Source organism: Paenibacillus sp. J53TS2, assembly GCF_018403305.1.
GTDB lineage: Bacteria > Bacillota > Bacilli > Paenibacillales > Paenibacillaceae > Fontibacillus > Fontibacillus rhizolycopersici.
This window is the reverse complement of the sequence record NZ_BOSK01000009.1, coordinates 1-57,671: the sequence shown is the minus strand read 5'-3', so window position 1 is coordinate 57,671 and position 57,671 is coordinate 1. Positions and strand designations below refer to the sequence as shown.

Annotated in this window: 44 protein-coding genes, 11 tRNA genes and 2 rRNA genes (1 of these 57 running past the window's edge); 7 read left to right on the top strand and 50 right to left on the bottom strand. The window is 46.5% G+C overall.

What is annotated here, in order from left to right; genetic code table 11:
- From KJS42_RS18230 to KJS42_RS18215, 4 genes are all read right to left on the bottom strand, one after another.
- Positions 1-808, bottom strand: partial view of a carbohydrate ABC transporter permease gene (locus KJS42_RS18230; RefSeq protein WP_213623697.1) — the 5' portion only. It extends 65 nt beyond the left edge of the window; 808 of the gene's 873 nt are visible here — the first part of the coding sequence; its start codon is at positions 806-808; the stop codon falls past the left edge of the window.
- Between the two features lie 17 nt (positions 809-825).
- Positions 826-1,773, bottom strand: coding sequence for an ABC transporter permease (locus tag KJS42_RS18225; RefSeq protein ID WP_155608432.1), 948 nt, complete (start codon positions 1,771-1,773; stop codon positions 826-828).
- Positions 1,774-2,029: 256 nt separating this feature from the next.
- Complete coding sequence (locus KJS42_RS18220) at positions 2,030-3,640, bottom strand: extracellular solute-binding protein (protein WP_213623696.1); 1,611 nt, start codon at positions 3,638-3,640, stop codon at positions 2,030-2,032.
- 35 nt (positions 3,641-3,675) lie between these two features.
- Positions 3,676-5,892, bottom strand: a complete 2,217-nt coding sequence (locus tag KJS42_RS18215) for a helix-turn-helix domain-containing protein (RefSeq protein ID WP_213623695.1) — start codon at positions 5,890-5,892, stop codon at positions 3,676-3,678.
- A gap of 247 nt (positions 5,893-6,139) precedes the next feature.
- On the opposite strand from KJS42_RS18215, the gene KJS42_RS18210 reads away from it, so the two are divergent.
- Positions 6,140-8,176: a methyl-accepting chemotaxis protein gene (locus KJS42_RS18210; RefSeq protein ID WP_213623694.1), complete on the top strand. Its 2,037-nt coding sequence runs from the start codon at positions 6,140-6,142 to the stop codon at positions 8,174-8,176.
- Positions 8,177-8,269: 93 nt separating this feature from the next.
- On the opposite strand, the gene KJS42_RS18205 is transcribed toward KJS42_RS18210, so the two are convergent.
- The 6 genes from KJS42_RS18205 to KJS42_RS18180 all read right to left on the bottom strand — a co-directional run bounded on the left by KJS42_RS18205 (position 8,270) and on the right by KJS42_RS18180 (position 12,762).
- Positions 8,270-8,980: an ABC transporter permease gene (locus tag KJS42_RS18205; protein WP_213623693.1), complete on the bottom strand. Its 711-nt coding sequence runs from the start codon at positions 8,978-8,980 to the stop codon at positions 8,270-8,272.
- Positions 8,977-9,906, bottom strand: a complete 930-nt coding sequence (locus KJS42_RS18200) for an ABC transporter ATP-binding protein (protein WP_213623692.1) — start codon at positions 9,904-9,906, stop codon at positions 8,977-8,979. Before KJS42_RS18200 ends, KJS42_RS18205 begins: the two co-directional genes overlap by 4 nt.
- A 79-nt stretch (positions 9,907-9,985) precedes the next feature.
- Positions 9,986-10,615, bottom strand: a complete 630-nt coding sequence (locus tag KJS42_RS18195) for a TetR/AcrR family transcriptional regulator (RefSeq protein ID WP_213623691.1) — start codon at positions 10,613-10,615, stop codon at positions 9,986-9,988.
- 138 nt (positions 10,616-10,753) lie between these two features.
- Positions 10,754-11,149 (bottom strand): VOC family protein, encoded by a 396-nt coding sequence (locus KJS42_RS18190; protein ID WP_155608439.1) that lies wholly within the window; start codon positions 11,147-11,149, stop codon positions 10,754-10,756.
- Between the two features lie 126 nt (positions 11,150-11,275).
- Positions 11,276-11,737, bottom strand: a complete 462-nt coding sequence (locus tag KJS42_RS18185; RefSeq protein ID WP_213623690.1) for a MerR family transcriptional regulator — start codon at positions 11,735-11,737, stop codon at positions 11,276-11,278.
- Positions 11,738-11,931: 194 nt separating this feature from the next.
- Entirely contained in the window at positions 11,932-12,762 is an 831-nt protein-coding gene (locus KJS42_RS18180; protein WP_213623689.1) for an SDR family oxidoreductase, read from the bottom strand.
- 96 nt (positions 12,763-12,858) lie between these two features.
- Here KJS42_RS18180 and KJS42_RS18175 point away from each other — a divergent pair, with 96 nt between their 5' ends.
- A complete protein-coding gene (locus KJS42_RS18175; RefSeq protein ID WP_155608444.1) occupies positions 12,859-13,272 on the top strand; it encodes a MerR family transcriptional regulator in 414 nt (137 codons plus the stop codon).
- Between the two features lie 78 nt (positions 13,273-13,350).
- Here KJS42_RS18175 and KJS42_RS18170 read toward each other — a convergent pair whose 3' ends face one another.
- The gene (locus KJS42_RS18170) at positions 13,351-13,962 is read right to left on the bottom strand and encodes a TetR/AcrR family transcriptional regulator (RefSeq protein WP_155608445.1); all 612 of its coding nucleotides are present in this window, start codon (positions 13,960-13,962) and stop codon (positions 13,351-13,353) included.
- 252 nt (positions 13,963-14,214) lie between these two features.
- On the opposite strand from KJS42_RS18170, the gene KJS42_RS18165 reads away from it, so the two are divergent.
- The 3 genes from KJS42_RS18165 (at position 14,215) to KJS42_RS23335 (ending at position 16,623) form a co-directional block, all read left to right on the top strand.
- A complete protein-coding gene (locus KJS42_RS18165; RefSeq protein ID WP_193417662.1) occupies positions 14,215-14,997 on the top strand; it encodes an SDR family NAD(P)-dependent oxidoreductase in 783 nt (260 codons plus the stop codon).
- A 200-nt stretch (positions 14,998-15,197) separates the two neighbouring features.
- Complete coding sequence (locus KJS42_RS18160; RefSeq protein ID WP_213623688.1) at positions 15,198-15,707, top strand: MerR family transcriptional regulator; 510 nt, start codon at positions 15,198-15,200, stop codon at positions 15,705-15,707.
- 4 nt (positions 15,708-15,711) lie between these two features.
- Entirely contained in the window at positions 15,712-16,623 is a 912-nt protein-coding gene (locus tag KJS42_RS23335) for an SRPBCC domain-containing protein (protein WP_213623687.1), read from the top strand.
- Positions 16,624-16,790: 167 nt separating this feature from the next.
- On the opposite strand, the gene KJS42_RS18150 is transcribed toward KJS42_RS23335, so the two are convergent.
- Positions 16,791-17,417 (bottom strand): type 1 glutamine amidotransferase family protein, encoded by a 627-nt coding sequence (locus KJS42_RS18150; protein WP_213623686.1) that lies wholly within the window; start codon positions 17,415-17,417, stop codon positions 16,791-16,793.
- A 489-nt stretch (positions 17,418-17,906) separates the two neighbouring features.
- Between KJS42_RS18150 and KJS42_RS18145 the strand changes: the two genes are divergently transcribed.
- Both KJS42_RS18145 and KJS42_RS18140 read left to right on the top strand, forming a co-directional pair.
- Positions 17,907-19,208 (top strand): GntP family permease, encoded by a 1,302-nt coding sequence (locus KJS42_RS18145; protein WP_193419112.1) that lies wholly within the window; start codon positions 17,907-17,909, stop codon positions 19,206-19,208.
- A gap of 18 nt (positions 19,209-19,226) precedes the next feature.
- Positions 19,227-20,363: a glycerate kinase family protein gene (locus KJS42_RS18140; protein WP_213623685.1), complete on the top strand. Its 1,137-nt coding sequence runs from the start codon at positions 19,227-19,229 to the stop codon at positions 20,361-20,363.
- Between the two features lie 40 nt (positions 20,364-20,403).
- On the opposite strand, the gene KJS42_RS18135 is transcribed toward KJS42_RS18140, so the two are convergent.
- The 38 genes from KJS42_RS18135 to KJS42_RS17950 form a co-directional block, all read right to left on the bottom strand.
- Positions 20,404-21,456 carry a CdaR family transcriptional regulator gene (locus KJS42_RS18135; protein ID WP_244868544.1) on the bottom strand — a complete coding sequence of 351 codons (1,053 nt, stop codon included), beginning with the start codon at positions 21,454-21,456 and terminating at the stop codon, positions 20,404-20,406.
- Positions 21,457-22,026: 570 nt separating this feature from the next.
- Positions 22,027-23,367, bottom strand: coding sequence for a hypothetical protein (locus tag KJS42_RS18130; protein WP_213623684.1), 1,341 nt, complete (start codon positions 23,365-23,367; stop codon positions 22,027-22,029).
- A 38-nt stretch (positions 23,368-23,405) separates the two neighbouring features.
- On the bottom strand, positions 23,406-24,281 hold the full coding sequence (locus KJS42_RS18125) for a toll/interleukin-1 receptor domain-containing protein (protein ID WP_213623683.1): 876 nt from the start codon (positions 24,279-24,281) through the stop codon (positions 23,406-23,408).
- An 18-nt stretch (positions 24,282-24,299) separates the two neighbouring features.
- Positions 24,300-25,436, bottom strand: a complete 1,137-nt coding sequence (locus tag KJS42_RS18120; protein ID WP_213623682.1) for a toll/interleukin-1 receptor domain-containing protein — start codon at positions 25,434-25,436, stop codon at positions 24,300-24,302.
- Between the two features lie 30 nt (positions 25,437-25,466).
- Positions 25,467-26,141, bottom strand: a complete 675-nt coding sequence (locus KJS42_RS18115) for a TIR domain-containing protein (RefSeq protein ID WP_213623681.1) — start codon at positions 26,139-26,141, stop codon at positions 25,467-25,469.
- Positions 26,142-26,175: 34 nt separating this feature from the next.
- Positions 26,176-28,053 (bottom strand): SLOG domain-containing protein, encoded by a 1,878-nt coding sequence (locus KJS42_RS18110; RefSeq protein WP_213623680.1) that lies wholly within the window; start codon positions 28,051-28,053, stop codon positions 26,176-26,178.
- A 97-nt stretch (positions 28,054-28,150) separates the two neighbouring features.
- Complete coding sequence (locus tag KJS42_RS18105) at positions 28,151-31,288, bottom strand: type I restriction endonuclease subunit R (RefSeq protein WP_213623679.1); 3,138 nt, start codon at positions 31,286-31,288, stop codon at positions 28,151-28,153.
- An 18-nt stretch (positions 31,289-31,306) separates the two neighbouring features.
- Complete coding sequence (locus KJS42_RS18100) at positions 31,307-32,602, bottom strand: restriction endonuclease subunit S (RefSeq protein ID WP_213623678.1); 1,296 nt, start codon at positions 32,600-32,602, stop codon at positions 31,307-31,309.
- Positions 32,592-34,115: a class I SAM-dependent DNA methyltransferase gene (locus KJS42_RS18095; protein WP_213623677.1), complete on the bottom strand. Its 1,524-nt coding sequence runs from the start codon at positions 34,113-34,115 to the stop codon at positions 32,592-32,594. The genes KJS42_RS18100 and KJS42_RS18095 overlap by 11 nt, the downstream gene beginning before the upstream one ends.
- A gap of 14 nt (positions 34,116-34,129) precedes the next feature.
- The gene (locus KJS42_RS23225) at positions 34,130-35,716 is read right to left on the bottom strand and encodes a restriction endonuclease subunit S (RefSeq protein WP_244868543.1); all 1,587 of its coding nucleotides are present in this window, start codon (positions 35,714-35,716) and stop codon (positions 34,130-34,132) included.
- 99 nt (positions 35,717-35,815) lie between these two features.
- Positions 35,816-37,432 carry a Tn7-like element transposition protein TnsE gene (locus KJS42_RS18085; protein WP_213623676.1) on the bottom strand — a complete coding sequence of 539 codons (1,617 nt, stop codon included), beginning with the start codon at positions 37,430-37,432 and terminating at the stop codon, positions 35,816-35,818.
- Positions 37,420-39,168 carry a TnsD family Tn7-like transposition protein gene (locus KJS42_RS18080; protein ID WP_280516416.1) on the bottom strand — a complete coding sequence of 583 codons (1,749 nt, stop codon included), beginning with the start codon at positions 39,166-39,168 and terminating at the stop codon, positions 37,420-37,422. The genes KJS42_RS18085 and KJS42_RS18080 overlap by 13 nt, the downstream gene beginning before the upstream one ends.
- 34 nt (positions 39,169-39,202) lie before the next feature.
- Positions 39,203-40,873 (bottom strand): ATP-binding protein, encoded by a 1,671-nt coding sequence (locus tag KJS42_RS18075; protein ID WP_213623674.1) that lies wholly within the window; start codon positions 40,871-40,873, stop codon positions 39,203-39,205.
- Positions 40,870-43,065: a Mu transposase C-terminal domain-containing protein gene (locus KJS42_RS18070; protein WP_244868542.1), complete on the bottom strand. Its 2,196-nt coding sequence runs from the start codon at positions 43,063-43,065 to the stop codon at positions 40,870-40,872. The genes KJS42_RS18075 and KJS42_RS18070 overlap by 4 nt, the downstream gene beginning before the upstream one ends.
- A gap of 5 nt (positions 43,066-43,070) precedes the next feature.
- Positions 43,071-43,898 (bottom strand): TnsA endonuclease N-terminal domain-containing protein, encoded by an 828-nt coding sequence (locus tag KJS42_RS18065; protein WP_213623673.1) that lies wholly within the window; start codon positions 43,896-43,898, stop codon positions 43,071-43,073.
- Between the two features lie 9 nt (positions 43,899-43,907).
- Positions 43,908-44,267, bottom strand: coding sequence for a hypothetical protein (locus tag KJS42_RS18060; RefSeq protein WP_213623672.1), 360 nt, complete (start codon positions 44,265-44,267; stop codon positions 43,908-43,910).
- A 55-nt stretch (positions 44,268-44,322) separates the two neighbouring features.
- Complete coding sequence (locus tag KJS42_RS18055; RefSeq protein ID WP_213623671.1) at positions 44,323-44,667, bottom strand: helix-turn-helix domain-containing protein; 345 nt, start codon at positions 44,665-44,667, stop codon at positions 44,323-44,325.
- A gap of 215 nt (positions 44,668-44,882) precedes the next feature.
- Entirely contained in the window at positions 44,883-46,715 is a 1,833-nt protein-coding gene (gene glmS / locus KJS42_RS18050) for a glutamine--fructose-6-phosphate transaminase (isomerizing) (protein WP_193419115.1), read from the bottom strand.
- A gap of 93 nt (positions 46,716-46,808) precedes the next feature.
- Entirely contained in the window at positions 46,809-47,036 is a 228-nt protein-coding gene (locus tag KJS42_RS18045; protein ID WP_155608451.1) for a hypothetical protein, read from the bottom strand.
- A 681-nt stretch (positions 47,037-47,717) separates the two neighbouring features.
- Complete coding sequence (gene glmM, locus KJS42_RS18040; RefSeq protein WP_193419117.1) at positions 47,718-49,058, bottom strand: phosphoglucosamine mutase; 1,341 nt, start codon at positions 49,056-49,058, stop codon at positions 47,718-47,720.
- A 102-nt stretch (positions 49,059-49,160) separates the two neighbouring features.
- Positions 49,161-50,531 carry a CdaR family protein gene (locus tag KJS42_RS18035; RefSeq protein ID WP_213623670.1) on the bottom strand — a complete coding sequence of 457 codons (1,371 nt, stop codon included), beginning with the start codon at positions 50,529-50,531 and terminating at the stop codon, positions 49,161-49,163.
- Complete coding sequence (gene cdaA, locus KJS42_RS18030; RefSeq protein ID WP_155608454.1) at positions 50,524-51,354, bottom strand: diadenylate cyclase CdaA; 831 nt, start codon at positions 51,352-51,354, stop codon at positions 50,524-50,526. Before cdaA ends, KJS42_RS18035 begins: the two co-directional genes overlap by 8 nt.
- Positions 51,355-51,602: 248 nt before the next feature.
- Positions 51,603-52,223, bottom strand: a complete 621-nt coding sequence (locus KJS42_RS18025; RefSeq protein WP_155608455.1) for a zf-HC2 domain-containing protein — start codon at positions 52,221-52,223, stop codon at positions 51,603-51,605.
- A 136-nt stretch (positions 52,224-52,359) separates the two neighbouring features.
- Positions 52,360-52,935 (bottom strand): RNA polymerase sigma factor SigW, encoded by a 576-nt coding sequence (sigW, locus tag KJS42_RS18020; protein ID WP_155608456.1) that lies wholly within the window; start codon positions 52,933-52,935, stop codon positions 52,360-52,362.
- A gap of 259 nt (positions 52,936-53,194) precedes the next feature.
- On the bottom strand, positions 53,195-55,990 hold the full coding sequence (ppc, locus tag KJS42_RS18015; RefSeq protein WP_193419119.1) for a phosphoenolpyruvate carboxylase: 2,796 nt from the start codon (positions 55,988-55,990) through the stop codon (positions 53,195-53,197).
- Positions 55,991-56,326: 336 nt separating this feature from the next.
- Positions 56,327-56,400 (bottom strand) — tRNA-Gly (locus KJS42_RS18010).
- A gap of 12 nt (positions 56,401-56,412) precedes the next feature.
- Positions 56,413-56,489, bottom strand: a tRNA-Pro gene (locus KJS42_RS18005).
- Positions 56,490-56,516: 27 nt separating this feature from the next.
- Positions 56,517-56,593, bottom strand: a tRNA-Arg gene (locus KJS42_RS18000).
- Positions 56,594-56,602: 9 nt separating this feature from the next.
- Positions 56,603-56,677, bottom strand: a tRNA-Gly gene (locus tag KJS42_RS17995).
- Between the two features lie 8 nt (positions 56,678-56,685).
- Positions 56,686-56,769, bottom strand: a tRNA-Leu gene (locus KJS42_RS17990).
- Between the two features lie 13 nt (positions 56,770-56,782).
- Positions 56,783-56,858, bottom strand: a tRNA-Lys gene (locus KJS42_RS17985).
- 13 nt (positions 56,859-56,871) lie between these two features.
- Positions 56,872-56,946: transfer RNA gene (locus tag KJS42_RS17980), tRNA-Gln, on the bottom strand.
- Between the two features lie 6 nt (positions 56,947-56,952).
- Positions 56,953-57,028 (bottom strand) — tRNA-Val (locus KJS42_RS17975).
- 27 nt (positions 57,029-57,055) lie between these two features.
- Positions 57,056-57,130 (bottom strand) — tRNA-Glu (locus KJS42_RS17970).
- An 11-nt stretch (positions 57,131-57,141) separates the two neighbouring features.
- Positions 57,142-57,214: transfer RNA gene (locus KJS42_RS17965), tRNA-Thr, on the bottom strand.
- Between the two features lie 3 nt (positions 57,215-57,217).
- A tRNA-Asn gene (locus KJS42_RS17960) sits at positions 57,218-57,293 on the bottom strand.
- A 5-nt stretch (positions 57,294-57,298) separates the two neighbouring features.
- Positions 57,299-57,415, bottom strand: a 5S ribosomal RNA gene (gene rrf / locus KJS42_RS17955).
- Positions 57,416-57,547: 132 nt separating this feature from the next.
- Positions 57,548-57,671 (bottom strand): 23S ribosomal RNA (locus tag KJS42_RS17950); the annotation flags it as partial.

Here is a 57,671-nt window from a genome sequence, read left to right as displayed (position 1 = left end):
GCAATATCGGCACGGTGGCAAACATGATGCTGGCCGATTGAATGCTCTGAGGAATCGGAGTCGCGGCGTTAAATCCTTCTTGCGCCGTGGCATCATTCACCTGGCTGTTGATGACCATCTGATAAAGCTTGAGCTGGAGCGGGTACAAATTTTTATCATTGATGTAAAACAAAGCGTCCTGAAACATATTCCAACGGTCCACGGCCGAATACAACCCAATGGTTGCGAGGATCGGCAATTGAAGCGGGAGGACGACTTGGAGCAGAAACCGGAAATGCCCGCAACCGTCCATCCAGGCTGAGTCCTCCAGTTCATGAGGCACGCCGGAGAAAGACGTTCGCATAATGATCAGCAGAAAGGCATTAATCATTAGAGGCAAAATGAGCGATAGCGGCGAATTTAGCAAACCCAGCTCTTTAACGAGCATGTAATTGGGGATGATCCCGGGATTAAAAAACATCGTAACCACGATCAGGCCGAACATCACGTTACGGCCTTTGAAGTTTCTGCGGCTTAACGCATACGCGGCCATGATGGTCATGACCAAGGCGACTGCGGTATAGACGACCACCAGAATCACCGTCAGCGCCAGGGAACGCATCATGGAGACGTCCCCAAATACCGCGGAATACGCATGATAGTTCCACTCAACCGGCCACAGGAACACTTCTCCCGACATAATGGCCCGGTTGCCGCTGAAGGATAAGGCAAAGATATGGATCATCGGCACGACGCAAAATAAAGCAAACAAACCGATGAACACGATGACGAGGCTATCGATCACTTTATCAACCGGATTCCGAATCACGAGAGCTCCCTCCTTTGCTAGAAGATGCCTTGCTGGTTTACTTTTCTGGAAATGAGTTCGGCGGTGAGCAGCAAGATCAGTCCGATAACGGACTGGAACAATCCAACGGCCGTCGCCAGCGCGAATTGCGCAGACTGAATCCCAACCGTGTACACATAGGTGCTGATGACCTGAGCGACATCCATGACGTAACCGTTCTGCAAGGCATACGGCTGTTCGAAGCTGATATCCGCCATGTGGCCGATCTGAATAATAAACAACACGACGATGGTCGGCTTGATTCCAGGTAGCGTGATATGCCAAATTCTTCGCATCCGGCTCGCCCCATCGACTTCGGCGGCTTCATACAGCTCCTTGTTGATTCCTGTAAGCGCTGCCAAGTATAGGATCGTTCCCCAACCGGCATAGTGCCATACCCCGGCCCCCGTGTAAGTAAGAATCCACAGCACCGTATCTTCCAGGAACGGAACCGGTTGACCGCCGACACTTTTGATGAACTCATTTACGCTGCCGGTGTGGGTAGCCAGCAATTGAATGACCATCCCGCCGACAATGACCCAGGAGATAAAGTGGGGCAAATACAGCAGCGTTTGGCTTACGCGTTTGTACCATTTGACGCGCAGCTCGTTCAGCATAATCGCCAGGATGATCGGAATCGGGAACGTAAGTAAGGAGATGACATTCAGCATTAAGGTGTTGCGTAGCGCCTTATAAAACTGCGGCATCCCAAAGATCTCCCGAAATACATCCCATCCAACCCACTCGCTGGCCCAGACCCCCTTAAAAATGTTGTAGTCCTTAAACGCAACCACGACGCCCGCCATGGGAATGTACTTAAATACGATAAAGAACGTCATCGGCGCGAGCATCAGGAGATACAAAGGCCATTGCCGCTTTAAAGCAGCCATACCGTTATTCCGTTTGACGGGAAGCGGCGAACGCCCCCGCCTGACTTCAGTTTGCATCAGCATCCTCCTTTCGGGTGTATGTCCATGGCTTGGTTGCTGCTTACTATAACGCATGAGCGATCGATGGGAAATTCTCCTTTTTTAGGGACCCCTTTTCTTTTAAAAACGGGCGTTTCACCTTTTTTATATGCCTAACCTTTGTTGAGATAGCGGGCTGGAAGGACGATTCGATCAAAAGAAAAATCGCCCCAAGAAGGAATAACTCCCTCCTTGGGACGACCTGATTTCATCTCGTTCATCTGGCTGATTCAGTTTATGGTGTTCCGCTGCTCTGCGCTTGGTAGGCCTGGTGCTTTTCCTCACGGACCTGCTGTCCGCCCATGGATAAATACTCCGCTACTTCCTGATCGTAAACGGCATCGAATTCCTCCGGCGACGCCGTAATAACCTTCACGAAGATCTCGTCATTCTTCTCGTTCAAAATGGCGGCATACCGAATTTCGGAGGATAAGATCGCATGTAGGCGCGGGGGCTCGATGCCGTCGTTCATGCCGTATTCTACGCTCTTACGCGTAAACTCCTCGAATCGCGCGTTGGACGCATTGGCTTTCAGATTCAACCGTTCGTCCTTGCTACTGACATATTTCCCATTCAGGATGATGCAATAGTCAAAATAATTAAATAGTAAACGACCCGCATCGTCGTTCTCCAGGGTAACCGGCACGCCATCCTCCATCCGGTACGTCACCCCCTGTATGCCGTTCTGCAGCGTGATGATGTTCTCCGGCTGCGCCATCCAGTTCAAGTATTTAATGGCAGCCTCCGCGTTTTTACTCGTTTTCGGAACCATGATGTACATGCCCGTATCCTCCAGGATCGGCTTGGGCTTTTTGCCTTTTACGTTCGTAAATGGATCGATTGGCGTCAAGATGGCGTCCGGATCGTTCCTTATCAATTCAGCGAGATATCCCATATATACCGGCTCATTCGTATTAGGTGTTGCAGCTCCGACTCGGCCGTTTACCAGGTCTTTCTGAGATTGCTGGGCGAACCGGTCCAAGTGAAAATCCGGATCGATCAGCCCTTCATGATACAAACGATTCAGAAACCGGAACGCTTCTTTGTTTCCGGGCATCGTCCAGCCCGGCTCGGCGTACAAGTCCTCCATGGTGATCCGATCCCAATCCCAAAACGAGTACTGCAGCGGAGCCGTATGATAATAATCGATTTGACCGAAGGGATAGATGGTTTCTCCGTCCTTCCGCAGCCGATTTTCTTTAAATGCCTGAAGCGCCCTGTAGAAGTCCTCCGTTGTCTCCGGCAAAGGCAAGCCGGCTTCCCGAAGCCAATCCTCCCGGATCAAAGTGGTGCTTCGAGCCGTCAGTACCCGTTTCGCCGGGATCGCAAACTGGGTTCCCTCAAGCCGCCCGTAACTCAAGATTTCCTCCCCCAGAAGCTGCTTCAACCGTGAGCCGTATTGATCCAACAATGGCGACAGATCGGTTAATTTCCCCTGCGTGAAGAAATTGTAGACGGTAGGCAGGTCGTAAGTGAACACGATATCCGGCGCTTGATTCGCCGCCATCAATACCTGCAAACGCCTGACTTCCTCCGCGCGGGGAATCGTAACAAATTCGATCTTGATCCGTTCCGGATCTCCGAAATGCTCCTGAATGTACTGCGTCATCGCATTATCGGTAATGGTCGGCGCGCCAATCGGCTTGTTGCTTCGTTCAAACAGTTCGATTCGAAGTGTGGCCCAGCCGTCATCGGCCGCCGCGAATCCATCCGCTTCGAAGGACCGGATCGAGTCCGCCGCCAGGCCTAGCCGATCCGTATCCTCAAATCCGCCGCAACCTGCCGCCAATAAGCTCAAGATGACGATGACCGCCAGCTTCGATAACCACGACCTCGCAAGCAACATCGCGACTCCTCCTCCCACGTTGGATTGACTAAGCTCTAAATCATACGGTACATATTGCGGTATTCTCCCGGCGGGATGTCCTGAAATTTCTTGAAGGCGCGGTAAAACGAGTTCACATTCTGGTAACCGATGTTCTCCGCAACCGACTGAATCGAATCCTCGGTTTCCACCAGGAGCTGTTTGGCGTGCTGCATCCGAACCTTTAAGACGTAATCCACGAATTTCTCGCCTATTTCTTCTTTGAAAATCAGACTTAGCGCGCTGGGCTGGAGGTTCAGATAGTCGCTGACTTGGACCAGAGAGAGGCCCGGATCGGTGAAATGCGCATCGATGAAATGTTTAGCCTGCAACGCTAAACTATGATGCCTGCGAGCTTGGCGATCCTCTTCCACGCTCGCCTCGAACTGATTCATGAGGCTCATGAACTGTTCCTGAAATTCACCTAGCGTTTCCGTCGTCTCCGTCATCCCCGCGAATCGATCCTGAAAATCTTCCTTCCAACGGGCCTGGATCGAGGAGGATAAAGCCAGAACGGCCTGATCCATTCGTTTGAGGAACGCCTGGGCAAACTCCGCCATGTCCCGCTTGCGAAACCGCATTTTTCCAAGTTCGCCGAAAATCTGCGTTAATTTCTCTCGCCATTCGCTTTCGTTCATGCGGAAAGACTGTGCGGCATAATCCAAAGCTTGCAGGTAAGCGTACCGGTCCAGATTTAGAATGGCGGCGCTTTTCCGATTATCGATGATCGAATGGATGCCGAAGATGGTTTTGAGCTCCACGTTCTCATGTGCGTTTCGATAGGAATCCGCGATGGTTTCGATCGACTTGGAGTCCGCCCCGATTCCGATCGAAATCGTCAGCTCCAAATGCTGATGGATCCACTTCTTAAATTCCTCCGCATATTCCGCCGCTGCTTGATTGCTGCGCGGTTCAGACGCCGTATGATGCACGACGAAAGCGATGCGATGCGGCTCCATCCACGCATGCCATACAAAGGAATGATGGCTCTGTCCCAGGTCGCGGAAGGCGCTTTCGATAATAAACTTAAGCAGGTACTGGTCTTTGATCCTATATTTGTCCGTAAACCAAGCATACCGGTCCAGCTCTGCCACAATCACGCCTAAGCGGTCATAGGGGGCGGACAGATTAAACTCAGCTAGCCGCTGCTGGAATTCTGCATCCGTCAACACGAGATGCCCCGCCAACAAATCGTGAAAAAGCCGCTGTTGCCGCAGCAAACTGTCTTCCTTATGTAGGTTGTCATAATCCAACGAACGCTTTAGCAGATGGTCCAGCGCCGTCTCGATAAAGGTGAACTCATTGTTTGCCCCTTTGATGCCAAGCTCCTCGCTTTTTCGATTCGAAAACTGGCTAACCTTTTCCATGATCGATTGAATGGGCTTGTAATGGATGTGCGTAACGATCGTGAACCCCAGCAAGGCTAGCATTATCAGGACAACCCAAATGACCATCCATGCGTTCGAGAAGAGGGAGAGCCAATTATAACCTTGGTCATGCACCCCCTCCGAGACATAAGTAAAGCCGGTATAATCGGATTGAACTTGAATTGGACTCACAGCTGGCTCCGAATCCGGGGATACATTGGTCGCCGCATCGATCAGACGAACCTGATTGTAATCGCTTTCACTTAATGAGTTGAGGTATTCCAGAAAAGAGCGCTGATACACGTTTACGACGAGGGCTCCACGCATGTCGTCCCCAATAAAGGCAAATTTCATCAGGGAGACGACGGACTGCTCCTCTTCCTCACGGGGCAGATAGGCAAAGGATCGCGGATTAAACCAACCTGCGGATTCCTTATTCCCGTAGTTGGCCGTCAAGAAGTCTGCGTCACCAAACGCATCTAGCGAATACGATCCCAAATCCGAGATAACCCGCTGTTCGGTTTCATTATAAATGTAGATGGTGTTGGCAAACGGCAAAGTCAAGCTTAATTCGATCATCTTCTTCTGAAGCAGGAAATCATCCAGAGCATCCTTAGGGCCGTTCGTGAAGTAGTCCTGGATCTCGCCATCCATCAACAATTTGCTGACGACGTTTCGCTCGATCAGCATCAGATTCGCATCTGCATTAAATACGATTCGATCCAGGATCGCTTTATTGGTTTCCAGGTATTTACGCTCGGAAGCATTGTTAAGAGCCAGGAAAATCATGAAGATCATCGAGGAAATGATGACGAAGAGAATCGGAGCATAGGAAAGAATCGTACGGTAATACCAGTTCATTCGCATAAAGCCAACTCTCCCAAACCGTTTCGTTCATTATAAATGATCCCATTCGTGTTGTTAATTAACAATTTATTCGAGACTCTCCTTTTTTATTTAAGTTTTTAGATATTTATTGCACTGCGCAGTTGCAGGGCCGCCGGTGCAAAAACCAAAAAAATAGTACAAATGACACAGATTGATATGCCAAAGGTAGGTATAATGGTTGGGCCCTATTACCCAAAAAATGACTACAAAAAGGACGGCGCAAAACATGAAGAAATTGCTTAACCTGCATTCCATTCGGCTGAAACTGTTAGGTATTCCCCTCGCAAGCGTATTGATTGCGATTCTGGTTATTGCTTTTAGCGTGACCAACATAACAGAACGAAGTCTACTAAACCAAATGAAAAGTGACGGGCTCCTGATCGCAAATCAAGCGGTCTCGCAACTTGAAATGAGCTCCTCAGCACTCGAAATCATCAATTCCTCTACAGAAGCCGATATCCGAACGTTAGGCGGTTACCTGAATGCAAACATTCAGTCGGCCACCAATAATGAATATTTGACTGCGATCGCCAAGCAATTTGAAGTCGACGAAATCAATTTGGCAGACGCGTCCGGTACGATCGAGTACTCCAATCTGCCCACCAGCATAGGCACCGTCTTCGGCAAAGAACATAAGGCCCAGCAGGTTCTTGGCGGCGGAGCCGCTTTCTATGTGGAAGACATCAGAAAAAGCAAGGAGACGGGGGACTATTATAAATACGGATACGTGAAACGAAGCGATGGCGGAGTTATCCAGATCGGCATTTTGGCCAATAAAATCCAGACGTTTACGGACAGTGTAGGGTACCAGTATTTAATCAATAATCTAAGCAAAAACGAAGAAATCGTATATGCCCTCTTCATCGATCCGAACCTGAAGGCGGCCGCCCATTCGGATCCGGAAAGAATCGGCATTTCTCTGGATGATGAGGGAAGTAAGACGGCGATACAACAAGGCAAGACGTATACTTCAACGTATTATTACGAGAAAGAGAAAACGAAGGTCTACGATATCATTCTCCCTATCAAAATGGACGGCAAAGTTCTTGGCGCAATCGACATCGGACTTTCGATGAAAAATACAGAACGAACTATAAACCAGATTATCCTGCTCACCACGGTGGTCAGTGCGGCTGCTTATGTTCTGATCTCGCTCATTTTGTTCTTTGTTACCAATCGGGTGATCAAGCCGATTCAACAGTTGGCCAAAGCCTCCAAGCAAGTAGCTGACGGTGAACTATATCACGAGATTACGGCGAAAGGCAAAGACGAAGTGGGTGCCTTAGCCTTTAGCTTCAGAGACATGGTCATCCATTTGCGAGACGTCGTATCCGGCATTCAGGGCAAAGCCGATCAAACGGACGATATGTCCGCACAGTTGGCTACGGCCTCCACCCAGCTAAGCTCTGCTTCCAGCGAGGTCGCGACCGCAATTCAGCACGTGGCGGAAGGAACGGCTTCGCAAGCGGACGAGCTGACGCAAATCGTCGAGTTGATGTCGGAATTGGCGGAACATCTCGATGGAATTCAAGATGAGATGGCTATGGTGAAACATCATGTAGACGGAGCAGAGGACAAAGCCGGCGTAGGCAAAGAAAACATCGAACTCGTCTCGTCCTCCAGCGGAAGCTTGACGACAGCCGTCCAAGAGGTCCACGTCAAACTGACGGCGCTCGAAGACAGCGTCTCGCAAATCGGCATGATTACCCAGACTATTAACGGAATCTCCAATCAAACGAATCTGCTAGCCTTAAATGCCGCGATTGAGGCGTCCAGAGCCGGGGAGGCAGGGGCAGGTTTCGCTGTCGTCGCCGGAGAGGTTCGAAAATTGGCGGAGCAATCCAAAATCGCTACGGAACAGATCCAAGCGTTGATCGAATCCATTGCCGTTGAAACGAAGGAAGTCCTTCAAACGTCTCACGAGGTGGAAGACCTCATGGGTAACCAGGTGCAATCGGTTGAGCTCACGACCGATTCCTTCCGGGATATTCTTGAAGCGGTATCGGCGATTGCTCCATTGATTGAAGAAACTTACCTTAACATCCAAAACACGCTTCAAACCAAAGACATCGTCGTCGATAAAGTATCGGCCGTTTCGGCCTTTGCCCAAGAAATGTCCGCCTCTTCGGAAGAAATCTCCGCCTCGTCCGAAGAAATGCTGGCAAGCGCCCAGGAAGTCTCCAGCCACGCGGGTCAACTCAACGACATTTCGGTATCTTTGAACAGCCAGATCAATCAGTTCCAACTGAAACCGAAAGCTTAGTCCACCAAGGCCTCGAAACCCAACGAACCCGAATCATCCTGCAATGCTGCAGGGAGGTTCGGGTTAACTCCTTCTCGCCAGCTTCTTTTAGCCTTACTTCTGATCCGCCCAACGCCACCAGGCCCAAGTCCCGAGATAACCCGCAAAGCCAACAACGATAGGGATAATATAGCTTGCCGGCCCCAGCGGAAACACGGCCCCGCCGCTCTGCGCCAACTGGAGAGCCGGGATCGACCAAGGAAGATATGCACCTAGACGCGTCGGTCCCCCAATCAAGGCCACCATCAGCGTACAAAAGGCGAACGCCATCGGAGCCAAATAACCCCGTGATGCGCAAGCAATCCAAATGACCGGACCGCACATGAATAGATGAATGCCGGAAATAATCAGCAATTGGAGCACGAGATGCAGCATCTTATCCATCGAAAAACCAGGCACACCTACGACAAAACCTAGCAATATCGCAAAGCCGAGCGTGATTAGCACGACCACCAGGCACCCGACAATGGCCGACATCGATTTCGCGGCAACGATTCTCCCCCGTGATACGGGAAGTGCCAGCAAATCCTTCATGGTACGGTCCGCATATTCTCGTCCAAACGTCCAACCCGCTACCACGCCAAAACCGACAATACCAAATACGCTAGCGAACATAAACACGACATTAGTAAGGTATGTGTTCCAATCCCCCTCGCCAACGCGAATGGCCGTAACAAACAGGAAGAATACCAGGGTTCCCCACAAGACATAGGAACGGTATAGCTTCGTATTTTCGGTCCGAATGGCTGCAAGCAAAGATCTCATTCTTCCGTCCCCCCTTTGGCTCCAATCGTTTTCAGAAAATAAGCCTCCAAATCCTCTTCCTCCACCTTCAATAAAGCAAGCGGGAGACGCGCGTCCGTTAGCAGCTTCGCCACGGTCTCCGGTTGCCGGATGGCGTGTTCATCGGATACCTCTAACCCCCCGTTATCGGTAACCCGGACATGATAACCGCCATTGATCAGAACGGTTCGCGCAGCCTCCGTCTGATCGTTGACCCCGATATAGAGCCGCTTTTGCCGGAGTTGTTCGAATTCGCCCGCCGATAGTTCCTGCAGAAGTACCCCGCGATGAATGATTCCAATTCGGGTGGCAATCTTCGAAATCTCCTCTAAAATATGGCTGGAAATAAATACGGTCACCCCATGCCGTTCAGCTAAATTTCGGAGTAATTCACGAACTTCGACGATTCCGGCCGGATCGAGCGCGTTGGTGGGTTCATCAAGAATCAGAATCTCCGGATGATGCAGCAGCGCTTTGGCTAATCCCAGCTTTTGCGCATTGCCCAGTGATAAATGCTTGGCTTGCGTCTCGGCATATTCGCTCATGCTCAGCTTCTCCATCACCGCCTCCACGGCACTCCGCTCCCGGACTCCGTGCAGCCTCGCGAACAACTTTAAGTTCTCCCTTACCGTAAATCCGGGATAGGCTGCCGGTGTCTCCACCAGATAACCAACTCGTTTCCAAAGCGCTTCTCCCCCCTGGGCAAGCTTTCTTCCGAACAAATAGACCTCTCCCGAGGTTGGCTTGTTCATCCCAAGTAAGCAGCGGATCGTCGTCGTCTTGCCGGCTCCGTTCAGACCGAGGAAGCCGTAGATTTCCCCTCTCTTGACCGTCATCGTAACCTCATTAACGACGGTTCGGCTGCTATAACGTTTTGTCAGACGCTCGGTGCGGATGATTTCTTCCATCGTAGATGCCCTCCTCATTATGATTTGAAACAAGTCTTTATTTGATTGAACGTTCGTTGAGTAAAATAGGTAAAAAAATTTACTTCGCCCACATTTGTACGTAAAAACTGGCGATCCGCTGCATCTCTTTCTGGGACAGCTCCCGACCATTCAGGATTTCCCGGACAACAAAGACGACTACATGGGATAGAAATTGCGAGGCAGCCATCTCATAATCCATCTCCCGGACACTTCCCTGAGCGGATTGCTTCGATAGGAAATCGGCAAGGGCCGCAAACGGTTGTTTGGTCAGCTCATCCAAAGCATCTTGCTGCTCTTGTCCAAGCAATTTACGTTCCCGCATTAAAATCTGAAAGTATTGTTGATCCTCCTGGATGCGCCGGGCAATTCCGTAGGTGAGCTGAAGCAGAACCTTTTCTAACTCCGACCCGCCTTGGAACAGCTCCTTGAAAAAGACCACAAACTTGGAGATTCGCTCCTCCTGAGCAGTTTGCAGCACCGATTTCAGAATCTCCAGCTTACCTCCGGGAAAATAATGATAGGTTAACGCCTCCGCCATGCCGATCTCTTTATTTAATTCGCGCATGGAGGTCGCATGATACCCCTTCTCCGCAAACAGCCGTTTCGCGATATCAAGGATTTGCTGCCTGCGTTCAGCCGCTTGCAGATCCCGACTGGTTATTCGGTTGGTTCTCCGCTCGGTTGGCATTCGTAGACCTTCTTTCTTTTCACTAAACGATCGTTGAGTAAATCATAACCGCTGGAGGTATTGGAGTCAAGTTGTGCTAATCTCAAGCAACGCCGCAAAGAAAAAAGCTGTCGAGGTCTGGACCTCGACAGCTTAAACTTACTGTTTGGTAATCATCCACGTGACGCCAAATTTATCGATCACTTCTCCGTAATGAGCCCCCCATGGTTGAAGGGCGAACGGATACTTACTCTCCCCGCCCTGACTTAAGTTGGCATAGGCCGCCGTGGCTTCCGCCAAATCATCATAAACGATCGAGATGCTGGTGCTGCGATTGTACGATACCGGCTCAAGAGAGTCCGCAAACATTAAGGTGTTCGTCCCGGCTACGGTCAAAGCCAGATGCATGACCTTCTCCTTCATCGCCTCAGGTGTTCCCGGCGCTTCCCCGTAGGTAGCCAGAAATTGAATTTCTCCGCCTAAAGCCGCTATGTAGAAGTTGGCCTGGCTTCTTGCATCCTCCGACATCAGATAAGCGTAAATTTGTGCTCCCATTCTACACCAACAACCTTTCTCAGTAATTGATTTGGTCCTTCTGTAAATGTAGACGTGGGAATGGAGTTGAATTCATCGGTGGGTTTATTATCTTTTCGAATATAATTTACTAGCACTTTGGGATTATCAAAGAGGTCGATTTGTAAGCACAGCAGAAGGCGAATAAAATACGTCACGATGCATATGCCGAATTTTGTCCCAATTGCCGGGATTCATCGTATCCGGAGAGCGATGCTCCAGAATGGCCTGATAAAGAACGGTTTTCTCTTCTAGATGAGCGATATGCCGTTTGGCTTCTTCGAGCTTGGCAATCGCCGCTTCTTTATGCTCCATCATAAGAGCAAAACGTTGCGAGATCGTCGAATCTCCTTCGAGACAGAGATCAACGTACGTTTTGATCCCTTCAATCGGCATCCCGGATTGCTTGAGACATTTGATGCCGTGCAGCCAATTGATCGATTCTTCGTCGAACATCCGAATGTTGTTCTGATTCCGCTGCAAGCTAGGGACCAACCCTTTATCCGTGTAAAAGCGTATGGCGTGCTCGGTGAGCCCCGTGATCTGGGCGGCTTCTTTGACCGTATACATATGTGATCCTCCTTGGGAAAAGTGGATGAAGCTCGCATAGCTTCGTGTAACACGAAGTCCATAAGCATATTGTAAGGCATTGCGGCCGTCCGCGAAAACCCCATTTCTGCGCGAGCGTACAAAAGCCACTCCTGGGAAGGAGTGGCTTTTGTATTAGGATAAAGCATAGGTGAGGATACCTTGCAAGCCCTGAGCTATTTTAGGAAGTAATGCCCTTGCTCCAGATCTGCAAGAAGACCCTGTTGGAGAGGCTTCCAACCGAGCAGCTCCTTCGTCCCCTCACTTGATCTTGCTAAGTCAAGCGATGCGACCATGCCTAAAAAACCGAAAACGGCTTGGGCTTCTTCATGCGGAATGCAGACTACCGGCACATCTAAGTGACGACCGATGACGCCGGCAATGTCTTTGAACGGAATGCCTTCATCGCCGACGCCATCCAATCGTGAGCCTGCAGGCGCTGATTCGACGGCGAGTCGGAACAAAACCGCCGCATCCAAGCGATGAATCGCCGGCCAACGGTTGGTACCGTCTCCAACGTATGCTGAAGCCCCTCTTTCCCGGGCAATTCGAATGAGTTGAGGCACGAAGCCTTTATCCTCTTCTCCATGAACGGAAGGAGCAAGCGAGACAATCAAGGCTCTCACGCCTTGTTCAATAAACGAAAGTGCTGCATCCTCCGATGCTTTGCCATTCGCGTGCGCTGTGATCACCAGTGGTTTACCGGAGCCCGCAAGTCCCCCTCCCAATGCTTCGATAGCGCGAAGATCCGCTGATAGCGATGCTGCGAAATTAGAGAAATCGTGGTTAAACGCAAGATGAATCACACCGTCTGAAGCGGCTGCCTTCTGGCGCAAAAACTCCAAGTCCTCAACAACACCGCGAGCCACCTCAGCTCCTAAGCTCTCTAATAGGTGTGCACCGCTCTCTGAACGGGTCAACCCAACCACCTGATGGCCCGCATCGATGAGTTCACGAACGACGGCTGTTCCAATATAACCTGATGCACCTGTAACGAAGATACGCATAATCGTTTAACGCCTCCTTTGAATTTGACGAAGATCTGACATCAGTCTAAACTATAAAGTACACTCTAAGGCAAGCGTTTGGAGGTAGGCGATCATATGAAAATTCAAGAATTAGCAGACTTGATGGGACTAACACCGCATACCATTCGTTTTTATGAGAAGGAAGGCTTGCTTGATGGCAGGCATATTCAGCGAGAGCAGAATAATTACCGCAACTACTCAGACGAAGCTATTGGGCGGCTGAAGCTAATTAAGAAATTCCAAGGCATCGGCTGCACGTTAGCTGAGCTGAAGACGATCTTGCAGGAACAAGATACTAGCGCACGTACGAACCAAGAAGTGATCTCATGGATTCTTCAGAAGATCCAAGAGATCGAGCGCAAGAAAGACGAATACGATCATATGCTTGTAACCCTAAATTGGATGTTGACCTACAGGAAGCTGTTGGATGAGGATCCATCACAAGCTGAAGCGATGATGGACGAACTGCGTCAGAAAATAAACATCTAATCTATGGAATTGCGGTAAACAAAAGCCACTCCTGATGAAGGAGTGGCTTTTGTGTTGAGCTAAAGTACCGAGACCGATTTAAGATGACTTGTTCGTAAGTGTGGTGCCGCCGGTAGGCCAGGTGGAGAGCGCCTGCTCCGCAACAGCTTCCAGCATGTCGCGGCTGAAGCCGGCTTTGGCTTGGACCGCCATCCCGTGGAGCACGGCCATCACAAATGCAGCTAGCACAGCACAATTCGCAGTCTCCGGCAGATCTCCCTCCTGTTTTGCCCGCTCCAAGCGATCACGCAGCATCGTCTCTCCCTCGGCACGCGCATCAATCAGAGAAAGGCGAATAGGTTCGGCTTCATCCGAGCCTGCCAAGTCGCCGTGCACATATAGACACCCCTTATGATCTGGGTAACGAGTTTGTAAATCGGCGGCGCTGCGAAAGATGTGAGCAACCACCTCTCGCGAGGTTGGCAATTCCATCGCCGTCGGGAAGAAATCGTGGTAATGCTCGTAATAGCGCTCCAGAACTCGGCGGAACAACGCTTCCTTGTTGCCGAATGCCGAATAGAGTGCGGGGCGTTCAACACCCGTGGCCTGCGTCAGGTCGGTGTAAGACGTGCCCTCATAACCCTTTTGCCAGAACACGCAAAGTGCCGCGTCCAGTGCTTGATCCACATTGAATTCGCGATGACGTCCCATCCCGTCAGATCACCTCAATTATTTTACTGTACGTTATCATAACATACGTTACGGTTCGCAGCTAGTCGATCGATTGGACAAGGGCCCGTGCAACGTACGTTGACAAAATCAATATTGAATTCTGTAATTAAACAATTGACAGTTCTCGCCAAAATGGGTATATTCAATATCGTAACGAACGTTATGTTATTTCGCCAATCCCCTGGGGACGAGGACATGGCCTAAAATTCTCAATAAAGGAGCAAGGATCAGATGTCGACGAAAGCAGGAAAATTCAGTGGTAAAGTAGCCTTGGTTACAGGAGCAAGTCGTGGGATCGGCGCTGAAATCGCCAAGCAATTAGCTGCGGGTGGAGCGGAATGGATCGGCGTGCATTATGCTAGTAATCGGGATGCGGCTTTAAAAGTGGTTGATGAAATTCAAGCATTGGGCTCAAAGGCAGTAGCTCTACAGGCGGAATTAAGCGATGGCCTTTCCGGTGTAAAACGGCTTTGGAGCGCATTTGAAGATGCGATTCGCTCGGAACTTGGAACCGTGCACTTGGACATTTTAATCAATAACGCGGGGATTGCGCCGGCCATTCCTTTTGAAGAAACATCAATTGAAACGTTTGAAGAAGTCATTAATGTCAACCTGAAAGCTCCCTACTTTCTTACCCAGACAGTCAGCCCCTTTATGCGGAATGGCGGGCGGATCATTAACATATCTACAGGTTTTACTCGGGTTGCCGGTCCAATGCAAACGATTTATTCGGCTTCTAAAGGCGGCGTTGAGACCCTGACTTTGGCCTTGGCGCCACATTTTGCAGCAAAAGGTATTACGGTGAATGCAGTAAGGCCGGGAGTAACGGCTACGGATATGAACAAGGATTGGCTAGCCATCCCGGAATCTCATGCTGAAGCTGCTTCAATGTCTGCTTTCGGAAGAGTGGGAACTACCAAGGATGTTGCGGATATCGTTGCGTTTTTAGCTTCTGAGGAAGCACGATGGGTTACGGGGCAGTTTATTGACGCCACTGGGGGAACCCGACTTTAAGGGGAGCTAAACGACGGTAGTCGTTCATCCCAAAAAGGATGTCATTCAAATCATAAATAGAGAGCCTAAGTTTTTCTTAGGCTCTTCTTTTTGTCCAAAGAAAATTAAAATTTTAATAAATCACTTGCACCTTACGTAACGTCAGGTTTTATAATAAGGCTACCGGAAATCGAGCTAGCGACAAAGAACGGAGATGATCAATGAAACGATATTGGAAGGTCGGGGATCTGGCCAAATTGACGGGGCTAACGGTGCGTACATTGCGCTTCTACGACCAGATTGGGCTACTCTCGCCGTTGGCAGCCACGGAATCAGGACATCGGCTCTATGACGACGAAGACTTATCGCGGCTCTTTCGAATTGTTTCGCTGAAGGAGTTAGGCCTATCGCTCGACGAAGTGAAGGCGGCGCTAACGGGCCGCGAAATTGACCCGCTTGAAGTCGTCAACCTGCAAATCGAGCGGGTACAAGAGCAAATACGGCGTCAGCAAAAGCTACTGGATCAACTGAGGCATGTGTCAAAGCGGATGAAAGGAAAAGCTCAAGTAACGGTAGAAGATTTCACCACACTGCTGCAAGCAATGAAGAACGACTATGAGAAGCCGATCCTTAATCGTCAACAAAGTTGGGAGAAACGTTTTGGCCTACTGGGGATGTTTTTGGCGAGCGGGGATGAGGAAACAGTACAAACAGATGACGAGGAGGAATAAAATCATGAAAGAAAAATTCGTAAACCATGGCACATTCGTAATTGATAAGACGTATCCGACATCCAGGGAGCTAGTGTACAACGCAATGGCTGACGCTGAAGCCAAAGCGCGTTGGTTCACGAAGCCGGAAGTGTTCGAGTTCCGGGTAGGCGGACGGGAATTCAGCAGCGGCGAGGCGCCAGGAGGCGGGTTGTTCACATTCGACGCAATCTATCAGGACATCGTTCCGCTCGAACGGATTGTTTATACGTACGTAATGGACTTTAACGGCGTGCGGTTCTCGGTGTCCATCACGACGATTGAGCTTACAGACACGGATGGCGGCACGAAGCTGACCTTTACGGAGCAAGGAACCTTCTTCGATGGGCTTGATGCGATGGAGAATCGGGAACACGGGTCGAGGGAGCTGCTTGAGCTCCTTGGCAAATCGCTTGTTCAAACCGAAGGGTCCTTAGCCGCGAAGGACAACTTTGATCTGGTTGCCAATGACTTGGAGTTTGCCCACACGCGTTTATACGACTCCCCAAGGGAAGATGTCTACCGGGCGTGGGCGCAACCGGAGCTTCTGACGCGGTGGTGGGGTCCTAACGGCTTCACGAGCACGTTCCACGAATTCGACTTTCGCGAAGGTGGCTTCTGGCGTTTTACCTTTCACGGACCAGACGGCAAGGAATATCCGAACGAGAATAAGTTCATCGAGATCGAGGCGGGAAAGCGTATCGTTCTGGAGCATCAAGGCGCTCCTGAGTTCCGATTGACGGCGACATTTACCGATGAGGGGGCGCGAACGCGTGTGACATTCCTTCAACAGTTTAAAGACGAGAACCTATTTGAGCAAGTAAAATCATATTGCCCGGACAGCAACGAGCAGAACCTGGACCGTCTTCAGGCTGTTCTAGGGGGACAGCACGTATAGTAGCTATTGAGAAGCACCTGCTTCAACAGCATCGGCCTAAGAACGTTGGAGCGTTCTTAGGCCGATTTTGGGTCATGCTCGATATTTCATATCGAGCATTCTTTTTATTGAACTAACGTGCAGTATTGGTCAATCGATTGACTCGCAATGCAAAGTCGCTGGGACCCTCATTGTATTGAATTCATCAACTCATAGTAATATTTAGATTCATTAGTCTTATTAAGGCTATACCAGGCGTCTAACGTTTTTGGAGAAAACACATCCAAAGCTTTCAAGATGTGCGCAGAAAATTCCAACGGAGCTATTCCAGATGCCGTGATCAGTTTTCCATCAGTTACAGCTGGCTCCATCTTGTAATCATTTTCTCCTGTATAGGTGGGACAGATCATTTTCAGGTATTCCAGATCATTGCTTGTATGCCCATGTGAATTCAGCAATCCTGTCTGGGCAAGTCCCATTGTAGCACCACAAATCGCTGCAACCCATATTCCTTCCCTTAAACACCTCTCAGCAATTTTTAAGATAGGGTGGTGAATGGCTTCTGTCCATGTATCTCCACCGGGCAAAATCAATAGATCAGATCTTTCAATGCTGCACTCATCCAATTGGGTGTCAGGCAGTATTTTCAATCCACCCATTGTAGTTACTGGAGTCTTATCAATTCCCATGGTGACAATTTTTGATGGGGCCAGCCCCTTTTTATAAAATCTTCCCGAGTTCAATTCGGCAGTTAAGTAGCCTATTTCCCAGTCTGCCATGGTGTCAAAAACATAAAGATATACCGTATTATCCATTTGCAAGTTCTCCTTATTTTCAATTCATCAAGTGATACCAACCGTCCATCGGTAATCCATGATTATCATCATAATAAAATGACTTCACTGACATTCGCTGTCAGTGAAGCTATTAAAGTTGATAATGTTCCATTAGCTCCAGCAATGAAACCGTCCTCGCCGACTAAATCAGGTAATAGATTTCAAGTCTCCTTATAAAGGTTAATATCAATTCTCCGAGTGAATCGGAAAATCTTAGAGTCGAACAAATTTAGTGCATATGCACAATTATATTCATTGGAATATCAATTGTTTGATGGCCTAAATCTTAATATAATGAAACCGTATTCAAGTTAGTGAATTTAGGAACTTTTAAGGAGGGATAACTTCACCACATCGCAATTACACAACTAGATAGAGACTGAGGCTATGTGAATGAGGTTTATTAGTACGGTGAATTTTAAATAGGGGCACCAAATTAGAACAATCAACATGAGGAGGATTTTTCAGATGACAGCAGCATTAGATATATCCTGGATTGGTGCTTTAGCGGGTTTAGCGCTAGCAATTATTTTAATTTTGTTTAGACTGGCACCCACTTATGCACTAATTCTAGGAGCAATAGTTGGTGCGTTTATCGGCGGGGCGAATTTTTCGGAAGTCATCAACATCCTGATTTCTGGAACTCAAAGTGTACAAGGTACCGTTATACGAATTATCGCTGCAGGTGTTTTTGCCGGCGTAATGATGGAATCGGGATCAGCCGGAACCATTGCAGAATTCATCGTTGATAAACTAGGTGGAACGAAAGCGATGTTATCCCTTGCGCTCGCTACCATGGTGATCACGGCAGTAGGGGTATTCATTCCTGTGGCCGTCTTGATTGTTGCCCCGATCGCGTTATCGGTAGGTAATAAAATGGGGTACTCCAAAATCGCTTTGCTCGTTGCCCTCTCTGGTGGAGGTAAGGCGGGCAACATTATCTCACCGAACCCAAACACTATTGCAGCGGCCGGCGGATTTCAGCTCGATGTAAACCAGGTCATGTTAGGTGGAGTCGTTCCTGCGCTTGTTGGATTGGCCGTTACTGTCATTATCGCATCATTCATTAAATTTAAAGGCACGAAAGTGACAGATCTGGAAGCAGCTGAACTGGAAAAAACCAGTTCAAAGAACCTGCCTCCTTTATCCAAAGCTTTGGTAGCTCCAGTCATCGCGATTGTGCTGTTGATGATTAGTCCCATTGGCTCGATGCTCGGAGCAGACTTTTTAGCAAAGCTTAAGATTGATTCATTGTTTATTTTACCGTTTGCCGGCGTAGTCGGTGCCTTAACCTTAGGCAAATCGAAAGAAATACTGAACTATTGCACGGCCGGTTTGAATCGAATGACTCCAACAATCTTGATTATTATTGGGGCGGGTGCCATTGGTGGATTGATTACGGCTTCTACCCTGCCCGCAGAGGTTGTTGCATTGGTTGAATCGTCGGGCATCTCCGGAGTCTTCCTGGCACCTATCGCAGGCGTGTTGATGGCCGGGGCAACCGCATCGACTTCAACAGGAGTTATTTTGGCCACAGGCTCCTTCTCAAATGCGATTCTCAATACAGGCGTTGCTCCTCTATCGGCCGCAGTAATGACCCATGCGGGGGCTACGGTCATCGACCACCTGCCGCACGGAACCTACTTCCACGTGACACGGAATGCGATGGGCATGAGCATGAAGGATCGGTTGAAGGTGGCCTTATATGAAAGCATCGTCGGTTTAGCAATGACGATCGTAGCCGTGGTTCTATTCGGATTTATCTTATAAAGGAATGGGGAATCCTCAATGAGTAAACTATTTATGCTGGCTCCGGACTCATTTAAAGAAAGCATGACGGCAAAAGAAGTGTGTGAAGCTATGGAAATGGGCATCAAAAGAGCTATTCCGGATGCGGAATGTATTCATGTTCCTATGGCGGATGGCGGTGAAGGCACGGTTCAGTCGTTGGTGGATGCAACAAGTGGCACCATCATTCAGAAAGAAGTGACCGGGCCTCTTGGAACACCAGTTATCGCGCATTATGGAATTTTGGGAGACGGCAAGACAGGTGTCATCGAGATGGCATCTGCTAGTGGAATTCATCATGTGACGAAGGAAACCAAAAACCCTCTCATTACGACTACCTTTGGAACGGGTGAACTCATAAAGGATTGTATTGAAAGGGGCATTACGGACATCATTCTAGGCATTGGTGGCAGCGCTACGAATGATGGAGGAGCAGGTATGGCTAGAGCGCTGGGATATAAATTCCTGGATAAGGAAGGGAAAGAATTGCCGTTTGGCGGAGGAAGCCTCCTTGCACTGGATACCATTGATCCCACTGACGTGCATCCGCAATTAAAACATATTCATATCCTGGTTGCATCCGACGTGACCAATCCACTTTGTGGTGATAAAGGGGCTTCCGTAGTCTTCGGGCCCCAAAAGGGGGCCACTCCGGAAATGGTTGCCTTGTTGGATGAGAGCTTAAGACATTATAGCAATGTCATTAAGCAGCAAATTGGAGCGGACATTTTAGATTTACCTGGAGCAGGCGCCGCAGGCGGCCTCGGAGGCGGGTTGCTGGCCTTCACAAACGCAACCATGAAAAAAGGAATTGAAATTGTAATTGAGTATACCGGACTTAAAGAAAAACTCCAACATGTAGATTATTGCTTCACTGGTGAAGGCGGGATCGACTTTCAGACGAAATTCGGCAAAACCCCTTATGGAGTTGCTCAGGCAGCAAAAAGCGTGAACAGCGATATCAAGGTGATCGCTTTGGCGGGATCTATCGGCCAAGATATAGAGGCCTTATACGATGAAGGGTTTGATGCCATCTTTGGTATTGTTCCAAAGGCAGCCGATCTTGATACCTTATTAGCGGAAGGCAAGGAAAATGTTGCTCGTACCTCGGAAAATATTGCGAGATTGTTAAAATAACACTTGGAGGACGGCCTCAGCATTATACGGCCGTCCTCATTTATTCTACTCGGTTAATCAGCATCAAGATGAGTTCCATGAGCTCCATGGCATTTTTGGGATCTTTGCCCGTAACTTGATGGATTTTGTTTAATCGATAGTTTAACGTGTTCCTGTGGATCATCAGTTTACTGGCAGTTTCATTTAGGTTAAGATTGCAATTAATATAAATCTGTAGCGTTTTGATTAATTCATAATTTTGTTCAAGCACATGGGCTAGGCGCTCTAATCTGACATCATTTTTAAATGATTTCAACATGTCAACGATTAAATCACAGTTCGCGTAGGATATATGCTTTTGGTTCGTGTAGACCCCCTTCAGCACGCGCATCGCCGACTTGGCCTGCGCAAGCCCATCGGCAATCTTATCATTCCAATTACTCATCGATATCAACGTGTTGGGATAGTGCTTTTCTAGCGTCTGTTGAAGATCCTCAATCTGATCTGCTACCTGAACGACGATACAAAGTGAAGTCTGCGTCATTTGGAAAAAGGGGACACTTATGGCAATATGCTCGTCAATCTCTGTGGGAGATTCCACGTAAATGATCTGGAAAGGTCTCGTCAACTGAATACCATAGATCAACGCCTGATCGATCATTTCCTGCGTATAAGCAGTTTCCACATTGATGACTTGGGTAAAAAACTCTAGCTTGAGATTTTTTTGAACGTTCTTCTTTTCCAAAGCGATGCTATTGTCGATTAACAAAATCACGGCTGACTTCAGAATGTTACCGAAGGGTCTCGTTACCTCTACTTCACCGCTGATTCCTACTACTCCAATAATGTTGCCATTCAGCTCAATTGGTAAGTTAATTCCCTTCTTTACGAATTCCTCATCTTCAAAAATTTCCACGATCCTTCGTTTTTGTATGGCTTGTACTGCACCATGGTGCAGCGTGCCGATTCTATCTTTATTTCCACTTCCGATGATCATGCCAGTTCGATCCATAATGTTAATATTATAGGGAATGTCTTTCATCATTCGATCGACAATGCTCTGGGCCTGAATATGTGTTAACTCATACATGGAAGCTTCTCCTTCTTCGTTCATTAATCGACCCTCACAATAACCCGTGCAATAGATGAATCTGCTTGAATACAGTTCGCGGTTTCTATACTCCACGTAATCATAACACACGTTACAAATCACTGCTAACCCCAACTCTACTGGACCTACGACGACGCAGGAGGGGAATAAATGTGGCTCGTGTCGAATCTGCGGCATAGGGGATGTGCCTAATATATCCAGCTACATCAAGGCTTGTGAGTTATGAAATTAATTCAGTTAATCGCGGAGAAAAGAAAAAGCCGAGTGAAATCAGGAGTAAATACCTGAAATCAGCTCGGCTTGCAGTCATACTTTATAAGCTTTGTTTGTTCTAAGAAAATAAAGTATTAGACTGGAGTTGTTGATTTGACGCGGTTCTTGAGTTTGAAAATCGTCAGCTTTTGAAAAATAAGTTTTAGACTGCCAAAGAAAGCTACTCTGTATCAATTTAATTTTGAAAAAATAAAGTATTAGACTGACACATCAAGCGAGCAGGATAACGCGCAGTAAATAATTTGAACCCTATCTATTCGATTTGACGGAGAATCCAAATGAAAATGCTGATACATTGATCTATATGGTTTCATGAGTATAATCATAATTACCAACAGATAGTTCCACCGTAACGTTAACTTCGCACGAGAAAGTATGAACATCAGTAACATCAACAAAATAGTCTGTATATTCGTGATCAAAATAAAAGGATTCCATGTAAGGCTGTATGGCCCCAATATTATGAACATTACCTCCGGTCACGGTATTGATGTTATCCATCAGCATTCTTATCTTTTCTTCACCAGTTTCGGAAAAATCTGATTCATCGATATTAAATACAGGCGATGTATCACCTTCACGAAATAGTTCATCCCACTCCTCGATGTCAATCTGCTTCCCCTCAAAGTAGAATTTAGCTTCTTCATTACCCAGTATAGAAAGAAAGCTGTTCAAATGCTGATGTATAATTTTGGATATTTCAAGCCCGTATACGTCAAAAAGTCCTCGAAGATTGTCCAAATCATCGGTAGAAAAGTAAGGTAGCATTTCTTCATCGTTTGATAATAGCGACGGAGCGATCTCTTTAATGGCGTTAACAATATCTATATTCCCGTACCCCCCAAAGGTCTGTAAGGAAAAAAAGGCATCTTCTTTATCCAGGTTGATCTGGCAGTATAAGCATGAACCGTAGTTGATTTTCTGTACGCCATCAATTAGAATGACACCCGTCTCCATGAAGGTATCTTTTCCACATTTATGGCATACCACATAATCAATGTTTCTTTGTTTGGAATCAAATACTGCTCGGATACGAGTCGGGTCCGAAGCAAGTTCCACAATTTTTTGATCCGCTGACTCTTCTTTTGCATGATAGCGGCCTAACACTTTTATTCCCCAGATGTCTGCTTGTTCTGTAATTTTGCCAATAGATAGATCCAAACTATTCACTTTGCTGTATTGACTAAAACCATCTACATGAACAGTATATATCCCATATAGAATTGGTAGGAACTTAGCTAGCATATGCTCAACTTCATTGTCATTAAAATCGATTTCAAAATGTGTAATATTATTACGAAGCTCATTAATGTAAGTAAAGTACCAATATTCCCTCGAACTGAATATACGGCTATGAATCGTTGTAAACATGTGAACGGCATCCAAAAATTTGATCGTTCCGATTTTTGTTGTAGGTTTTCCTTCATTTACAGCCTTGCAGTAGCCCGGAATATCTTCATAGATAAGAAGTGGGTTTTTCTCCTGTATCATGTACTTAAATAACGTTTCAATTGAATGATGAAGCGAAATGATGATATCTTTTACCTCATATTCATAATCAACAGCACTAACTTCACTGATCTGTTGCAACTTCTTGATCGCTTTCTTAAAAGAATCTAAGCCATTATCTCGCAATTTCATCGTTTCACGACCTTATATGTATTTATTATTTCGCTTTATTACAAAGTCACATTGTTATTAGTTAGATACCCGAATATCTGTTCATAATAATTACCAGTATGAATTAGAAAATCTCTTCCAGTATCTTTCCCGAGTTTTCTTGAAGTAATCTCAATGTGAAATTTGTATTTCATTCGAGGATCTTCTATATCAACTTTTTTCTTAGAAGGCTTATTATCGGAAAGTAACAAAGACTCATCACCTAAATGTTGAGCCAAGAATCCTAGTATTGTGTATACTACAATTTCACCTAATCCTTTTTTGGATCTTTGTTTAAAATGATATGAAGCAGCGCTATTTGAAGTAATACTGACTTTTGTTAAAATGGACCATTCAAATTCTCTTGAAAACTCAACCACATCCAAAGAAATCTCTAACTTTTTTTCTTTGTTTATGTACCAATCTATAGCCCAGTCATATACAAAGTTTCTGTCTTCCCGTGCTTGCCTATAAGTGGTTGCTTTTATTGAACTGGATACGGCAAGTAATATTTCCTTTATTCCCTCATCAAAACCTTTAATATTAAAATTAGACCTGACCTTATCCTGTAATTCAGTAGGGATTTCACAATCGTCTATTATAATCGGGATAATAATATCATTACCAACGTTTTTCTCTAATTCTAATGCTAATTCAAATTCACGTTTAAACCATCTTTGGTCTTCCGATTTTAAAACCTCAACTGATGCTTTTGACAGGATAATACAAATAAATTCCGCTTCGTTTATTTCTTTAGTTAACCTGTCCGTCAGTTTATTGCCGACTTTGAGTTCCCATTGATCAAAAAAAACTATAACCTGCTTTTTAACCAATTCAGCGGAAAGGCGCTCAGCAAATGATTGATCTTCTTTTGCAAAACTAACAAATACGGCCATATATTCCTCTGCTCCCCCTCAAATAGAAACCATCCATGCAATCGTCTCATTCACAGCATCATAATAAAGATAATTCATTTCTTCTTCCGAACCTTTACTATTAAAATCAATACAAAATATTGTTTTCCCTATTTCTTTAGAATAATCTAATTCAAATTTGACCCACTCAGATTCCAATGAGTTATTGGTTCTAACAAAGACTACATTCTTAGATTGCTCTAATCGCTTTTTTAATATTACTTTAGTATATTCACTTACAAGTTCTCTCTTCAGGAAGTCACTGTCACTTGTCCAATCACAGTATATGTTGAGAGAATGTTTATTAAATGCTCTAATAAGCTTTTTAATTATATTTGAGTCCTTGTAGCTGTGAGAAATAAATACATCATAAACCTTTTTGTTTTGTATATTGTTATTTTCAATTCTGTTTAATAAATCGAGAGGAGTCATGAAAAACTGACTTCTCTCTGTCATATATTCTTTTTTCTTTCCTTTGTAGTGTTTTCTTAATTTAACGTAGCTTCCTGTCGATTGTAAATGCTTAAACGCCATATCCCTAATTTGGTTATTCCGTTCACTATCATTGAGCTTGTAAAAAAACTCAATAACTTTTCGTGATTTATATTTCTGTAGTTCTTTAAATATCTCCAACTTCCCGTCTATACTTATGCCTTTTTTGTGATATGCAGCAATAAAGGCATCAATATAAAGTGGTTCAACGTTTTGAATAAGTTCATTAGCTTTAGCAATCTTTTCATTCCTAACTTGAATAGCACTTTGCCTCTTGGCCTTATAATTATCGAGCCTTTGTTGATAACCATTCTTATCGAAGTTAGCCTTGTGCTTGGCAATCACACCTTTAGATAGCATGTGTTTGACTTTAGGCAAATTAAGAAAATGTTCTCTAGGTGGATCAGGCTTGTATCTGATCTTCTTACCGTTCTTTAATAAAAATGCATCTTTCTCTTTATATTGATGATAACGTTGATCTAATTCCATCCACTCTCTAGGATACAGATCTTGAAATAACTCTAACAGCGTTTCAGCACTGTAGTTATAAGGTAATACATCAGATAAACGTCTCAATATTTGACTTAAAGTCTTATTGATTCGCATTGTTTCACCAACGTACTTTCTTTGGGCTATACCAGACATACTTGCGATTCCCCTAATTACGAGTAAGTTTCAAACACTTTTTCGGATGTTATATTGGTCTATATTTTCATTAATGTTATATGCTATTTGAAGATATTTATCGATATTATTAATAAAATCAGACCACTTAACAGAACGAATGTACGAGGACTCTCCTGTGTATATTCTGTTACCCTCACTATGGTTGCTGCAATCATTGTAAGTAGGTGACTTAATATTAAACATATTTTCTCTTAATATTGTAAATAAGGTATTGGTTTTCAGTGTCCTGCAATTACAATAGGGACAAGTATTATCCTGAATAAAATACTCATAACTGTTGAATTGGTCTGGTAAAACAACCGCCAGTAATGCATTAGTCCCGCTTGTTTTACCGCTTCTCGTAAGCTCTTTCAGTGAATATGAAATCTCCCACGGTATCCACTGGTCTTCTTCGCTAGTAATAATCGACTTCATATTTTTCGAAATAAACACAAGGGTAATGCTGCTATCAAAAATCTTATCCTTCAAGCTTGTCCATATTGTATCTTCCTTAAAATCACTTAGATCCTCACCATCAGCCTCACCTTTGTTAATGTGATCTTCTTCTTTTAACTTACTTTGCAACTCATCTACGTAATGTCTTACTGTCGTAGAATAGTTACCATTGAGAGGATAAACACTGCTATCTGAATATTTATATGAGATAAAAATTTTTCTTCCCATCTTCATCACTCCTATGAAATATTTATGGATTTTATTAGAAGCCTAAGGCATCAAGCAATTTATTTGCGAGAAACGCATAATCGGGGCTAACCATTAACTCTTGATTAAACTCTACAGATAAATGATTAGGCTTGTTCTGCCATCCTGAGTCTTGAAATCCTGTTGCAATTTCTGCTGCTCTTCCCCCGACTGATCCAATTAGAAATACTGGAAGATTTCGAGATCTTGCTAACTCAATTTCCTCATCAACACCTGGTGGAATACCTGGTCTTTGAGTTTTACCCCCTAATACGATCATACATGCAGCATTTTCATGACTAATCATTGCTTTCCTCATCGCTGTTAAACTCTTTCCACGATCACTTTCCACATGATCTACACCTGTTACCGTTGAATGAGAAGATGCCTCATCTATAGTTGCCTGGGTAACAAAGTGTTTTGAGATAAACATATGAATTGCTTGAGTAAAATCATTAGGCCGTCTTAGCTTGGCAATATCAAATATGACTTGCTGGAAGGTTGGATGAGCTCCAAAAATAACAGTACCGTTTCTATCAAGTATGGCTTGTATAAAAGCACAAAGCCCATTCCATAAAGCCTGTTGGTACTCAGGCTCACAGTCTGGAAATGCTCCAGATACAATAACTGCCTTTTTCTGATTGAATGATGGTTGTTGGCCTCTAGAATAAAGTTCTAAGCTTGATACATACTCATCACAAGAATCCACAAAATGAGGGTCATCAACTAAATCCTGATTGTTTTGTGATGCCATCGGAGCAAGCATTATAGCAGCATCATAAACATGACCTAATCGCGGATGTTTAGAATAACCTTGTTCAAGAATGGAATTGTTAAATATAGCCCGGTCATCTTCCTTAGGAATTCTTCCATAGAAGCTAACTAGATGCGTCATCGGTCGTTGAAAATAGCGAAAACCTTTCCTAGGAATATTAACCTGATACATGTAGAATTGCTCACTGATGGTTTCGAGAGTTATTTTCCCCTCTCGATTTAACTCACGCATTCTTTGCAAATTCCCAAAAATACTCATGGCCTTGTCACGTGATATTTCAAATGCTTTATGAATAACAGAGTCAACTAAATTTTGTTCGACTTGTCGCAAGCCCAAATCTACTGTAGGCTCTGAAAAATGGGGTGCATCAGCTGGTTTTATTCTCAAATTCACTCTATTTGTTGCTTCACCGAGTTTGACCCAAACAATGGGCAAATTCATAGATAAAGCCATTTTAAGTTCTAACTCAATCCATGGAGAATCACCACTCTGAGGCGTGTCCAGAAAAATTACGGCATCACTCTTACGAAGATTATTTTCAATAACTTCTTGTGCGTTTTCCCCAACAAGAATATCGCTTAAATCTCGAAAACGGTTTTGAGCCCTTAGACATAATGCATCATAGAACCCACCTGCAATTGCTTCACCATCGGATCTACGGTGACTTAAAAATAGATTCATGTTTCTTCTTGTTAACGTAGGTTGTAAGATTGAAACAGCATCTCTAGCTACAGCAATTGCAATTGTCTCCAGTTGCACACTAGTTAGTTTTCTGCGTTCAAGAGCATCTTTAACATCATAGCTTTGCGGGTCAGGTATACACTTTGGTGGTACACGATGGGCGGAAGTAATCGCAATCGGATAAAATTTGGCGCCGGCATGAACTGCCTCGTTGAGAAATGTCACAAACGCTGCGGAATAATCATTATCCACGCGATTAAAAAAAATAATTATGTCTTTATCTGTTGGTTGAGCCATTGATTGATGGAGCATTATATCGTTTTGAATTGGCTTTGTATCGGAATGTTTCGACAACTCAAAAAGACAGAACTGATAAAATTTACACGCCTGATCGTCGTTCCCTAGTGTGATAGACGGATCAACAATAAATGCTCGCAATTAAAACACCTCTCGTTTATCAATAAGTATCTAACTATCTTAATTAGAAACAAAGGCGCAGCTAAATAAAAGTAATTTTAGCTACGCCTGATGTCTGTTAGTATTTAAATTCTTCTGTCTCTGCCTGCGCCATTAACTCCGCCTGTTGAAGCACCAAATCAATTGCCATCTTTTCAAGATCAGGCGGATACCCGTATTTCTTCAACAGTCTTTTTACCGTAATCCGCATCTGAGCCCGTACATTCTCACGCAGAGTCCAGTCTACCTTGATATTGTTCTTGATAGCCTGGGTCAACTCGTGAGCGATCTGCTTAAGAACTAAATCTCCCATTAGCTCTTTTGCAGCCTCATTGGAAGCCAACGCGTCATAAAAGGCAACTTCCTCCTTGATAAGCCCGAGGTCTTCGCCACGCTTGACGGCAGCATTCATCTCCTTGGCCATCTGGATCAGTTCTTCAATTACCTGCGTTGTCTCAATAGTACGATTATTGTATTTACGAATAGCTTCTTCAAGCATCTCTGAGAATTTCTTTGACTGTACAACGCTGGTGCGAGATACAGCCTTTACTTTGCCCTGAAGGAGCCTTCTCAGCAATTCGACAGCGAGGTTCTTCTGCTTCAATCCCCGAACATGCTCAAGGAACTCATTCGACAAAATCGCGATGTTCGGCTTCTGTAATCCAACAGCTTCGAGAATATCGACGACCTCATCGGACATGACCGACTTAGAAATCAACTGGTTCAATTCCGCATCCAGCTCGTTTGTCGTTTTCTTCTTGTTTTCAGTCGTGATGATTTTGACGATACCTGATTTTACAGCCTTGTAAAAGCTGATTTCCAAGTTGACCGATTCAGCCGCTTCCGTCGTGGCGCAAAGTGCATAGGCCTTCGCCAGCTCCGTCGTCCAATTGACGAAATTGCGTTTACCTTGATCGCCGAGTCCAAGTACGTAATCCACCGTCTCGACGATCGCCTTCATTCGCTCAGAAGCTTTTTCCGAGTCAAATTTCGAAAAGTCGTGCCCATGCAACTGTTCGCGAATGAGTTGGATCCGCTCCAGCATAAAATCGACAGCTTGATCGGTATCAATCCCTGCAGTCTTGCGATCATTTTCCGTGTATTGCTGGAGTGCCGACTTCAACATGTCCGCGATGCCTATATAGTCCACAATGAGGCCGCCAGGCTTGTCACGGAATACGCGGTTGACACGAGCAATAGCCTGCATCAGGTTATGACCCTTCATTGGCTTATCAATGTACATTGTGTTCATGCTTGGTACGTCAAACCCGGTTAACCACATATCACGCACAATGACGATCTCCAGAGGATCGTTCAAGTCCTTCATTCGCTTGGCCAGATGTTCCCGACGCCGCTTTGTCCCGATATAAGGCTGCCATTCAGCAGGGTCGCTTGAGCTTCCAGTCATGACGATTTTGATTTTACCTTCATTGTCATCGTCACTATGCCAGTCCGGACGAAGTGCAATAATCTCTTTGTAGAGATCGATGGCAATACGTCTCGACATAACGACAATCATCGCTTTGCCGAACACTGCTCCTTTGTGCTGCTCATAATGGTCAACCATATCCTTGGCGACCTTTTTGATCCGTTTCTCTGCACCAGCAAGCGCTTCTAGACGTGCCCATCTGGACTTGAGCTTCTCTTGCTGGGTATGCTCTTGATACTCAGTAATCTCTTCGTACTCTTCATCGATAACTGGACGCTCATTATCCGATAGCTCCAACCGCGCGATACGACTCTCATAATAAATCTTGACGGTCGTACCATCTTCAACGGCCCGAGTCATATCATAGATGTCGATATAGTCACCGAAAACAGCCGGGGTATTCTTATCCGTCAACTCAACCGGCGTTCCGGTATACCCAATGTAAGAAGCGTTCGGCAATGCATCACGCATATATTTCGCATAGCCGTACTTGATGTTTGCTTCATCATCCGAAGCGACCATCTCGGCTTGAAAGCCGTATTGACTGCGATGTGCTTCGTCAGCCATCACGATGACATTCCGACGATCCGTAAGCACAGGATACTTGGATTCGCCTTCTTCAGGCGTGAACTTATGAACCGTTGTAAAAATAATTCCACCTGCCTCCACCGAAAGAAGCTGCTTTAAGTGAGCACGGTCCTCGGCATGTTGCGGGGTTTGACGGAGCAAATCTTTCGACTTGCTAAAAGTAGCATACAATTGATCGTCGAGATCGTTGCGGTCTGTTACGACGACAATCGTCGGATTATCGAGTGTCAAAACCAGTTTCCCGGCGTAAAAGACCATGGAAAGGCTCTTGCCCGAGCCTTGCGTATGCCAGATAACTCCTATCTTACGGTCGCCTTCCTCTAGTGTCGCTCTTTCCGTAGCGGCAATCGCTTTATTGGTGGCATGGTACTGATGGTAACCGGCTAATATTTTGAATAGACGTTCGCCATCTGTCTGAAACAGCACAAAATGCTTGATGATGTCCAAAAGACGACTTTTCTCAAACATGCCCTTAATCAGCACTTCTAGCTGAGGCAGCGAGGAGGAGGCCACATCCTCGCCATCAATGGTCCGCCACATCATGAACCGTTCCTCGTCAGCCGTAAGCGTTCCAACTCTGGCATTTACACCGTCACTGATGACCATGAAGGAGTTGTACGTGAATAGGGACGAGATCGCCTTTTTATAGGTCTGCACCTGATTGTATGCATCACTGATTCCCACTTCTTCATTGGAGGCGCTCTTCAGTTCCAGCACCGCAATCGGAAGGCCATTGACGAACACCACTACATCCGGGCGCTTATCCACTTGGTTCTCAATGACCGTAAACTGATTCACAACTAGAAAATCGTTATTATCCACGCGGTCCGGATTCGTGTCAAACAACCAGACTTTTTCGGTCGGGTAATCGCCATTGGCATTCCGATACTGAACATCAATGCCGTCCGTGATCATTCTCTGGAACGCTTTGTTGTTGATCATCAAGCTCGGGCTACGAGGCACTTCGATGATACGAATTGCTTCCTCAATGGCCTCACGTGGCAAATGTTTGTTGATGCGAATAAGCGCTTCACGTAGGCGTTCTTTCAGAATAACGTCCTGATAGAATTGTCTTTCCGGGTATTCCCCTTCAGGTGAAATCTCGGGACCGTAGGCTTTGTTGTAATTCAGTTCTTCAAACCATTCCAGAGCGGCTTGTTCGAGGTCGCTTTCAGTGTAGGATATGGTGTACTGGGCCATGGATGCACCTCCTTAGTGTTATTCGACAGGAATACGAATCTCTCCAGACATGAGTTTGGGAATGAGAAGATCTCTTAAATTTTGTAATTTCTGTTTTTCTGATTCCAATTCCTCTACTTTCTTATTTATGGTAGAGGCGATATTTTCAAATTCCTCCCTTATATGAATAGGGGGATATGCGATTTTATGTTTTAAAATAACATCGCTTGAAATTCGAGTGACTGTTGTACCGGTAGCGCTCCCTTCAACCCTACCTCGGTAATCATTTGTTTGAAGATGATAGTAATAAAATAATTTTTCGCTAGTAGTTTTGACTTTGAATACATCCAAACTAAATATCATTCTGTTTAAAATATTGGGGACAATTGCTGGACTACCTAACATTTTTCTATCCTGAGTGACGTCAGTAGCGGCAATAACAATATCACCGTGTGAAACACAATGAGATTCTTTATATGGACCCTTGTAGAATTTTGTTTTATCGTGTTTAAATCCGGCACCGAAATTAAAATTAGACAAGCTAACCATTGGAAAACCTTCAGGGTCATCTTTTTCAGTTAGATACATGCTTTTGTAAGATAGACCCTTATTTATCTCAATGAGTTCGGAAAGCTCCTTAACTTCCCACCCCTTCGGAATCAATCCCAATTCACTGTCCTCAAACTCGCCGCCGCTGGACTTATACGGCTCACCGTTATCATTCGGGAACTCAAAATCCACAAACCAGCGTTTGAAAAGGGCTTTGGCCATTTCTTCAAGGTTTTTATTGATTGCGTTATTAAGTTCGATTTTGTCATCAATACATGACAACACTTTAGAAATCCGAACTTGTTCTTCAATTTCAGGAATTGTAATATTCATACGTCTCTGGTCTTTAAGGCTAACATAGTCAGCCATATCTGTTTGACCTTTAACTGCATTAACCTGAGCTTCAAAATCTCTACTTTGCATCCAATAATATAGAAATCGAGGATGTAATTTTTCAGAGTTCAAGCTTCTCCAGAAACAGAGTTGCGGTGAATAAACAAATTTCTGAGTACCCTGTTTTACAAATGCGAATCTTCCGACTGTTCCTTTTGATGTGAATACTACATCTCCTGGTCGACTGATCTTCTCACCAACTTTTTCAAGCTGATCAATGGGGAAATAATCAGCGGCTTTGAATTGAAATCCATTGTTGATATTTCCGGCACGCGCAAATGGTATACCTGACACAGACAACTCTGAGTTCTTAGCTCTATATCCATCACCAATCACCAGAATTTTATCAGCTATTAATTCAGATACTTTAAATCTTCCCCAATCAGAATTCAAAACCTATCCCTCCAAGCCGCTTGCGAATCTCAACTTCCAGGTTGTGCGATTTCACGAATTGTTCCGCCAGTTCCGATGTCAGCCGTGTCATCTTGTCCTCAAACAGCTCGCTGTCTTCTTCGATATCCTCAATCCCAACATATCTTCCTGGTGTTAATATATATTCATGCTCTTGCACTTCAGCAAACTTTGCTGCTTTACAGAAGCCTTTCACATCTTCATATGCTCTATCTTCAGCATGCCCGCGCCAAGCATGGTACGTAGTAGCTATCTTCTTGATGTCTTCTGAAGTCAGCTCACGATGCGTACGATCGACCAACTGGCCGATTTTGCGGGCATCAATGAACAGAATTTCTCCACGACGGTCACGGAGTCCCTTTGGCGCCTTATTCTTCGCCATAAACCATAAGCAGACAGGGATTTGCGTTGAGTAGAACAACTGCCCTGGCAACGTAACAATGCAATCAACCAAATCCGCATTAACCAGTTTACTCCGAATGTCCAATTCAGCCGTTGTACTCGTTGACATCGAGCCGTTCGCCAAGACGAAACCTGCTACACCGTTCGGAGCCAGCTTGTTCACCATGTGCTGAATCCAAGCATAGTTCGCATTGCCTGCTGGCGGAATACCATAAGTCCAACGTGCGTCTTCCGTTAACCTATCGCCGCCCCAGTCACTAATGTTAAACGGAGGATTGGCCAGTATGTAATCAGCCTTTAAGTTCTTATGAAGATCATTATGGAAGGTATCCGCATGATGTTCGCCCAAGTTACTGTCAATTCCACGTATTGCCAGGTTCATTTTGCAAAGCTTCCAAGTCGTCGGATTCGACTCTTGGCCATATACTGCGATATCTCCAAGCTTACCTTGATGCTCTTCGACGAACTTCTCGCTCTGAACGAACATACCGCCAGAACCGCAGCAAGGGTCATAGACCCGACCCTTAAATGGCTCAATCATCTCAACAAGCAAACGGACAACACTGTTCGGCGTATAGAACTCGCCGCCGTTCTTACCCTCAGCGCTAGCAAACTTGCTAAGGAAGTATTCATAGACTCGACCAAGCACGTCCTTGGAGCGACTGTCTTCATCTCCAACCTTGAACGAGAACAAGTCAATTACTTCACCAAGACGTGTTTTATCTAGGGCAGGCCTTGCATAATCCTTAGGCAGAACACCTTTTAGCGAAGTATTCTCCTTCTCGATGTCGATCATTGCTTGGTCAATGATTTGACCGATTTCAGGCTTCTTAGCATTGTTCTTGATGTGGCTCCATCGAGCATCCTTCGGCACCCAGAAGATGTTCGTGGCTACATACTCATCCCGATCTTCCGGATCGGCGTAGGGCTCATTCTTCAGTGCTTCATATTTCTCTTCAAATGCATCCGACACATATTTCAGGAATAGCAGGCCTAACACGACGTGCTTATACTCCGCAGCATCCATGCTACCACGTAGCTTATCAGCCATACTCCATAATTTTTCTTCAAAACCTAAGTTCGCTGTTGCCATTGCCAAGGTCCTCCTCAGTAGAGTTCACTATAAAGTTTATTTTTCACTTGCTCCCAGCGATCAGTTGCCTCACGAATCGCTTGTTTAAACAGTTCCTTCTCCTCGTTATAACTATTCACTCGATTCATCTGCTCTTCGTGAGGAAGGAGAGGTAGTTCAAGTTCCCCCACGTCTGAGGGATTCAAATTCATAACCGTTGTACCTCGCTGGAAGCTCTGGATCAGTGTCGCTCCAACCGGGCTTTCCAGAAATATCTTTGCAAATCCGCTAATAATGGATACCTTGAATCGAATGACGATTATATTTGCAGAAGCAATCACCGTACCTTCTGCTTCTGGAAAGATGGCGAGTTTATTCACCGTACCACGACAAGCCATAACTAGATCACCGGGAAGGATTTCATAGCGCTTGACCTTCCGTTCTTCTTCGTCAATTGTCTCCAGCTGATCCAGTTTCACTTCGCCGTCTTCAATGTTGGAGATATTAAGAACCTTAATGTTTCCAGCTCTAAGGTCTTGCTTGAGAACCGACTTTCCCCGGAATATATCTGCAACATCCCGTAACTTAACCTTAGAAACAGGCGCCTGTTGGAAGGAACGGAGTGTATCTTGATCTTCATCAAGCAACATGTCGACTCGCCAGTTCTCAAGTTGCGCAAATGCTTCGGCATGAATCGAAATTTCTCGTTCAGTTTCCAAGGACATCTTTTGTAGCTGTAATCGACTTATTAACACTTGCTCTGTAGGCGATCTCCCAAATTCAACCTGATACGTCTTGACCGATGTATAGGGTCGAAACAATCCATCGGGCAGCATATGTACGGATTGGACAGGGTAAGATTCATTCGTCAGTTCGCGCCACTTTGCTATGCTCCCCGATTGAAACATCATCCTTGGAGGGAAGGTCACACTTATTCTCCCTGTGTCTCGTAACAGGGGAAGTAAGTGGTTAACTGCCACACCTTCCGAATCTCTAATAGTCGCATCTTCAACATCATCCATCTTTAATCCGAAGTTCGGAATGGTTAAGATGGCCTCATACTTCTCGGACAGAGGTAACGCCTGATAAATCGATCCCTGAATGATATGAACATTCGGATAAGCTTCGAAATAAGTCTTCAGCAGCTTGGCGATAATGTAACTTTCGGTCAGCAGCGTAATCGTAAATAATTTTTTGAATAATCGAGTTTCCGCCAAACCCCGCAAGTATTTCTCCACTTCTGCTATTAACAGCGTTCGGTAGAGGTTGCGTTCACACATGTCTTTAAATCTGTCGACAATGCTCGTATGAACGACAATGCCACCTGTAACACGGTCTTGCTGTATCGTCTGTACGGCATAATCTAACAAGTCCATATCCTTGCCCACTTGATACAACCTATAAAACAAATCTCGATCACCGGGGAAGTGTCCGAACTCACGCTCACCAGCATTCTGCTTCATCCACTGGAACAGCATATCCGGTTCTAGAATCGATGTATGTGTTGCTCCTTGCAGCTCGAGCGACTTTCTTGTTTGAACAACCCGGACTGCTTCTCGAAGCAATTGATCCCGGGTAACTATATCGTGAAGTAGACAAATATTCCAGAACGTTTCAATCAATGTATCACCCTCTAGCCCTAGGAACTTACACCTAAATAATACCACAACAAAATCAAGTATTCAAATACTAAAAATAAAGAACCGACTGATATCGGTTCTTTACGTCATTAACTTACCTGCGAGTCTAGAAGCCCACTCGCGAATTGTATCAATTTGATAATGCTTTAGTTTTTCAATATTCATGGTATCGCTTTGGTTAAGAACTGACTGATCCCAATGTCCACCTTTTTGAACCAATCCATCTAGAAGCTGCTTTATGTTTCGCTCGATCACCCTAAATGATAATTGATTTCTTGGACGGAGAATAAGTGTAGAGATCGACCAATCATCCGGTCTTGCCACTTCGACAATATAGGATGTCGAGGTCCCATTAGTCACCTGAACAATGGCACATGTTCTGCGTGCGCCGTTCATGCAAACAGAGAATCGCTTACCAGGCGGTATTCTTACCACTGACATCCTTACTTTCACTGGGAACGTCTCCCTCAGCAATTCAATCATCTGAAAAAATGGTTCAAGACCGATTGCATCGGAGGCTGGAATCGTCTCGAGTGTCTGGAAGTCGATAGGTGGGGTATCCCCGCCAACCATGGAATCCTGGGTACTGACTTCTTCAGATGCAGCAGCTGCATGTTTTCCCCCGCGTCCAGTCGACACGATGACTTCATTTCCTGTATTCGATTGTCTTACACTTGATCGACGAGTCTCAACTACAGGATAATTGGCGAATCGCATTATTGTAGGGGAAGTTTCCAGTATATCTTGATTCGAATCCTCCTTAGCGTTGTCACTTTGATCGCTCAGCACATAGTCAGTGTTTTTAGAACCAGGAATCATACGAATGGTCTTGTCATCCGAGCTCCATTCACGACGTTTCTTAGAGGGATGCCAAAAGAGAATTTCATTTGATGGGTGCTGAAATCCGCCTATGGCAATGATCTCTTTTACCAGCACGTAATCAATGTATTGCACACCGCGTGTATGCATTTCTATAGGGCCTAAAGGCGGAAGATCGATCTTTAGGGGAACACCTTTCTTCAAGGTAGCGGTTGGATTATAGGGTGAACTTTTAACTGCATGACTGAACATGCTCTGATAAACGGAATCCCACAAGGACCGAATCATCGGGTCCGTGTAAATCCATGAGAGGTGACGAACGTTGCTGTCTGTAGCCAATTTGGCTGGAACTCGATTGCTCAAGTCGAAATACAATGTTCCCCCCAATGAATAGCTATTATCGATTAACAAATCCAAGCCATGAGGTTGGAGCAAATAGTAGGCTAAGTACCTCGAATTAATAAATAGAGCTCTAATCAATTCAATTACCGGTATACAGTATGTGAGACCATTCGCTTGATACTGAATGATATTTTGTAATCCGAGCTCAGGATCTTTACCAAAGTCAATCAAACGTTTAGGCAGCTTAAAACCATTGGTCAGAGTGCCGTGGTTGAGAGCATCTATGGTAAAGTGGAATGCCGATCCGCTCATAGGTGTTATCTGGTCATAAGTCCCGTTTGAATAGATTTGACCAATACGCAAATAAGGAATCGTCCCCCAGGGGTAAGATACTACCTTTATCCCTTCGGCTGAAGTTTTGAATGCGACACGAATTCTCCAGTTCCCCTTATGATCCATAAACGGCGATCCAAACCAGACTAATTCTGCCTCGTGATTCTCTGGAAAAGGCCAGGATCTCAACGTCAGTGTTGCCATGAAGAAGTCTCCTCTGGTGATGTGAATGGTTGCAATAGTCGACTTTGACCGATGCATCGATTAATTTCGTCTAATACTTCCTGAGAATAGTCAGGTCTTAGTCCTGCAAGCTTCTCCAGCTTCCATCGTTTAATTGGCCACTCTCCAGACAAACGTTCCTCAGCCCAACGTACTCTTCGTATCCGAAACTGGGAGACAGATTCTACATACGAAGTTAAAATACTCATCGTTACTGGAAGCTTACGTTGATACTTCTCTAGCCAGCTAAGCTTCCCGATTCTCTTGCCAAGCAAAGTAATTGTAATACGAACAGGTTTGGCGTTACTTTCGGCCAAGATGGCCTTACATACCTGTTCAACCATCCAGCTTAGCTCCAAATCACGTTTCTCCCAGTCAACACGTATGCGAGGCGACTTCCTTATATTGATCGAAGAAGGAGCTACTGTAGCCTTCTTAGCGTGCTTTTGTTTAAGTGGACCACTTCTTTCAGGCAAATTACCGTTGGCATACTTGATGACCGTATTCGTATCCACCCCAAGCCTCTCAGCAGCGGAGCGATAGGAAATCCCATCTTGCATGTACTGCTTTAGCTTATCTGACCATATCGGGCCGAAAGTCTTGATTCTTCCTCGGTAGTACTTGTCAGCCTCAGATTTATCAGGACCACGACGAGAATAGGAGAATCCGCATGAACATACAAAGGTGCCAACAGGTCGCCCTGTATCTGAGCAACGGGTAATATCACATTGCGTAATAACTAATTCCTTATAATGTTCAGCTGCCTTATTTAGACAGGGCCAAGGTGCATTGCCGAACGGAGCGTTTGTACCGTCCGTGCGAACAAGAAATTCACGAAATGATCCATATAGAAAGCGAATGAGAAGCAACTGACGTAAAGGATGAATAGCTCGCCGCGCTGTTCTCGTTGATTGTTCTAACCACGAATATCTGCTTTCTGTCGGGTCACTATCTATTAGATCTAACAATTCTCGACCATAGAATAGCACAAGCTGCTCGCAAAGCTTCTGTTGGCGGATACGCGAAGATACAGTAACATAACCCTTCTCTGCTAATCGTGGCAGGATAGCCTGTCTTACGTCATATAATGCCGGCAGATTGTCCTGCTGAACGAATAAATGAATGTCTTCAGCAATATCTGACAGGCGATCAATTAGTTTATCAGGTAAATCTTCAATGACAGCAATCGAACGAAACATATGTCTAGATATCGGCAAAACATTTAAACCATGTCTATCCGACAATGGACTCGTTAGCTTATGTAGAACTCTCCGGTGATGAGGACAGAGATATACACCTGGTAATTGATGAACTCGATGCCAGTAGGGCTCACCATAACGTTGAATGTCTTGTTCGTAACAGGAAGGGCAAAACCACAATCGATCCGTCCGATCAATCGTGCTTGCTGTTATGCCTATTAAAGCATGAATGCCTGATCCATCCATGCTTCTCATAAGTGCCTTAACGCGCGTAGCTCGGTAGTCCGGTAAGAAAGGGGCATAGTAAGAATAAAAGGTGTGCTTCATAATCCATTCATCAGCCATAATCTGAACTACGTTTCTTCTTGACAATGCATCCAGATGGCTTGGAAGATCAATCGTAGGGATGACATTGTCAGTACCGAAAACTTCCCTAAGTGTCCATTTGGGACTCGTATTATTTGATCTAATGTGATACCTGGCGATCACACTGTACAAGAGTTCGTCAGGGTATGGGATTGGAAGTGCACACCATTTACTCAGCTTTCATCACCTATCCGAGAAACTCCATTGGATTTTTAATATAATCCGCAGCCTTCAACGAATCGTAAGCAGACATTTTCTTCTTTCGGCCTTGGGATACAATGAGCCGCAAGTCGCTTGGATTCGACGGTATGACCTTTGGCTTCGTCTTACTACGCTGCTGCGATGAGTTATTCACTAAAGCACTTTGCTTCTGCAATGCCACTTTAAGTGCCTCTTTATGAAGATCGATTTCATCCAATTCATGAAGATGAATTTTCGTTACCTCTTCCGCAGCTTGAGAAGCTATTGCTTGTGTCACACCAGCCTCGATTAGCCATGCACTGACTTCGTTTATCGTCTGTTCAGTGACGTCATAGCCAAGTTCTGTTCGAATCACTTCTAATCGCTCTGCTTGCCTTTGTTCAGCTTCAATGCGATCCAAATAATCGTCGATGGAAACACTGTCATAAATATCAGCGAATTTCTGGATCTGAACTTTCTTACCTGAGCGTAGAGCCTCTAAAGCTGGCCGAATCAAGGTGAGGCGATCCTTTGCCACGGAGCGAATTAGCCCCGGTGTAACCGATTCGAGTTCTTTATCCAAAGCTCTCCATTGCGTTAGCATGAATAGCTTAATGGCAATATCCGATATGCCTTGTGATTCTTCATACATGACATCAATGAACTCTTGATCTAGCTCCACCTTCTTGTCCGTCCACTGGTACTTCCACACCCCCTGAAGCAACCAGGTCCATTCCTCATCTTTCTTGAAGTGATGCCATGTGACATCTCCTTGACCACTATTCCGTCTAGCATTACGAAACTCACCGTTCAATGCAGGAAGAGCTTTGTAGGTCCCGACAAGAATAACCGGCAGCCCAATGGTATTCACTAATTGAACAAAGAAATTAAGCATTTGAGCAGCGCGGTCATCCTTGGCTTCTTGAAGATTCTGAATTTCATCAATAACAAGAACCCCGAGGCAGTGGACTGCCGCAGCTTGTGCCATCAGAGGAAGTAACTCATCCGGGTTCTTAGTTACATTTTTCTTGTAATATTTTGTCCCAACGAGGCTGTCTACTGCTAACAAGAAGTTTAGACATAGCCCTCTTATGGATCCATCATGAGGGCAATCCATCTTCAACCAAACAATTTGAAAAGGAGCAGGCATATCCTGCCCTCTATATTTGCGGTGCAGAATGACTTGTGGATACATTTGCAGGATTCGCAACAAACTGCTGGACTTACCAATCCCAGATATGCCAACTAAGGCAAATCCAGCAGAGGTTGGAGTATTCACTGGGTAACCGCTTGTATTGCCCTGAATAATGAGCTCATAGGCGTCCTTGCGAGCTCTGAAAGCGTAATTTGGAGTCAGAGGGTTACGACCTACATAACCGTCACGAATAAGCCTTGAAATGCTCTGCTGAAGCTCCAAATGTCTGGATAATGGTCGAAAGAAGTCGCGTGATATACGTTGAACACAGTGCAATCGGAGATGAACGGGAAGGTCACGCTCCGAGGCATTGAAGATTGGCTTGGATGCCAGTTTGTTCACAACCGTCTTATCATCCCAAATCGGTGGGAGAGCTTCGAGCAGTGGGTTATTTCGATAATCTTCAAGAAGCGGATCTTGGTAATCGGCTTCTACAAACTCGCCGCGGCTGAAATGGAATAACGGGACATCAAATTCGCTCATTCATCATCACCATCTTCAAGCAAATAAGCTTTTATTTTAGATAACTTGTCCGCTGGAGGAACATAGGCTTGTTTGGTCTCTGCCTTGTCGTCGCGTTTCAATGGAACTACGTTGTTTGTTGGATTGCTTGGTGTCGAGACTTTTTCAGATAACTGGAATGCTTCTTGTTCACGATTAGACGCTTTCTCGCTAGAACGCCACTGTCTAGTGCCTTTAACACGCTTACTGTTACTTTCCTCGCTTTGCTGAATGGCTGCATCCGTTTTCTTGGTTGCCTCATCAACGATAGCCTTAGTTTGTGCATCGAGCTCAATTTTGGATAGCATGTTGTTAACTTCCTGATGTCGTCCTTGGTACCGCTCAATCTCGAGCAAATCTTCGACTTCCTCAATTCTCTTATTGAGGTATCGCTCTTCACGTTCTAGTAGAATACAAGTCTCGAAAAGGTGCCCTTCGTCCAACCATAAATAGATTTCATTCGTTGATCGAGGATCGTAGCAGATCTTTACCCGCCAAGTCTTGCCTGCTCTTGCCTTTACAAACCATTGTTCACGCATAGCCAATTCACAACTATAGTGCATACCCTTGAAATGAATACCTGCAGCAGTAACTGTTGCCTCACCTTGATACATTAGATTTAGCTTAACGATATGCTCCGGTTGTTTCTTAAGCCTTCCGTTGCGATTGATGATTCCCCAGTGCCACAAGTCTCTTGGAATAGGAGATACTTCGTCAGCTACCATAAACTCATTCCGGTCATACCACAGCATGTGATGATCATTATTATGATAAAGGACAGTTTGAATCATAATTTTCGTAAATTCTCGAAGCGTTAACTTTGCATCCAAACGATAATCTCGTTGTCCACGTTCTCTATAGCGCTCTTTTATCGCTCCAGGAATGAATTGAATGCTCCGCAGGTTCGCCAATCTGAACTGTTGTTCAACGATGCCTTTCCAGTCGGCACGATACGGAGGGGCATTTTCCACATCAACACCAAGCACATCAATTAAGTGACTGGGTTTCTCCCCTTCAAGTTCCCCACGATCTGCCGTCAGTTTCTGCGGTAAATGACTGGAAACCCATTCTTCAGGTTCGATATCTATCCCATATTGGGCACAAAACTTTACCTTATCGGCTGTCGTATTCGCTAAAGCCATCATTGCACCAATCCAGCTTGGACCTTCAAGTCCAATGTAGATACCTGCAATATACCGACTGAAGACATCAATAACGATATAAATTATCGGGCGACCAATGATCCACTCCCGGCGGTACTCACTGACCAAATACACATCTGCAACGGTCGCATCGATCTGAAACCTAGACCCTGGGCCAAAACTTTCAAACGTGGAGCTTCCAAGAATAGGCCGATAATCTAATGCATAACGTTTTTCTCCGAGCCGGCTTTTGAGCGTATCCTCTAAATTCATTTCTTTCTTAAACCAGTACCTGTACTGTCCAAAACTCGGCAGCTTCTCATGGGGAGGAAGGATCGGCACCAACGCTTGTCCATCTTGTCGAAATCCGTTAGCAAAGAACTTTTCGAGTGTTTTTTGGAACGCATGTTTGAGAGGAGCCTTCTGCTTATTGTTATAGAACAGTCGGATGCCCGATCGTAATAATTGTTTTGTCTCTTCATCGATATTTATGCCTACCGGTTCATCTTCAAACTTTCGCGGACGACCGCGCTTCACATTTCCCGGTGATCTCTCAGTTCCATAACTACCACTATTATTGAAGTGTGGCAGAAGAGCATTCTTCATCTTTCCACCTTGCCAGTACCTTCGTAGGTAGCGGTAAATCGTACTTTTATGTAATCCGGTTCGCTCCTGCGATTCTCTTACTCGTGAGCCTCGGAAATTCTTATCGAAGCAGCCCGGTTCATCCATAACGATGTCTTTAATTACGTCCCACGCTTTATCTCTAATGGTCAGATACTCTTCATTAATATCCTTATCCAATAAAGGTATATTTCCATTTATCCATTCGACTGTCTTAAGTAGATTCGTTTCGAAACCTGCAACATACTCGAGATATGTTTTCATGATGGGGAAAGCCTTGTCATCTTCCATTGCAATACTGAAGACCACGTCGTTAGAAGGGGAAATCCATAATATACGTTCTAAATGACGTTCTTCTGAATCAGACGATATCCATTCCACGACCGTATTTTCATAAATAGCCTGCATTATAATCACCCGCCTTTTGCTTCAAGTCGATATTCAGGAGTTGCTATCTTAAACTCTTTCGCAGGGAGAGTCGGAATGATTCTTTCATTCATATTTATAGACCACTTTTTACGCGCGACAAAATGACGGAACAATGCAAGAGATGTTCCAACTTCGAGTCCTAATCGTTCGTCGCAAGCTAAACAAGCCTTCGATATTGCCTCACCTTCGTCTAAACGGGTAGCGAGCATTTGTTCTAAATTGCGAATAGTAAACACACCTAGATCAGATACATCCTCGTTATGGTACTCCTTATGGACCCACTCAATATTTCTAATCAGCACATCCGGTAAATCATGGTCAATAATAATGCCCCAATCTATATGACGCGTTTCCCAATAGACCCGCTCAATTTCAAACTTGGCTATCGTGCGTTCATCTTCCATTTCACTAAAAGGCTTCACAGTCCTTGCACAATCCTTATCCCCAGAGGTAATTAGGAAATCCGTAGTCATCACGATAGGAACGCCAGTCTTAGGATCCTGCGGATGATTTACTCCGATTTTCTCTGCAATCATCAAGGTTTCCTCAAGTGGCAATAAAGGGTATTGTTCACGGATATCTGATACCTCATCTGCATAGTCAAGCAGATAACAATAATCACGCTCAATATCCGAAAGAAGCTCGTGTCTTCGACCAGTGGTCCAGCCTACGCCACGAGTTGCTCTCCCTTCCGATGGAACGTCCTGAATCTTGAGCCAAGGAAGATAGTCTTTACCTGTGCCTTGACCTCTGCCTTCCTTGATCATCTTCTCGATTTTCGCTTCGGTTAGTTGCCTTTTTCGTTTGGCCATTCATTCACCTCAGTTGTTAGTAGGCTCATCCGAATGTCTCTGATCCTCTGGAATGGTTTCTTTCACAGCCTGCCGCTGTTTCCTTAAAGTCACTAACCTTTGAAACTCCAGATAATACGCTTCGAGCTTCGCTGTATGAACAGGTATGTGATCTATCCGTATACATACGACAGAATTGCCATCATTCAATATGACATCTATTTGATCTGTTTGCTCCTCGTGACTTCTTACAGAAACCGGCCAGCCTCCAATGAGCTCCGCTTGCTTAAACCATTGATGGCGAACAGCCCAAGAGCAAGAATAAATTTTGCCATCAAACCAGATTCCGCTTGGAGTTACGATTCCTATATCCAACTTATCTTCTTCCAAAGGTAACACCCCGCATTTTTCGGTAATGTTACCATGATTACACTTTTCGGATTTTTTAATCCGTAAACGGATATTTATTTTTTCTTAGCTTTATATGTATGATTTCAAACAATTCATTTTTTTCTCGAGTAGGGAGGGCTCGAATACTGTCGAGCAATTCCAATTCCTCATTTGATACATTGGTTTGAACAGAAGTCGACTCAACGTCATCTGCAAGCAGCCAATTCAAGTCGCATTTGAATTTACTTCTGAGTGCAATGATTGTTTCGCATGAAGGGAGACAAACACCGCGTTCAATATCACTCAGCGTCCCTTGAGAGACTCCAATCCTAACCGAAAATTCTTTTTGATTAAGCTCATTTGATTTTCGGATAAATCTGACTTTATCACCTAGATTCAACTGTATCAGCTCCAGAAAAAAAAATACCCCGTAATTAGTTACAATTACGGGGTTCAAGCTCATGATGTCTGTAATTTGGAGTAAATGCTGTCGCACCCAGCAGTCTAATACTTTATTTACTCAGTCTAAAACTTTATTTTCGCAGTCTAATACTTTATTTTTCAGTCTAATACTTTATTTTCACTGAACATTGTTCAAATGTCATCAGACATCACTTACTCTACCGTCACGCTCTTCGCCAAGTTCCGCGGCTTGTCGACATCGTTGCCGCGAGCCAGCGCTGCGTAGTACGCGAGCAGTTGCAGCGGTACAACGGACAAGGCCGGCGTCAGTAGCGGCAACGTCTTCGGAATGGCCAGCGCTTGGTCAACGGACTTCAGCAGGTCAGGCACGTTCTCTTCGTGCGTAATCGCCATGACGTCCGCCCCGCGGGCTTTCACTTCCTTGATGTTGCTGACGGTTTTCTCGAGCACGGTTTCCTGGGTCGCAAGCGCGATGACCGGAACGCCTTCCTCAATCAAAGCCAGTGTGCCGTGCTTCAACTCGCCAGCGGCATACGCTTCGGAGTGAATGTAGGAAATCTCTTTCAACTTCAGCGAGCCTTCCTGCACGACGGAATAGTCAAGGCCGCGGCCGATAAAGAACAGATGCTCGTGGCTGGCGATTTGCTCCGCGTAAGCTTTCACCGTATCGGCTTGAGCCAACATGCTTTCCACCTGCTCCGGCAGCGAATGCATCGCGGCGATGACATGGGCTACATCGTCCGCGCTTTGGGTACCGCGCACTTGAGCCATGTACAGACCAAGCAGGTAGAACGCGATCAACTGGGACGTATAAGCTTTCGTCGAAGCAACGGCAATTTCCGGACCCGCCAGCGTCGCAATCACATCGTCCGCATCGCGGGCGATCGAGCTGCCAACCACGTTGGTGATCGCTAGTACATGCGCACCGTTCGCTTGCGCTTCACGCAGCGCCGCCAATGTATCCGCCGTTTCACCGGATTGGCTGACCACGATCACGAGCGTCTCTGGCGTGATCAGCGGCGAGCGATAACGATATTCCGAAGCGACGTCGTTCATCACCGGAATGCGCACCAGTTGTTCGATCGCCGTCCCGCCGACCAGACCGGCATTATAAGCCGTACCGCAGGCGATGACATGAACCGAGGTCAAGCTGCGGATTTTTTCGTCCGACAGTTTAAGGCCTGGAAGCACAACCTTCCGTCCACTTTCGTCGATGCGTCCCAACATCGTGTCGCGGTAAGCCTTCGGTTGCTCGTGGATCTCTTTCAGCATGAAATGATCGAAACCGCCTTTTTCCGCGGTCACGGCGTCCCAATCGACACGAATCATTTCCCGAGAAATAAAGTTCCCTTCGATCGTCATCAATTCGACAGCATCCTTCGTCAATACCGCCATTTCACCGTCATTCAAAATATACACGTTCCGCGTATAATTCAACAAAGCCGGAATGTCGGAGCCGATAAAGTTCTCGCCTTCACCGAGACCGATAATGAGCGGGCTAGCTTGACGAACCGCAACCAGTTTCTCGGGTTCATACTCGGTCAAAACCCCAAGCGCAAAAGCGCCGCGCATAAAACTGATCGCTTTCTGAACGGCTTTCACGATATCGCCTTGATATTCGCGGGCCACCAAATGGGAAATCACCTCGGTGTCCGTTTCCGAAACGAAGACGTACCCCTGCTCGATCAGTTCTTCCTTCAACTCCAGATAGTTTTCAACAATCCCGTTATGCACGACCGAAAACTTCTGAGTATGGTCGGTATGCGGATGGGAATTCACGTCAGACGGTTTGCCGTGCGTAGCCCAGCGGGTATGACCGATCCCGGCCGATCCCTTGAGCGGTGCACCTTCCAATTTCGACTCCAGATTGGCCAGACGTCCCAACGATTTCGCGATTTTCAAGCCATTTGACGTAAATACCGCGATCCCGGCTGAGTCGTACCCGCGGTACTCCAGCTTCTTCAATCCGTCAAGCAACACCGACTGCGTATCCCGATTCCCAATATATCCAACAATACCACACATAATATTTTATCCTCCGTTTCATTCTTACAAGATGGTTTTTGGCCGTAAGAAGCGGAACACGGAAGAAGAATCACGCAGTGTACTGAGACAGAACTATTCAATTGTCAAAAAAACACCTTGGTCAAAAGCAGACGATTCTGCAATTTTCAACCACTTTTTCACGAATGCCCAGATTGCTCCGTCCACCGCGGATTTCTTCCGCGTTGCTTGCTTACGTACATTCATGAAAATCCAATGAATGTGATGTTCCATCTGCCCGCACGGTTTGTGGGAACGGTCGCCCATTCCTTTTGCCGATGCGGTTACGGTGCGATGAAGCACCGGGAGGCCCCCGCCGAACATTCCGAACACCTCCACCTCGTCAACTTCGCTTTGCCGTACGTTTGGTTCGCTAACGCCTCAAGATTCTCTGCGGTCACCGGCAGATTGGCCTTCCGCCTCTGCCCTAGCGACAACGTCTCCTAAGAGCGCCTGTTTACCCTTTACGATCCCAACGCACGCGCACAATGAAGTTCTGGCGCTTAAATTCCGGTAAACCTGACAACCCTCACTTTCTTTGCTCGAATATGCTTAATTATATGCACCTTCACCCGATTTGGCAATGATCAACTTGTCCTGATTCATCAAATCGTGCTTTTTACCCCTCTGGCCCAGAACAACGTCTGACCCCACCCCGTCGAGCTACGGCCTTTATGGTCCTTAGGGTCCTTAATGCCCTTAGGGTCAACCTCACGCCTCTTTACACGATTATCCCTTTCGTTCAGAAATGGGGGAATTGTGTCTCAGTTGAAGTAGCTTCATGCCCCCGAGTCGAGTTGTTCCTGTTTACAGGACGACACCACGACTATGCATGACATGACCTGATGCAACGGGATAATCGTCAAAAGGAGTAAAAAAGATACTGTAGTCCTTACCAAACCTAAGCAAAAAACCGCCGAACAGGAAATCAATCCTGTTCAGCGGTCCTTGAAGGATCCTATATCCAAATAAAAAGTCAGGTCGTTACACCAATTGTTTCTCCACGACCTCCACGATCTGCGAAACCAGCTTCTCCAGCTCTGCCTTCTCCGGCCCTTCAGCCATGACGCGGATAAGCGATTCCGTCCCCGACGGACGAACCAGTACCCGTCCGTTATCGGCCAGCTCTTGCTCGACCTCGGCAATCGCTTCGGCAATCAGAGCATTTCCGGCAAACTTGCTCTTGTCCTGAACGCGGACGTTTACCAGCACCTGCGGATACTGTTTCATGACCTTCTTCAGCTCGCTAAGCGGCTTGCCGGAAGCCAACAGCGTATCGACTAGCTGAATCGCCGTCAGAATTCCGTCCCCGGTCGTATTGTAATCCAGGAAAATCACGTGCCCGGATTGTTCCCCACCAAGATTGTAGCCGCCGCGTAGCATCTCTGCCATCACATAACGGTCACCCACCGCGGTTTGCTGAGTAGCCAATCCCAGTTTCTTTGTTGCCTTGTAGAAGCCAAAATTACTCATCACCGTCGAAACAACGGTGCTGTCTTTCAGTTTACCGGCTTTGTTCATCGCGTCACCGCAGATGCACAGGATGTAGTCGCCATCTACCTCTTCGCCTAATTCATCGATGGCGATCAACCGATCCGCATCGCCGTCAAAAGCAAGTCCGAGATGAGCACCTAGACGCACGACTTCCTCTTTGAGCCGTTCTGGATGCGTAGATCCGCAATGGTCATTGATATTGAGGCCGTTTGGCTCGGCGGCCAGTGTATGCACTTCGGCTCCCAGCTCGCTAAACAGCTTCGGTGCCAGCTCATAGGCCGCTCCGTTCGCGCAGTCCAGCACGACTTTCAGCCCTTTGAACGAGGAGCCGATTGTCGTTTTCAGATGATCCAGGTATTTCAGCTTCGATTCGTTATCGACCGTCACCGTACCCAAACCGCCGCCAATCGGCCGTGGCAATTCGTCGGTATCCTTGTCGAGTAGTTCTTCGATTTGCAATTCCGTATCGTCCGACAGCTTAAATCCGTCACTGCCGAAAAACTTGATCCCGTTATCCTCAACCGGATTATGGGAGGCAGAAATCATGACGCCCGCATCCGCTTGAAGCAAGCGGGTCAAATAGGCCACAGCCGGCGTTGTCACGACGCCCAGACGAATGACGTCCGCACCGATCGACAGCATTCCCGCCACCAACGCAGACTCCAGCATGACGCCCGAAATGCGCGTATCCATACCAATAACGACTTTCGGCTTGGAGGCCTGCCCAGTCAGCACGTAACCTCCGCAGCGCCCGATCTGGTAAGCTAGCTCAGCTGTCAGCTCTTGATTCGCAATTCCTCTTACGCCATCCGTTCCAAAATACTTCCCCATGGTTTCACTCCTTCAATATTTTGCCAGCACCATACCGTTCTCCACGTCTCCCGGGTGATGACTGTCCGGTCTATATTCTTGGTTGTCCGCTAATCTTTCTTGTTACGCACCATTGCCCGAGGTGATATCCTCTGTCGTATTGCCGCCTTCCTCCTGACGGGATGGCGTTCCGCTTCCAGCAGGGCTTTGAGCGCCGTCTGCCGGATCCGAATGTTCCACAGGCACACCGGAGGTTGGGTTTCCTTTCTCCGTCAGCTCCACGTCTACGGTTATTGAGGTTTCCGAGTCGGCTAATTCCACACCTTCTGGCAGATTCACCTCGATCGGTACCGAGTGGGTTCCCGCCCCCAGATGCGCCAAGTCCGCCGTAATCTGAATATCCTCCGGCCGAAGAGCATCCAACGTCTCGTTGGGCCCGATCACCGTCAAGCTCAGCATTGCCTCCACCGGCCGGATCCATTTGACGTCGTACGAAGATCCCGTATTTTTCAACGTTACCGGCACGCCTTCAAGCTGCTTTTGCCCGCCTGGCATGACATGCAATGTGATCGTGACAGAGCTCGGCTCGATTTTCTCAAAACCTTCTGGAGGAGTCAAGTCCACCGAGTATTTAGTCTCAGTCGACCCGTCGGAACGACTCAGATCGACCGTCACCGGATAGGAGGATATACCCTCCAACGCTTCTTTGGAGCCATATAGCACGACGCCTTCCACATCGGTCTCGACACCGGTTAAGACATAACCGGAAGGCAGTTGCCCTGACTTGCGTACTTCGAGCGGCACGTTTTTGTAAAGTTTATTAATCGGTACTTCTACGTCCACCGAACTAGGCGAAATTTTCGCATTTTCCATCGGCTGCCCTTGTCTATCATATGCCGTCAGCTTGACGCTTTTGCCTTTTACCGAGTCCTTGAGTCCAGTGACGTCCACTGTGCCTTCAACTTTACTCAACTCTTGGACCTCACTTGCCGGCAGCGTTACATCTACGGTTCCTTCTCCAGCAACAATCGGAGTCCCAAGAACTAATCCATCGGCCGGCTCCCCTTTCGTGACAATGGTCACGGGGATCGGCCGGGTCTCTTTCGCTTCGATCGTCACTTTTACGATCGAGGGGTCCATCGAGATGAGTTCAACTCCAGGAGGAAGCTCATGGGTCAATGGGAGCGTGAACGTTCCGGGTCCTAGGTTTTCAAGATTTAGCCTCGCCTTATAATCGGAAAAGTTCGTGGTTAGGTCAATTCGTTTTCCTTTGACCTCCATACGTACCGTGCTAGGCTCAAGGTCATACAGAATGTATTTGTCCTCGTCAAATCCAGTCACTTCGATTTTGACGTTGTCGATGAATCGCGGCTGCGCCAGTGTCGTGGAGTCAACGGGGGTTCCGCTGTCCAGATGCACCATGGCCCACAAAATAATGCTAAACACAAGAGCGAGGACCTTGGCAAAATTGTTATGAGTGAGCCATTTATCCATTTTTGCCGGCCTCCTTCCGTCTGCGGAACGGGCTGCGTTTTTCTTTGGTGTTCGAGTTGGGACCTAATTCCGCATACAGCTTGGAAATCAGCGACTCCTCGTTGATATCCCGAACGACTTGACCGTCAATCGCCAGAGAAATTTGCCCCGTCTCCTCGGATACGACGATGGAGACGGCATCACCGACCTCACTGATCCCGATCGCTGCCCGGTGCCTTGTACCCAACTCCTTGCTAATAAACGGATTCTCCGACAGCGGCAAATAGCAGGCGGCAGCGGAAATCCGGTGACCTTGTACAATTACGGCCCCGTCATGCAAAGGGGTATTCGGGATGAATATGTTGATCAGCAGTTGCGAAGAAATGATCGACTGCATCGGAATCCCCGATTCGGTGTATTCATTTAAACCCGTGTCTCGTTCAAAAACGATTAGGGCCCCTATCTTTCTACGTGATAAATAATTTACGGCCTTAATGATCTCGCCGATCTCTTTGCCGAATTCCTCTTCATCCGCACTATTCCGCCCAAACAGCTTACCTCGACCGAGCTGCTCCAATGCACGTCTAAGCTCTGGCTGAAAAATGATGAAGATCGCCAGCACCCCAAACGTAAACATCTGATTCATCAGCCATTTCAGCGTGTACAAATCAAACCAGGTACTCACGGCCCAAATAAACACCAGGACCAGAATCCCCTTGAGCAGCTGCACGGCACGCGTCCCCCGTACGAGCAAAATCAGGTGATATATTATATAGGTAACAATGAGGATATCGATAACATCCTTGATGGTATCCTGCCAAGTCAGATTCACAAAATAGTTCATGCTGCGACCCCCGGAATGTTCCTTGCGGACGTTTGGCCCGCCGACAAGGAAACGATATGTACAACCTACAAGCTTGTCTCTATAAGTTTCCCCTAACTACTAGGTTATAACGTTCACAAGTTAGATGCAAGCGTTCAGTAAAAATAGGCTCATTCCGTATCTGTTGTTAATTTTTTCCTTCGTTCACCAAATAAAAAAGCGCCCATTCCCGAAGGTGAGGCGCCATTTTATTCTACATCGTTCGATGATCACCTATAGGCAACTTCCGTAAACGTATTGATAATCCTATACCAGATCCAATCCAGCGCTTGATCAATCTGTTTGACTTCGCCCGAGACATGCGCCGTGGAGGCTTGGTAATAGGAGCCGTCAATCACCGTCAAGTTGCCTTGCACTTCACCGTAGATCTCGGCTTTGCCGTTCTCGACGGTCAAGTTCCCGACAATTTTGGAGTCGCTGGGTACGGTGACCGTATCGCCTTGAATAATGACCTGATCCAGGTCCGCTCCTTTAACGACGAGTTGATCGTCGCTATCCCAAAGAGATACTGCACTGAACAGCATGACCAGTAAAAACATCGCTGCCGCCGTCAAAGCCGGATGGCGTCTGATCCATTGGATCCATGCCTGCTGCTTGGGCTGACTCGGGATCTGGCTGATGATCCGGTTCACCAGTTCATCGGGAGCCGATAGGTTAGCATGCTGTTTAATCGTTGCAAACAGCATCATTTCGGTTCTTTCCAATTCCCTGAATTCCTTTAGGCAATCCGGACACTGGTCTAGATGCAGCTTCAGCTGTTCGACATGGTCGCGGCTCAATTCGCCGTCCAGGTAATCATGCATCATGGATGAGGCATGTTTGCATTCCATATCAGCCAATCCTTTCAGTAGTACTAATCTATGCGAAAAGCGGAGGGCACGGCTAGAGATCATAGTCGTCCTACCTTAACATACGTAACGATTCACATTTCGTTTCAAAAATAATATCGTTGGAGGAGTCCCCATTTTAAAGCATCTTATGCTCTAGCTTCTTACGTAGAAATTCCCGTCCACGGTGAACGCGCGTCTTGACCGTCGTCACCGGCATATCCAACACGTCGCTGATCTCTTGCAGCGACATCTCCTGAAGATAACGGAGCACGATCACCGACTTGTATTTGGCAGGCAAGCCGTCGATGGCTTGGTGGATGGTCTGTTGCGTTTCCGACAGCAGATATTCCGATTCCGGCGTTCGTTCGTCCCCGGGAATCAAGGTGTATCCGTCCATGCCCTCCTGATCGTTCATTTCGGCATCCAGATAATAACTTGGCTTCCGCTTCCGCAGCCGATCGATGCATAAGTTGGTCGCAATCCGGTAAATCCACGTGGAGAACTTCTGCTTGTCGTCGTATCGGCTCCAATTTTTGTGCACCCTTAAGAACGTCTCCTGTACGACATCCTCCGCCTCGTGACGATTCGACAACATCCGGTATGCGAGATGATAAAGCTTATCCTTATATAGATCAACAAGTTCGGCGAAGGCGCCCTGATCTCCTTTGCGGGCCAGCTTCACCAGTCTTGCATCAAAATGTTCCACCACCATATTTTCCCCCAAATCGGTTGGAAGGGCTCAGGTACATGATATCCTTATATACTTATACCCTGCCTGTCCGGCTATTCGTCCCTTTAGTAACCTGACTTTATGACAATTTAAAGGGTACTTCCAGTCGTCGGCACTTCATTCAAATGTTAAAGCAACTTTTCACAAAATGCAATACATTCAGCAAAAGCGGAATGCAAAAAAACGGACCTCCTCGTAGAGAAGGCCCGTTTTGACTTTCCTGTCGATAAATCTGCAGGTATCAACCCGTATTCCGGAGACCTGCGGCAATTCCGTTAATCGTAAGCAACACTTCACGCAGCAGTTCGGCATCATCCTGACCTTGGTCTCGCGCCGTGCGCAGCTCCGTCAAGAGCTGTACCTGCAAATAGCTAAGCGGATCGACATATGGGTTACGCAAGCGGATAGATTCTTGCAGCCCAGGTATGTTATCGAGGATCTCGGTAATGCCGGTGATTTTCAACACCATTTCCCGAGTCAAGCGGAACTCCTCTTCAATTTGGCTGAGGATGCGATCCTTAACCTCGTCATCCGAGCACATTTTCGCATACTCTTTAGCAATCACCAGATCTGCTTTGATCAACGCGAACTGTAGTGTATCAACCACCGTTCTGAAGAATGAGAAATGCTGATACATATTTTGAAGAACCTTGAGGTTCTCTTCGTTGTTTTGGTAGAAGTCCATCAGACCGGTCCCCGCTGCGTACCAGGCTGGGAACAAGTACCGGCTTTGCGTCCAGGCAAACACCCATGGAATCGCCCGCAGGTCCTCAAACCGATCGCTATTCTTGCGCTTGGAAGGACGGGAACCGATATTCAACTCGCCGACCTCGACCAATGGCGTCGATTCACGGAAGAATTTCAAGAAATCCGGTTCGCGGAAAACAAGATCTTGATACTTATGAAGCGATTTCTCGGAAATGCCCGCCATGATGTCTTCCCAACGTTGCTCTTCCGGACTTGTTCCTTGATGGAGCTTCGCTTGAATCGCCGCGGTAATCAGGGCCGAGGTTGCTTGCTCCAAGCTGCGGTACGCGATACCGCGTAAAGAATAACGCGAAGAAATCACTTCGCCTTGCTCGGTGATCTTGATACCTCCGCCAATCGTTTCTGGCGGTTGCACGAGGATACTGCGGTTCAGCGGCATCCCGCCACGCCCAAGCGCGCCGCCGCGTCCGTGGAAGAACTTTAGCTTAACGCCATATTCATGGGCTGCGGCTGTAATTTGCTTCAGCGCTACGCGTAGCTCCCAGTTCGCCGTAACGACACCGCCGTCCTTATTGCTGTCGGAGTAGCCCAGCATGATTTCCTGGAGATCGTTCATCGCCGCTACCGACTCGCGGTAAATCGGCATGCCGAATAGCTGGCGCATGATTCCCGGCGCTGCGTGCAAGTCGTCGATCGTTTCAAACAGCGGAACAGCTTGCAGTGTACATACGACCGATCCATCGGCTTCTTTGCGGAATAAGCCCACCTCTTTCGAGAAGACCATGACCTCGAGAATATCACTGGCCGCCTCCGCCATACTAATGAGATAGCTGGTAATGCACTGCTGGCCGTATTCTTTTTGCGCCAGATACACGGTGCGGTAAACATCCAGGCACTCTCTCGTATTCTCGCTGTAATCCTGATACGGAGAAGTGAGTGGCCGCGGGTCGTTTAACAAACGTTCCAGCAACTCAATCTTGTCTTGCTCCTCCAGTTCGGCATAATTGTCCACGATATTCATCTTCGCCAAAATTTCCGTCATGGCGTTCTCATGTTCTTTGCTGTGTTGGCGGATATCGAGCGTGGCTGTGTGGAAGCCAAACAGCTCTGCCTGACGAATCAGCTTCTTAATATGGGTATCGGCAACATAGTCGGCGTAGTGATGACGTAAGCTCCGGTCGATGATTTTCAGATCCTGGATAAACGCCTCAACACTTGGGTAACGCTCTGGCGTATCCCTCTTGCTGTCATCCAAAACATTGTGCAGTTTCTCCGTCATGTACGTCAGCTTGATACGATACGGTTCTTTATCGTTGTTCCATTGCTGCGTTTTGCGCAAAGTGACCTGAAGGCGATCCCGTTGAATGGAGGCCATCAGTTCGTCCGTTACATCTACAATGCTGGTGCTGAAGCTGAGGTGCTTGAACAACTCGGACAAAATCCGTTGGTACTCGCGAACCGAAAGTTTGCGTTGCATCCGCAGCGTCTCCCAAGTCACATCCGAGGTTACCGATGGATTGCCGTCCCGGTCGCCGCCGATCCAGGAACCGAAGCGCAAATACGTTGGCACGTGCCAATAATGCTCCGGATAGTATTTAGTCAGACAGCGTTCCAGCTCCTGATACACTTCAGGCAATACATGGAATAAGGTTTCATGAAAATAGTACATGCCGTTTCTAACTTCATCCAGTACGGTGGGCTTACGATCACGCAACTCATCGGTTTGCCAAAGGGTAATCACTTCGTTAAGCAGCTTCTCCCGCAGTTGCTCCCGTTCCCGGAACGTGAGCGTCGGGTTATCCAACTGCATAACATCGTCAGCGATACGCTTGTGGATGTCTAGAATCGCGCGACGCATCGCTTCCGTCGGATGGGCCGTCATGACCAATTCCAGCGACATGCCTCCCAGGATCTCCTGGGCTTCAGCATAGTTAAAGCCCTGCTCCTTCAAATCGCGGACAGCTGCCTCGATCGTGCCGGACTGAACGGTCTCCCCGGCAGATAGCTCGTAGTCACGTTTGCGGCGAATCCGGTGGTTCTGCTCTGCGATATTCACCAGTTGGAAGTAGATCGCAAATGCACGGATCACCTGATGACGGATTCCGGGCTCCAAAGAATTGATCATACCTTTAAATTCTTCATGCAATTCCGGCAAAAATACAGCCCGCAGGGATTTACTGGCTTCACGTATCTTCTCGACAATATCCAAGAGCTCATTGCCGCCCTGATGCACCAGGACCTCTCCTAGAATATTGCCCAAAAAACGAATGTCGCGCCGAAGCAAGTTATTCGAGTTGCCTTTTCCTGCGGTAACCGTTAACTCTGTCATGTTTCTCCCCCATTTCATCCCTAATGCAGCAAGCTTCATTCCGCATTGTCATCATCTTTGTCGTTTAGACCAAATGGCGTTCGCTAAGCGTTTCTTAACATCATACAATAAACTCCCCTGAAAATCTTCACTTAATTTGTAAGAAATTTTATCCTGGGAAGCTGTGATGCGCGTAGTGGAGCGCTATTCATTTCAACTCCACTTACCCTAACACGGTAAAGCAGTAAAATGCAAGGGTATAAGTTAATGATAGAAAATTTTTATACCCGGGAAGGAGATAATCTCTAAAATTATAACAAAAAACATCATCTTATCCGATGATGTTGCTGTTATGTATGGAGCGGGTGATGGGAATCGAACCCACGCTACCAGCTTGGAAGGCTGGAGTTCTACCATTGAACTACACCCGCACCTTAAAGAAATGGTCGGGATGACACGATTCGAACATGCGACCCCCTGGTCCCAAACCAGGTGCTCTACCAAGCTGAGCTACATCCCGTCAATAAGGTGGTATTGATTTGAAAAATGGCGCGCCCTAAGAGATTCGAACTCCTGACCTTTTGATTCGTAGTCAAACGCTCTATCCAGCTGAGCTAAGGGCGCGTATTTAGATGGAGCGGACGACGGGAATCGAACCCGCGACCCTCGCCTTGGCAAGGCGATGCTCTACCGCTGAGCCACGTCCGCATTAAAGATGGTGCGCGTGGAGGGACTTGAACCCCCACGTCAAAGACGCTAGATCCTAAGTCTAGTGCGTCTGCCAATTCCGCCACACGCGCACATAATTGAAACTGGTGAGCCATGAAGGACTCGAACCTTCGACACCCTGATTAAAAGTCAGGTGCTCTACCAACTGAGCTAATGGCTCTTACTAAGAAAAGTGGCTGGGGATATAGGATTCGAACCTATGCATGACGGAGTCAAAGTCCGTTGCCTTACCGCTTGGCTAATCCCCAATGGTATGGTGGAGGCTGAGGGGATCGAACCCCCGACCCTCTGCTTGTAAGGCAGATGCTCTCCCAGCTGAGCTAAGCCTCCATATCTGGGATCTACATATTACGGAAATGGTGACCCGTAGGGGATTCGAACCCCTGTTACCTCCGTGAAAGGGAGGTGTCTTAACCCCTTGACCAACGGGCCCTATGTAGAGAAGCTCTCAACCGGGATCGAACCGGTGACCTCATCCTTACCATGGATGCACTCTACCTACTGAGCTATGAGAGCATATGGCTCCCCGAACAGGACTCGAACCTGTGACAACTCGATTAACAGTCGAGTGCTCTACCAACTGAGCTATCAGGGAATATTGCTTGGCGGCGTCCTACTCTCCCAGGACCCTTCGGTCCAAGTACCATCGGCGCTGGAGGGCTTAACGGTCGTGTTCGGGATGGGTACGTGTGGAACCCCTCCGCCATCGCCACCAAACGGTTCAAGGTTTAATCCTTGAAAACTGGATACGAAACGTATTTGCGTGTTAGCCCTTACTTGGTTTATCGGGGCCCCCGAAAAGTAATCGGAATTACCTTCGAAGCCTCGCTTCACTTTTTGGGGTATTTTTTGGATAAGCCCTCGACCGATTAGTACCTGTCAGCTCCATACATTGCTGCACTTCCACCTCAGGCCTATCAACCTCGTCGTCTTCAAGGGGTCTTACTAATTGGGAAATCTCATCTTGAGGGGG

What these genes read in the sequence shown, in the direction of transcription:
- KJS42_RS18105 (WP_213623679.1), bottom strand. Translation starts at nt 31,288, where the DNA reads ATGGCCCAGTACACCATATCCTACACTGAAAGCGACCTCGAACAAGCC.
- KJS42_RS18190 (WP_155608439.1), bottom strand. Translation starts at nt 11,149, where the DNA reads ATGGGAGCACAAATTTACGCTTATCTGATGTCGGAGGATGCAAGAAGC.
- KJS42_RS18070 (WP_244868542.1), bottom strand. Translation starts at nt 43,065, where the DNA reads ATGCAGGCTATTTATGAAAATACGGTCGTGGAATGGATATCGTCTGAT.
- KJS42_RS18165 (WP_193417662.1), top strand. Translation starts at nt 14,215, where the DNA reads ATGTCGACGAAAGCAGGAAAATTCAGTGGTAAAGTAGCCTTGGTTACA.
- KJS42_RS18215 (WP_213623695.1), bottom strand. Translation starts at nt 5,892, where the DNA reads ATGCGAATGAACTGGTATTACCGTACGATTCTTTCCTATGCTCCGATT.
- KJS42_RS18220 (WP_213623696.1), bottom strand. Translation starts at nt 3,640, where the DNA reads ATGTTGCTTGCGAGGTCGTGGTTATCGAAGCTGGCGGTCATCGTCATC.
- KJS42_RS18075 (WP_213623674.1), bottom strand. Translation starts at nt 40,873, where the DNA reads ATGAGCGAATTTGATGTCCCGTTATTCCATTTCAGCCGCGGCGAGTTT.
- KJS42_RS18085 (WP_213623676.1), bottom strand. Translation starts at nt 37,432, where the DNA reads ATGGCAACACTGACGTTGAGATCCTGGCCTTTTCCAGAGAATCACGAG.
- KJS42_RS18200 (WP_213623692.1), bottom strand. Translation starts at nt 9,906, where the DNA reads ATGGAAGAAATCATCCGCACCGAGCGTCTGACAAAACGTTATAGCAGC.
- glmS (WP_193419115.1), bottom strand. Translation starts at nt 46,715, where the DNA reads ATGTGTGGTATTGTTGGATATATTGGGAATCGGGATACGCAGTCGGTG.
- KJS42_RS18210 (WP_213623694.1), top strand. Translation starts at nt 6,140, where the DNA reads ATGAAGAAATTGCTTAACCTGCATTCCATTCGGCTGAAACTGTTAGGT.
- KJS42_RS18125 (WP_213623683.1), bottom strand. Translation starts at nt 24,281, where the DNA reads ATGGCCGTATTTGTTAGTTTTGCAAAAGAAGATCAATCATTTGCTGAG.
- KJS42_RS18180 (WP_213623689.1), bottom strand. Translation starts at nt 12,762, where the DNA reads ATGCGTATCTTCGTTACAGGTGCATCAGGTTATATTGGAACAGCCGTC.
- KJS42_RS18120 (WP_213623682.1), bottom strand. Translation starts at nt 25,436, where the DNA reads ATGTCTGGTATAGCCCAAAGAAAGTACGTTGGTGAAACAATGCGAATC.
- KJS42_RS18195 (WP_213623691.1), bottom strand. Translation starts at nt 10,615, where the DNA reads ATGCCAACCGAGCGGAGAACCAACCGAATAACCAGTCGGGATCTGCAA.
- KJS42_RS18205 (WP_213623693.1), bottom strand. Translation starts at nt 8,980, where the DNA reads ATGAGATCTTTGCTTGCAGCCATTCGGACCGAAAATACGAAGCTATAC.
- KJS42_RS18185 (WP_213623690.1), bottom strand. Translation starts at nt 11,737, where the DNA reads ATGTATACGGTCAAAGAAGCCGCCCAGATCACGGGGCTCACCGAGCAC.
- KJS42_RS18095 (WP_213623677.1), bottom strand. Translation starts at nt 34,115, where the DNA reads ATGGCAACAGCGAACTTAGGTTTTGAAGAAAAATTATGGAGTATGGCT.
- KJS42_RS18130 (WP_213623684.1), bottom strand. Translation starts at nt 23,367, where the DNA reads ATGAAATTGCGAGATAATGGCTTAGATTCTTTTAAGAAAGCGATCAAG.
- KJS42_RS18145 (WP_193419112.1), top strand. Translation starts at nt 17,907, where the DNA reads ATGACAGCAGCATTAGATATATCCTGGATTGGTGCTTTAGCGGGTTTA.
- KJS42_RS18035 (WP_213623670.1), bottom strand. Translation starts at nt 50,531, where the DNA reads ATGGATAAATGGCTCACTCATAACAATTTTGCCAAGGTCCTCGCTCTT.
- glmM (WP_193419117.1), bottom strand. Translation starts at nt 49,058, where the DNA reads ATGGGGAAGTATTTTGGAACGGATGGCGTAAGAGGAATTGCGAATCAA.
- KJS42_RS18150 (WP_213623686.1), bottom strand. Translation starts at nt 17,417, where the DNA reads ATGGATAATACGGTATATCTTTATGTTTTTGACACCATGGCAGACTGG.
- KJS42_RS18135 (WP_244868544.1), bottom strand. Translation starts at nt 21,456, where the DNA reads ATGAACGAAGAAGGAGAAGCTTCCATGTATGAGTTAACACATATTCAG.
- KJS42_RS23335 (WP_213623687.1), top strand. Translation starts at nt 15,712, where the DNA reads ATGAAAGAAAAATTCGTAAACCATGGCACATTCGTAATTGATAAGACG.
- KJS42_RS18025 (WP_155608455.1), bottom strand. Translation starts at nt 52,223, where the DNA reads ATGGAATGCAAACATGCCTCATCCATGATGCATGATTACCTGGACGGC.
- KJS42_RS18160 (WP_213623688.1), top strand. Translation starts at nt 15,198, where the DNA reads ATGAAACGATATTGGAAGGTCGGGGATCTGGCCAAATTGACGGGGCTA.
- ppc (WP_193419119.1), bottom strand. Translation starts at nt 55,990, where the DNA reads ATGACAGAGTTAACGGTTACCGCAGGAAAAGGCAACTCGAATAACTTG.
- sigW (WP_155608456.1), bottom strand. Translation starts at nt 52,935, where the DNA reads ATGGTGGTGGAACATTTTGATGCAAGACTGGTGAAGCTGGCCCGCAAA.
- KJS42_RS18115 (WP_213623681.1), bottom strand. Translation starts at nt 26,141, where the DNA reads ATGGGAAGAAAAATTTTTATCTCATATAAATATTCAGATAGCAGTGTT.
- KJS42_RS18170 (WP_155608445.1), bottom strand. Translation starts at nt 13,962, where the DNA reads ATGGGACGTCATCGCGAATTCAATGTGGATCAAGCACTGGACGCGGCA.
- KJS42_RS18175 (WP_155608444.1), top strand. Translation starts at nt 12,859, where the DNA reads ATGAAAATTCAAGAATTAGCAGACTTGATGGGACTAACACCGCATACC.
- KJS42_RS18065 (WP_213623673.1), bottom strand. Translation starts at nt 43,898, where the DNA reads ATGGCCAAACGAAAAAGGCAACTAACCGAAGCGAAAATCGAGAAGATG.
- cdaA (WP_155608454.1), bottom strand. Translation starts at nt 51,354, where the DNA reads ATGAACTATTTTGTGAATCTGACTTGGCAGGATACCATCAAGGATGTT.
- KJS42_RS18140 (WP_213623685.1), top strand. Translation starts at nt 19,227, where the DNA reads ATGAGTAAACTATTTATGCTGGCTCCGGACTCATTTAAAGAAAGCATG.
- KJS42_RS18225 (WP_155608432.1), bottom strand. Translation starts at nt 1,773, where the DNA reads ATGCAAACTGAAGTCAGGCGGGGGCGTTCGCCGCTTCCCGTCAAACGG.